The 54,972-nt window shown below is 49.7% G+C and carries 46 protein-coding genes, 3 tRNA genes and 1 pseudogene; 37 read left to right on the top strand and 13 right to left on the bottom strand.

The window, feature by feature from the left end:
- Nucleotides 1-376: 376 nt before the first annotated feature.
- The 13 genes from G7Y39_RS06905 (at nucleotide 377) to G7Y39_RS06845 (ending at nucleotide 18,095) form a co-directional block, all read left to right on the top strand.
- Nucleotides 377-1,435, top strand: coding sequence for a DUF4621 domain-containing protein (locus G7Y39_RS06905; RefSeq protein ID WP_165156367.1), 1,059 nt, complete (start codon nucleotides 377-379; stop codon nucleotides 1,433-1,435).
- A 36-nt stretch (nucleotides 1,436-1,471) separates the two neighbouring features.
- Nucleotides 1,472-2,881 carry a DUF5723 family protein gene (locus tag G7Y39_RS06900; protein WP_165156365.1) on the top strand — a complete coding sequence of 470 codons (1,410 nt, stop codon included), beginning with the start codon at nucleotides 1,472-1,474 and terminating at the stop codon, nucleotides 2,879-2,881.
- A 331-nt stretch (nucleotides 2,882-3,212) separates the two neighbouring features.
- Complete coding sequence (gene htpG / locus G7Y39_RS06895; RefSeq protein ID WP_165156363.1) at nucleotides 3,213-5,267, top strand: molecular chaperone HtpG; 2,055 nt, start codon at nucleotides 3,213-3,215, stop codon at nucleotides 5,265-5,267.
- Between the two features lie 125 nt (nucleotides 5,268-5,392).
- A complete protein-coding gene (locus tag G7Y39_RS06890; protein WP_165156361.1) occupies nucleotides 5,393-7,711 on the top strand; it encodes a patatin-like phospholipase family protein in 2,319 nt (772 codons plus the stop codon).
- A gap of 78 nt (nucleotides 7,712-7,789) precedes the next feature.
- Nucleotides 7,790-7,863: transfer RNA gene (locus tag G7Y39_RS06885), tRNA-Arg, on the top strand.
- Between the two features lie 29 nt (nucleotides 7,864-7,892).
- Nucleotides 7,893-7,966: transfer RNA gene (locus G7Y39_RS06880), tRNA-Arg, on the top strand.
- 28 nt (nucleotides 7,967-7,994) lie between these two features.
- Nucleotides 7,995-8,068: transfer RNA gene (locus G7Y39_RS06875), tRNA-Arg, on the top strand.
- A 131-nt stretch (nucleotides 8,069-8,199) separates the two neighbouring features.
- Nucleotides 8,200-8,661, top strand: a complete 462-nt coding sequence (locus G7Y39_RS06870) for a hypothetical protein (RefSeq protein ID WP_165156359.1) — start codon at nucleotides 8,200-8,202, stop codon at nucleotides 8,659-8,661.
- Between the two features lie 96 nt (nucleotides 8,662-8,757).
- On the top strand, nucleotides 8,758-10,029 hold the full coding sequence (gene pgk, locus G7Y39_RS06865) for a phosphoglycerate kinase (protein WP_165156357.1): 1,272 nt from the start codon (nucleotides 8,758-8,760) through the stop codon (nucleotides 10,027-10,029).
- A gap of 288 nt (nucleotides 10,030-10,317) precedes the next feature.
- Nucleotides 10,318-10,524 carry a helix-turn-helix domain-containing protein gene (locus G7Y39_RS06860; protein WP_165156355.1) on the top strand — a complete coding sequence of 69 codons (207 nt, stop codon included), beginning with the start codon at nucleotides 10,318-10,320 and terminating at the stop codon, nucleotides 10,522-10,524.
- 12 nt (nucleotides 10,525-10,536) lie between these two features.
- Nucleotides 10,537-13,842, top strand: coding sequence for a helicase-related protein (locus tag G7Y39_RS06855; protein ID WP_165156353.1), 3,306 nt, complete (start codon nucleotides 10,537-10,539; stop codon nucleotides 13,840-13,842).
- A 9-nt stretch (nucleotides 13,843-13,851) separates the two neighbouring features.
- On the top strand, nucleotides 13,852-17,154 hold the full coding sequence (locus G7Y39_RS06850) for a TaqI-like C-terminal specificity domain-containing protein (protein ID WP_241159971.1): 3,303 nt from the start codon (nucleotides 13,852-13,854) through the stop codon (nucleotides 17,152-17,154).
- A gap of 11 nt (nucleotides 17,155-17,165) precedes the next feature.
- Nucleotides 17,166-18,095: a toll/interleukin-1 receptor domain-containing protein gene (locus G7Y39_RS06845; protein WP_165156351.1), complete on the top strand. Its 930-nt coding sequence runs from the start codon at nucleotides 17,166-17,168 to the stop codon at nucleotides 18,093-18,095.
- A 713-nt stretch (nucleotides 18,096-18,808) separates the two neighbouring features.
- Here G7Y39_RS06845 and G7Y39_RS06840 read toward each other — a convergent pair.
- Nucleotides 18,809-18,979, bottom strand: a complete 171-nt coding sequence (locus G7Y39_RS06840; RefSeq protein WP_165156349.1) for a hypothetical protein — start codon at nucleotides 18,977-18,979, stop codon at nucleotides 18,809-18,811.
- Nucleotides 18,980-19,325: 346 nt separating this feature from the next.
- Between G7Y39_RS06840 and rpmB the strand changes: the two genes are divergently transcribed.
- From rpmB to G7Y39_RS06790, 11 genes and pseudogenes are all read left to right on the top strand, one after another.
- Nucleotides 19,326-19,565, top strand: coding sequence for a 50S ribosomal protein L28 (rpmB, locus tag G7Y39_RS06835; RefSeq protein WP_165156347.1), 240 nt, complete (start codon nucleotides 19,326-19,328; stop codon nucleotides 19,563-19,565).
- Nucleotides 19,566-19,585: 20 nt separating this feature from the next.
- A complete protein-coding gene (gene rpmG / locus G7Y39_RS06830) occupies nucleotides 19,586-19,774 on the top strand; it encodes a 50S ribosomal protein L33 (RefSeq protein WP_165156345.1) in 189 nt (62 codons plus the stop codon).
- Nucleotides 19,775-19,790: 16 nt separating this feature from the next.
- Nucleotides 19,791-19,943: a DUF4295 domain-containing protein gene (locus G7Y39_RS06825; protein WP_005638125.1), complete on the top strand. Its 153-nt coding sequence runs from the start codon at nucleotides 19,791-19,793 to the stop codon at nucleotides 19,941-19,943.
- A gap of 208 nt (nucleotides 19,944-20,151) precedes the next feature.
- Nucleotides 20,152-21,276, top strand: a complete 1,125-nt coding sequence (gene dnaN, locus G7Y39_RS06820) for a DNA polymerase III subunit beta (RefSeq protein ID WP_165156343.1) — start codon at nucleotides 20,152-20,154, stop codon at nucleotides 21,274-21,276.
- Between the two features lie 10 nt (nucleotides 21,277-21,286).
- On the top strand, nucleotides 21,287-22,057 hold the full coding sequence (locus tag G7Y39_RS06815; protein WP_165156341.1) for a 3'-5' exonuclease: 771 nt from the start codon (nucleotides 21,287-21,289) through the stop codon (nucleotides 22,055-22,057).
- A 4-nt stretch (nucleotides 22,058-22,061) separates the two neighbouring features.
- Nucleotides 22,062-22,195, top strand: a pseudogene (locus G7Y39_RS13875) (NADH-dependent alcohol dehydrogenase); the annotation flags it as partial.
- Between the two features lie 55 nt (nucleotides 22,196-22,250).
- Nucleotides 22,251-23,456 (top strand): bifunctional phosphopantothenoylcysteine decarboxylase/phosphopantothenate--cysteine ligase CoaBC, encoded by a 1,206-nt coding sequence (coaBC, locus tag G7Y39_RS06810; RefSeq protein WP_165156339.1) that lies wholly within the window; start codon nucleotides 22,251-22,253, stop codon nucleotides 23,454-23,456.
- A complete protein-coding gene (locus G7Y39_RS06805) occupies nucleotides 23,453-24,364 on the top strand; it encodes a DUF4835 family protein (RefSeq protein ID WP_165156337.1) in 912 nt (303 codons plus the stop codon). The genes coaBC and G7Y39_RS06805 overlap by 4 nt, the downstream gene beginning before the upstream one ends.
- A gap of 7 nt (nucleotides 24,365-24,371) precedes the next feature.
- Nucleotides 24,372-26,036, top strand: coding sequence for a DNA repair protein RecN (gene recN / locus G7Y39_RS06800; protein WP_165156335.1), 1,665 nt, complete (start codon nucleotides 24,372-24,374; stop codon nucleotides 26,034-26,036).
- A gap of 110 nt (nucleotides 26,037-26,146) precedes the next feature.
- Entirely contained in the window at nucleotides 26,147-26,893 is a 747-nt protein-coding gene (rlmB, locus tag G7Y39_RS06795; protein WP_165156333.1) for a 23S rRNA (guanosine(2251)-2'-O)-methyltransferase RlmB, read from the top strand.
- 47 nt (nucleotides 26,894-26,940) lie between these two features.
- A complete protein-coding gene (locus tag G7Y39_RS06790) occupies nucleotides 26,941-27,321 on the top strand; it encodes a RidA family protein (protein WP_165156331.1) in 381 nt (126 codons plus the stop codon).
- 62 nt (nucleotides 27,322-27,383) lie between these two features.
- Here G7Y39_RS06790 and G7Y39_RS06785 read toward each other — a convergent pair whose 3' ends face one another.
- From G7Y39_RS06785 to ispE, 3 genes are all read right to left on the bottom strand, one after another.
- Nucleotides 27,384-29,213: a YgiQ family radical SAM protein gene (locus G7Y39_RS06785; RefSeq protein ID WP_165156329.1), complete on the bottom strand. Its 1,830-nt coding sequence runs from the start codon at nucleotides 29,211-29,213 to the stop codon at nucleotides 27,384-27,386.
- A 63-nt stretch (nucleotides 29,214-29,276) separates the two neighbouring features.
- Complete coding sequence (locus G7Y39_RS06780; RefSeq protein ID WP_165156327.1) at nucleotides 29,277-31,772, bottom strand: prolyl oligopeptidase family serine peptidase; 2,496 nt, start codon at nucleotides 31,770-31,772, stop codon at nucleotides 29,277-29,279.
- 66 nt (nucleotides 31,773-31,838) lie between these two features.
- Nucleotides 31,839-32,654: a 4-(cytidine 5'-diphospho)-2-C-methyl-D-erythritol kinase gene (gene ispE, locus G7Y39_RS06775; protein WP_165156325.1), complete on the bottom strand. Its 816-nt coding sequence runs from the start codon at nucleotides 32,652-32,654 to the stop codon at nucleotides 31,839-31,841.
- 258 nt (nucleotides 32,655-32,912) lie between these two features.
- Between ispE and G7Y39_RS06770 the strand changes: the two genes are divergently transcribed.
- Nucleotides 32,913-33,467: a hypothetical protein gene (locus tag G7Y39_RS06770; RefSeq protein ID WP_165156323.1), complete on the top strand. Its 555-nt coding sequence runs from the start codon at nucleotides 32,913-32,915 to the stop codon at nucleotides 33,465-33,467.
- A 56-nt stretch (nucleotides 33,468-33,523) separates the two neighbouring features.
- Here the strand turns inward: G7Y39_RS06770 and G7Y39_RS06765 are convergent, their stop codons facing one another.
- Nucleotides 33,524-34,912: an MFS transporter gene (locus G7Y39_RS06765; RefSeq protein ID WP_165156321.1), complete on the bottom strand. Its 1,389-nt coding sequence runs from the start codon at nucleotides 34,910-34,912 to the stop codon at nucleotides 33,524-33,526.
- 40 nt (nucleotides 34,913-34,952) lie between these two features.
- The gene (locus G7Y39_RS06760) at nucleotides 34,953-36,269 is read right to left on the bottom strand and encodes a folylpolyglutamate synthase/dihydrofolate synthase family protein (protein WP_165156319.1); all 1,317 of its coding nucleotides are present in this window, start codon (nucleotides 36,267-36,269) and stop codon (nucleotides 34,953-34,955) included.
- Nucleotides 36,270-36,351: 82 nt separating this feature from the next.
- On the opposite strand from G7Y39_RS06760, the gene G7Y39_RS06755 reads away from it, so the two are divergent.
- Complete coding sequence (locus G7Y39_RS06755) at nucleotides 36,352-36,603, top strand: TIGR03905 family TSCPD domain-containing protein (protein WP_165156317.1); 252 nt, start codon at nucleotides 36,352-36,354, stop codon at nucleotides 36,601-36,603.
- Nucleotides 36,604-36,680: 77 nt separating this feature from the next.
- Here the strand turns inward: G7Y39_RS06755 and G7Y39_RS06750 are convergent, their stop codons facing one another.
- Together G7Y39_RS06750 and G7Y39_RS06745 are read right to left on the bottom strand one after the other, a co-directional pair.
- Nucleotides 36,681-37,676, bottom strand: coding sequence for an N-acetylmuramoyl-L-alanine amidase (locus tag G7Y39_RS06750; protein ID WP_165156315.1), 996 nt, complete (start codon nucleotides 37,674-37,676; stop codon nucleotides 36,681-36,683).
- 77 nt (nucleotides 37,677-37,753) lie between these two features.
- Nucleotides 37,754-38,332 (bottom strand): 3'-5' exonuclease, encoded by a 579-nt coding sequence (locus G7Y39_RS06745; protein WP_165156313.1) that lies wholly within the window; start codon nucleotides 38,330-38,332, stop codon nucleotides 37,754-37,756.
- Between the two features lie 87 nt (nucleotides 38,333-38,419).
- Here G7Y39_RS06745 and panB point away from each other — a divergent pair, with 87 nt between their 5' ends.
- Together panB and G7Y39_RS06735 are read left to right on the top strand one after the other, a co-directional pair.
- Entirely contained in the window at nucleotides 38,420-39,241 is an 822-nt protein-coding gene (gene panB, locus G7Y39_RS06740; RefSeq protein ID WP_165156311.1) for a 3-methyl-2-oxobutanoate hydroxymethyltransferase, read from the top strand.
- 11 nt (nucleotides 39,242-39,252) lie between these two features.
- On the top strand, nucleotides 39,253-40,599 hold the full coding sequence (locus G7Y39_RS06735) for a cobyrinate a,c-diamide synthase (protein WP_165156309.1): 1,347 nt from the start codon (nucleotides 39,253-39,255) through the stop codon (nucleotides 40,597-40,599).
- On the opposite strand, the gene udk is transcribed toward G7Y39_RS06735, so the two are convergent.
- The 3 genes from udk to G7Y39_RS06720 form a co-directional block, all read right to left on the bottom strand.
- Nucleotides 40,556-41,185, bottom strand: coding sequence for a uridine kinase (gene udk, locus G7Y39_RS06730; RefSeq protein ID WP_165156307.1), 630 nt, complete (start codon nucleotides 41,183-41,185; stop codon nucleotides 40,556-40,558). The genes G7Y39_RS06735 and udk overlap by 44 nt on opposite strands.
- Before the next feature lie 383 nt (nucleotides 41,186-41,568).
- Nucleotides 41,569-42,243 carry a porin family protein gene (locus G7Y39_RS06725; RefSeq protein ID WP_165156305.1) on the bottom strand — a complete coding sequence of 225 codons (675 nt, stop codon included), beginning with the start codon at nucleotides 42,241-42,243 and terminating at the stop codon, nucleotides 41,569-41,571.
- An 8-nt stretch (nucleotides 42,244-42,251) separates the two neighbouring features.
- The gene (locus tag G7Y39_RS06720; RefSeq protein WP_165156303.1) at nucleotides 42,252-44,057 is read right to left on the bottom strand and encodes a LysM peptidoglycan-binding domain-containing protein; all 1,806 of its coding nucleotides are present in this window, start codon (nucleotides 44,055-44,057) and stop codon (nucleotides 42,252-42,254) included.
- A gap of 104 nt (nucleotides 44,058-44,161) precedes the next feature.
- Here G7Y39_RS06720 and G7Y39_RS06715 point away from each other — a divergent pair, with 104 nt between their 5' ends.
- Together G7Y39_RS06715 and G7Y39_RS06710 are read left to right on the top strand one after the other, a co-directional pair.
- Entirely contained in the window at nucleotides 44,162-45,505 is a 1,344-nt protein-coding gene (locus G7Y39_RS06715; RefSeq protein ID WP_165156301.1) for a gliding motility-associated C-terminal domain-containing protein, read from the top strand.
- Nucleotides 45,480-46,463: a lytic transglycosylase domain-containing protein gene (locus tag G7Y39_RS06710; RefSeq protein WP_165156299.1), complete on the top strand. Its 984-nt coding sequence runs from the start codon at nucleotides 45,480-45,482 to the stop codon at nucleotides 46,461-46,463. Before G7Y39_RS06715 ends, G7Y39_RS06710 begins: the two co-directional genes overlap by 26 nt.
- 18 nt (nucleotides 46,464-46,481) lie before the next feature.
- Here the strand turns inward: G7Y39_RS06710 and G7Y39_RS06705 are convergent, their stop codons facing one another.
- On the bottom strand, nucleotides 46,482-46,988 hold the full coding sequence (locus G7Y39_RS06705; RefSeq protein ID WP_165156297.1) for a GNAT family N-acetyltransferase: 507 nt from the start codon (nucleotides 46,986-46,988) through the stop codon (nucleotides 46,482-46,484).
- Nucleotides 46,989-47,187: 199 nt separating this feature from the next.
- Here G7Y39_RS06705 and G7Y39_RS06700 point away from each other — a divergent pair, with 199 nt between their 5' ends.
- From G7Y39_RS06700 to G7Y39_RS06670, 7 genes are read left to right on the top strand one after another with little or no spacing between them, the layout of a single operon-like run.
- Nucleotides 47,188-47,778, top strand: a complete 591-nt coding sequence (locus tag G7Y39_RS06700) for a hypothetical protein (RefSeq protein WP_165156295.1) — start codon at nucleotides 47,188-47,190, stop codon at nucleotides 47,776-47,778.
- A 1-nt stretch (nucleotide 47,779) separates the two neighbouring features.
- Complete coding sequence (locus G7Y39_RS06695) at nucleotides 47,780-48,658, top strand: DUF2764 domain-containing protein (protein WP_165156293.1); 879 nt, start codon at nucleotides 47,780-47,782, stop codon at nucleotides 48,656-48,658.
- Between the two features lie 3 nt (nucleotides 48,659-48,661).
- Nucleotides 48,662-50,419 (top strand): V-type ATP synthase subunit A, encoded by a 1,758-nt coding sequence (locus G7Y39_RS06690; RefSeq protein ID WP_165156291.1) that lies wholly within the window; start codon nucleotides 48,662-48,664, stop codon nucleotides 50,417-50,419.
- A gap of 7 nt (nucleotides 50,420-50,426) precedes the next feature.
- Complete coding sequence (locus G7Y39_RS06685; protein ID WP_005857368.1) at nucleotides 50,427-51,743, top strand: V-type ATP synthase subunit B; 1,317 nt, start codon at nucleotides 50,427-50,429, stop codon at nucleotides 51,741-51,743.
- Between the two features lie 11 nt (nucleotides 51,744-51,754).
- A complete protein-coding gene (locus tag G7Y39_RS06680) occupies nucleotides 51,755-52,378 on the top strand; it encodes a V-type ATP synthase subunit D (protein WP_165156289.1) in 624 nt (207 codons plus the stop codon).
- Nucleotides 52,375-54,195: a V-type ATP synthase subunit I gene (locus G7Y39_RS06675; protein WP_165156287.1), complete on the top strand. Its 1,821-nt coding sequence runs from the start codon at nucleotides 52,375-52,377 to the stop codon at nucleotides 54,193-54,195. The genes G7Y39_RS06680 and G7Y39_RS06675 overlap by 4 nt, the downstream gene beginning before the upstream one ends.
- Before the next feature lie 54 nt (nucleotides 54,196-54,249).
- Nucleotides 54,250-54,705, top strand: a complete 456-nt coding sequence (locus tag G7Y39_RS06670; protein ID WP_165156285.1) for an ATPase — start codon at nucleotides 54,250-54,252, stop codon at nucleotides 54,703-54,705.
- Between the two features lie 108 nt (nucleotides 54,706-54,813).
- Here G7Y39_RS06670 and G7Y39_RS13870 read toward each other — a convergent pair whose 3' ends face one another.
- Nucleotides 54,814-54,945, bottom strand: a complete 132-nt coding sequence (locus G7Y39_RS13870) for a transposase domain-containing protein (protein WP_370520362.1) — start codon at nucleotides 54,943-54,945, stop codon at nucleotides 54,814-54,816.
- Between the last annotated feature and the right edge of the window lie 27 nt (nucleotides 54,946-54,972).

The following is a 54,972-nucleotide window of genomic DNA, read 5'->3' as shown; positions in this document are numbered from 1 at the left end:
CCAAAATCGTGCGCGGGTGCACCGATTACAGCAGCATGCTCCCCATGAACATGGGTTTGAGTACTAATAAATACTAAATGTTTAATGAAAACAAAATCAGGGGATAGAAGCTAACAGCCATTGAATCCGTGATTTGCAATTTCGTCCGGCTGTGCTTGGACGCTTACAAAAGGGTATACGTTATCCGTAAAGAAAAGGCGGTGTTGAGGCGGACTCGATGTCGCTTTTTCTTTTTTATTACGATGAATTCCGGTTGTGGAAATTCGCCTGTGTGGAGAGATTTTTTTCGGTTCTCGCTTTTTATGGTCAGACTTTCAATTATTTTATCTATTTTCGTACGCTGATAGGGTAATAGTTTTAATAGTAATAATTTGATATGAAAAACAAACATTTAGTGATTCTGTTGCTGTCATTTTGCTGTTTCGCGGCATGTGTGGATAGCAAGTATGATTTAAGCGACGTCAATACGGACGACGCGGTGATGGGTGAGTCTTGGGTAGCTCCCCTCGGTACGGGTTATGTAACGTCGGACGACGTTGTGCGTGTAGAGAAAGTCCCTTCCATCCGAGAAGTCGATGGGGCCTACGTCGTGGTCTATGATGGAGCGATGAAGATCAAGGGGAAAAGCCTACGGGCGGCCTCTGATAAGGTGGTGATCGCTTCGGAAGAGATAACGACTGGGGATATCGACGGCCTGTTCGATGGCGATTTCGTCTTGGCGTTAACGGATCCTCACATCACGTTGAAGTCGGATGTGACGAAAGCCTCTTTGGATTGTAACTTGTCGATCGAGGCAGAGAACGCGGGTAAAAAGGAGTCCGCTTCCTCTGATTTTACCTTGTCGGCGGTGTCGCCTGCCATTTGGATCGGCCCTCTTGACCCGAAGACGGATGCGTTTAAGTTTATCAAGAACGAGCAGCTGCCGGGAATCGTACAGATTGTTCCTCAAAAGATACGTTTGGCTCTGTCCGCCGATAGTGAACAATGGATGAACGCGCCCATGGATGCCTTGAGCGAGTTACGTTATGCGGTAGAGCTCCCGTTGGCTCCGGCGCCGGAGTTTAGCGCCGTCTCCGTCGAGCGGATCGAGAACGCTTTTGACGAGGATTTCGTAGACTATATTTTCTCGGACGGAAGCGCGAGGATCTATGGAGAGGTCACGAACGAGATGCCGTTCGATATGTCTGTCGAGATGGTGATCCTGGATGAGAACGATGTGCCGGTAGGTATCCAACTCCCGGCGCAAGACGTAAAGGGACCGTCCGGCGAGGTGGTCTTTGAGATCACGAAGGAGGATATGCCGAAGATGAAGGACGCGCGCCATATAGACCTGAGGTTGCATTTAACGGGTAGAGATCAGGGCGAGGCTTTGAAGAAAGGCCAGAAAACCACCTTCAACCTGAAACTCGAGAAAGAAGGCGGTATTTCTATTTGATCCCAGTACTAACCATTTAAATTACAAAAAAGAAAGATGAACACTGTATATAATATGTATAAGAGAGGTCTGTGCGCGTTATGTTTATTGGCCACTGTGGGAATGTCCCTATCCGCCCAACAGATACGAACTTCTTATTTCATGCGATCCTCTACGGCGCGCACGACGATGAACCCGGCGTATCGTCCCGAGAGAGGCTATGTCTCCATCCCGGTATTGGGTGCGGTTGGCGCCTCGTATGGCACGAACGGGATAGCTGTGGATAATTTTATCTATCCGAAGAATGGTGAGACCGTCACCTTCATGGACAACTCCGTGAATACGGAGTCTTTCCTGAATGGCCTGAAGGACGAGAATCAGGTAAACGTGGATTTGGGCACGCAGGTGCTGTCCGGAGGCTGGTATGCCGGCAAGGGATTCTGGACGGTCGATGTCTCTGTCAAGGGGCTGGCGAACATTCGTGCGCCGAAGACGTTGTTCGAGTTCATGAAAAAGGGTAACGGATCACAAAGCACGTATGATATCCGGAATATCCAGGCGTATGCCGAGGCCTATCTGGAGACAGGCGTAGGATATTCTCGTCCGGTCACGGATAAGTTGACAGTCGGAGGTAAGGTTAAGTTGTTATGGGGCGTGGGCGCTATGGACGCTACGATCGATCAGATCTATGCCGAGATGGGAGAGACCAGCTGGAAAGTCACCTCTACCGGTACGTTGCAGACGAATATGAAAGGTTTGGTCCCGGAAATGGAGGTAGACGAGCAAGGTCGCGATTATTATAATAGCTTTGATTTCGATTCGCCGGGTCTTAGCGGTTTCGGTCTGGGAGTAGGCTTGGGCGCTACGTACCAGTTGACCGAGAATATCATGTTGTCCGCCGCCGTCCTCGATCTGGGTTTTATCAGCTGGAGCAAAGGCGGCAGCACGGTAGGTAAGTTGGACGGGACTTTCGATTTTGATGGCTTTGACCTGGCGATCGGCGAGAATAACGGCGACATACCGAGCATGGGCGATCAGTTCGACGCTATCAAGGAGGATTTCGAGAACCTGCTTCATTTCAAGAAAGGAGGCGAGTCCGGAAGCACCACCCGCCTTCGCTCGACAATCAATATCGGTGGCGAGTACCGCTTGCTGGAAAACAAGCTGGGCATCGGTTTGCTGTCAAGCACTCGTCTCTATTCCCCGAAAGCCTATACGGAACTGACCTTGTCCGGTAACTACCGTCCGGTGAAATGGTTTGAGGCTACGTTGAGCTACTCATTCATCCACAGTAAGTTCAAGACATATGGTATCGCCTTGAATTTCTCGCCGTCTTGGATCAATTTCTTTATCGGATCGGATTATATGCTCACGAAGGTAACTCCCCAATGCTTGCCGGTTAGCGGCAACGCCATGAATCTTTACATGGGAGTAAGTGTTCCTTTGAAGTCATTTGCGCGCGAATAAGGAAATACGCGGGGCAGAGTAGTCTCGTAACGCGAAAAGACTGTCCGGATATCTATCCCGGACAGTCTTTTTGCGTTTAATAGGTTCCTGGGTTTTGTCTTTGAAGGTTTGACAGGTGTTCCATCCTCAATCGCCTAGGGGATAGGAATCCATTCGGATACGATACTGATCGTCCCCGGTGCGCTACTCGCGGCCGATTCCTGCCTTTTTGTCATTTTGCGGTTTGCCCAATATATTTTGGCACTCGTTTTGTATGGGAGTAGGCGGATCTCGCGAATGAGCGGGATCCGGGATACGTACGAGAAACAACAACATAAAAGATATTCAAACTATGAGCAGTAAACAAGGTAACATCGGAGTAACATCGGAAAACATCTTTCCGATTATCAAGAAGTTCTTATACAGTGATCACGAGATCTTTCTTCGCGAGCTTGTCTCTAACGCGGTAGACGCTACCCAGAAGTTGAAAACGCTTTCTTCCGTAGGCGAGTTTAAAGGCGAGCTCGGCGATTTGACCGTACAGGTCAAGTTCGATGACAAGACGATCACGATCTCTGACCGGGGTATCGGTATGACCGCCGAGGAGATCGATAAGTACATCAACCAAATCGCCTTCTCCGGCGCCGAGGAATTCGTCGAGAAATACAAGAACGACGCCGCCTCTATCATCGGTCACTTCGGTCTTGGTTTCTACTCCTCTTTCATGGTTTCCAAGAAAGTGGAGATCGTGACGAAGTCGTACAAAGAAGGCGCCGTCCCCATGAAATGGAGCTGCGATGGCACGCCGGAATACTCCTTGGAGGAAACGGCGAAGGCGGATCGTGGCACCGATATCATCCTGTATATCGACGACGAGAACAAGGATTTCTTGAACAAGGACAAGATCCAGGGCTTATTGACCAAATACTGCCGTTTCTTGCCGGTCCCGATCGCGTTCGGCAAGAAGCAGGAGTGGAAAGACGGCAAGTACGCGGATACGGACGAGGACAACGTAATCAACGACACCAAGCCGGCATGGGTCCGCAAGCCGGTCGATATGACCGATGAGGATTACAAGAAGTTCTACCGCGACTTATACCCGATGACGGATGAGCCGCTGTTCTGGATTCACCTGAACGTAGACTATCCGTTCAACTTGACCGGTATCTTGTATTTCCCTCGCGTCAAGAGTAATATCGACTTGCGCCGCGACAAGATCCAGCTGTATTGCAACCAAGTATTCGTCACGGATTCCGTAGAGGGTATCGTCCCTGAGTTCCTGACACTGTTGCATGGCGTATTGGACTCGCCGGATATACCGTTGAACGTATCCCGTTCCTATTTGCAAAGCGATCAGAACGTGAAGAAGATCTCCAACCACATCACGAAGAAGGTGGCAGACCGCCTGGAGGAGATTTTCAAGAACGACCGTCCGCAGTTCGAGGAGAAATGGGACAGCCTGAAGCTGTTCATCCAATATGGTATGCTGACGGATGAGAAGTTCTACGACCGCGCGGTTAAATTCGCCTTATTCAAGGACGTCGAGGGCAAACACTTCACCTCCGACGAATACAAGAACCTGATCAAGGACAACCAAACCGACAAAGAGGGCAACTTGGTCTACCTGTATACCAACAACAAAGACGAGCAATACAGCTACATACAAGCCGCGAAAGACAAAGGTTACAGCGTCTTGGAAATGGACGGACAATTGGATGTACACCTGATCAGCCAGTTGGAGCAAAAATTCGAGAAGAGCCGCTTCGTCCGTGTGGATAGCGACACGATCGACAACTTGATCCGCAAGGAAGACGCGAATAAGGTGACCCTGAGCGAGGAGCAGAAAACGGCCCTGCAGGAGGTGTTCAAGAGCCAGATGCCGAAATTGAGCAAGGCCGAGTTCTACGTGACATTCGAGGCATTGGGCGAGAGTGCGAACCCTGTCATGTTGACACAAGGCGAGTATATGCGAAGGATGCGCGAGATGTCCGCCATGCAACCGGGCATGTCTTTCTACGGCGAGATGCCGGATAGTTTCAACTTCGTGTTGAATACGGACCATCCGTTAATCAAGAAAGTATTGACCGAGGAGGAGCAAGCCTGTGGTGAGAAGTTGAAGCCGATCCTTGGCGACATCAAGGGATGGGAGGCTCGGCAAGCCGACCTGCGCGAGGCCCAAGGCAAGAAGAAAGAAGATGAGATCACGGCGCAAGAGAAAGAGGACATGACCAACACCAACCATAAGCTGGATGAGCTTCGCGGGCAGCGCGACCAAGTGCTCGCCGAGTACGCCGGCACGAACAAGACCGTCAGCCAGCTGATCGACCTCGCCTTATTGGGAAACGGCATGTTGAAGGGAGAGGCCCTGAGCCGATTCATCAAACGCAGCGTAGAGCTGATCGGATAAGAGCGGGAATCCCCCATCTGTTTTTTTAATCGTACCGGTAACTCAACAATACGAAAAGACGAAATGTTTATGTTTCCAGAGAAATACTTCTTACATTTGGAGAAGAAAAACAGATGGGGGTTCATATGAGAAAAATAACCGTTATCATAGCCTCGTTCCTCGCGGCCATCCAACTGGCCTCCGCCCAGAAAGTGGGGCTGGTACTCAGCGGCGGCGGCGCCAAAGGAGCGGCACATATCGGAGTGATCAAGGCGCTGGAAGAAAATAACATACCGATCGATTACATCACCGGTACCTCCATCGGGGCGATTATCGGCAGCTTGTACGCCATGGGATATTCCCCCGAGGAGATGCTGGAGCTGATGCTTTCCGAGGAGTTCTCCTATTGGCAAACCGGTACGGTGGAAGAGCGATATACCTATTATTTCAAGGCGCCTTACCCGACCCCGGAATTTGCGCACTTCTCCATCGACATGTCCGATTCCCTGCAGATCAAGACCAGCTTCCTGCCGCAAAGCCTGATCAATCCCATACAGATGAACCAAGCGTTCATGTCCTTGTTCTCGCAGGCGACGGCAAAGGCGGGGTGGAATTTTGACAACCTGTTTGTCCCCTTCCGCTGCGTCGCCTCGGATATCTACACGAAAAAGCCGGTCGTCTTCAAGAATGGCGATTTGGGAGACGCCGTACGTGCCTCCATGACCTTCCCGTTTTTCTTCCAGCCCATATGGAAAGACAGTATACCCCTGTTCGATGGAGGTATCTACGATAATTTCCCGGTAGGCCCGATGAAAGACGCGTTCCACCCGGATTTCATTTTCGGATCGACGGTATCGGGAGGGGATAAAAAGCCCTCGGAGAATCTGTATAACCAGATCGAGACCATGATCATGCAAGAGACCGACTACGAGGTACCGGAGGAAGACGGCATGATGGTCAAATTCAGTTTCCCCACCGTCTCCTTGTTGGATTTCCAGAAAGGGCGGGAGCTTATGGACATCGGCTATAAACGCACCCTTTCCATGATCGACTCCATCAAGCGACGAGTCCCCCGGGAAGTGCCGTTAAAAGAGGTTACCGATCGAAGGAAGGCCTACAAAGAGAGCCTTCCCCCGCTCATCTTCCGCAACATTTACGTGACAGGCGTATCCGACGCCCAACGCAAATACATAGAGGCCCAATTACATCGGGATATCAACAACGAGTTCTCCATGGAAGAGTTCAAGCGGGCCTATTTCAAGATGTTGACCTATTCCAAGATCAAGGAAATCCTACCTCACGCCGTTTATAACCGGAAAGAGAAGAAATTCGACCTTTATCTGGACGTGAAGATGAAAGAAGAGGTCACGGTTGGCTTCGGAGGAAACGTGTCGTCCCACCAGGCGAATCAATTATACCTGGGATTGGGATACCAATATCTGGGACGGTTCGCCGCCGACGTGAACTCGAACTTTCAAGTAGGCAACTCCTTTAGCGGGGTCATGCTGAGCGGCCGGATGTACCTGCAAACGCAAATCCCCACCTATCTAAACTGGCAGGGAGTCTTCTCGGACAAGAAATACTCGGAAAGCCAATCGCTCTTTTACGAGGATGTCGTGCCCGCCATGATCAAGCAGAAAGAACTGTATATGAAACTGAAACTAGGCTTCCCTTTCCTCAACCATGCGAAAGCGGAGATCGGCTTCGCCTACGGTCGATTGAACGATTACTATTTGCAGAGCACCACGATACCTTTTCCGGACGCCTCTTTCGACCACAGCTGGTACGATTTGTTCAGCGGTTCGTTAAGCATCGAGCAAAACTCACTCGACGCCAAGCAATACCCGGTAAGCGGAAAGCAACAATTCCTAATCGCCCAATACGTAACCGGTACGGAGAAGTATATCCCGTCCCCCACCTCCGCCGCGACAGAAGCCCCGATCGGTCGCAAGGTACATAGCTGGCTGCAGCTGAAAGGACGCTGGAACCAATACCAGACGCTGAGCGACCGTTTCAACCTGGGTTATTTGGCGGAAATGGTCCTATCCAGCAAGAATCTCATGAATAACTATACAGCCAGCGTATTGCAGGCTCCGGCGTTTACCCCGACCCCCCATAGCGAGATCGTATTCAACGAGGCGTTCCGGGCGAACCAATACGTGGCTTTCGGCCTTTCCCCGATCTTGAGGTTAAGTAAGCTTCTGCACTTCCGGCTGGATGTGTATGGATTCGCTCCGCTCTATGAGATACAAAAGAGGGTGCCGGAAGACAACCCGTATGTCGGAATCCCGCGTTATGGCAAGTTTTTACACGCGTTCAATTATATGGGTGAAGCATCGGTCGTATTGCAACTGCCATTCTTATGTATCAGTTTGTACGCCAACGGATACAGCTATCCGAAAGAGAATTTCAACATGGGCTTGAACATTGGTTATCTGATCTTCAATCCAAAAATGTTAGATTAAGTTCGCGAAAAAAAGTAATCGAAACGTTTGCATATTTAAAACAAAAACGTACCTTTGCGCTCGCGATCACGGAACAATGGCCGCGTAGCTCAACTGAATAGAGTAGCTGACTACGGATCAGCCGGTTACAGGTTTGAATCCTGTCGCGGTCACTTTCGAGGATAGCCATAGAACAAATCTCGGCTCCTTAGCTCAACTGAATAGAGCATCTGACTACGGATCAGAAGGTTAAAGGTTTGAATCCTTTAGGAGTCACTTGAATATTCAAAATCATTCGCAGATTGGCTCGCTAGCTCAACTGAATAGAGCATCTGACTACGGATCAGAAGGTTATAGGTTTGAATCCTATGCGAGTCACTTGAGAATCCTTCTCCCCGCCGACCTTCTTGTCGAAGGTTACGAGAGAAGGATTTTTCATTTCCCCTTGCCGCTCCCCCGGCTTTCGGTTCAGCAGAAACAGGGACACAATACAAAATAAGAAATAAGAGATGGAACAAGCAATCCAATTAAACGAACACAACAAGCAAGAGTACCCTCCTATGCACACGGCGGAACACATTTTAAACCAGACAATGGTACGGATGTTCGGATGCCCCCGGTCGAAGAACGCGCATATAGAACGGCGGAAGTCTAAATGCGATTATCTATTGGCGGAAGAGCCTAGCGCGGAGGCTATGGCCGAGGTCGAGAAGAAGATAAACGAGGTGATCGACCGGCACCTGCCCGTAACCATCGAATTCATGCCGAAAGAGGAGGCCGGCGATATCGCGGATCTAAGTAAGCTGCCCGATGACGCCGGCGACACTTTACGTATCGTACGCATAGGCGATTACGATACCTGCGCGTGTATCGGGGCGCACGTGGCGAACACCTCCGAGATCGGACATTTCAAGCTGTTGAATTACGACTATGCCGACGGGAGATTACGGTTACGTTTCAAATTGGTATAAAATTTAAAGCAAGCGCAAACAGCCAAATGAAATATTTTACGTAAGTTTGCAAGCGATTGGAGGAACATTTTAATACTGACATTAAATACAATAGTTATGCAAACAATTGACAATTTCAACTTTGCCGGCAAAAAGGCATTTGTAAGAGTTGACTTTAACGTTCCATTGGACGAAAACTTCAACATCACCGACGACACTCGTATGCGTGCCGCCCTTCCTACATTAAAGAAGATCTTGGCGGATGGCGGTAGCGTAATTATCGGCTCTCACCTAGGTCGTCCGAAAGGCGCTACGGATAAGTTCTCCTTGAAGCACATATTGAAACACCTTTCCGAGTTGTTGGGTGTAGATGTTCAGTTTGCAAACGACTGTATTGGCGAGGAAGCCGGCGCTAAGGCTGCCGCTTTGCAAGCGGGCGAGGCTTTGTTGCTTGAGAACCTTCGTTTCTACGCCGAGGAGGAAGGCAAACCGAGAGGGTTGGCCGAGGATGCTTCCGACGAGGAGAAGAAGGCAGCCAAGAAAGCCGTTAAAGAAAGCCAGAAAGAGTTCACGAAGCGATTGGCCTCTTACGCGGACTGCTACGTAAACGACGCATTCGGTACCGCTCACCGCGCTCACGCCTCTACGGCTCTGATCGCTGATTACTTCGATACAGACAACAAGATGTTCGGTTATTTGATGGAGAAGGAAGTCAAGGCTGTCGATAAGGTAATGAACGACATCCAACGTCCGTTCACCGCGATCATGGGCGGTTCCAAGGTTTCCTCCAAGATCGAGATCATCGAGAACTTGTTGAACAAGGTAGACAACTTGATCATCACGGGAGGTATGACCTATACGTTCACGAAAGCGCAAGGCGGTAAGATCGGCAAGTCTATCTGCGAGGATGATAAGCTGGATCTCGCGCTCGACTTGATCAAGAAAGCGAAAGAAAAAGGCGTAAACCTGGTATTGGCCGTCGACGCTAAGATCGCTGACGATTTCAGTAACGACGCTAAGACTGATTTCGCTCCGGTAGATCAGATTCCGGATGGCTGGGAAGGTCTTGACATAGGTCCGAAGACCGAGGCTATCTACGCCGACGTTATCAAGGACTCCAAGACGATCCTTTGGAACGGTCCTACGGGCGTATTCGAGTTCGAGAACTTCACGCACGGATCTCGTTCGGTTGGCGAGGCTATCGTCGAGGCTACGAAGAACGGCGCGTTCTCTTTAGTAGGCGGTGGCGACTCCGTGGCTTGCGTTAACAAATTCGGTTTGGCCAACGGTGTATCATACGTTTCCACAGGCGGTGGCGCTCTTCTTGAGGCTATCGAAGGCAAGGTGCTTCCGGGTATCGCGGCTGTAAAAGGCGAGGCTTATAAATAACCGGACAGGTAATACTAGTAGGTGACTCAATCGGAATCCCCCGGGACGCTCGAGATACTCGAGATCTCCCCGGGGGATTCCCTTGTTTTAACCCACATTGCCACCTAAGTTGGGTAAATATTCTGATATATCCTTTTCTATTCGCTGCAAAAAAGATACGCCTGCTAAACAATAGCGATAAATCTGTATTCAAACCCTAAAATAGGTACATCTTCAATAATTGTAAAGTCATTGTGTTGATCATTCAATATAATTGACTATTTTTGTATATCAGAGATGAATTTTAATATGAAACTTAACAGAATAAAGTCCGTGTTGGAGGAGCGGGGCATTTCGCAGACTTGGCTGGCCAAGCGCTTGGGCAAGAGTTTCGGTATGGTGAACGCATACGCCTGCAATCGCACACAGCCGAGTTTGGATGTGTTGATGCGGATTGCAGAGATATTGCAGGTCGATATCAAAGACCTTATCACGGATAAGAATGAACGGCAGTAAAGGAAAGATCGTATGGAAGGACAATTCATAACGAACAAGGAGAACAGCCCTGTATTGTCGGAGATTATCAATTCGATTCTGCCGAATTGCGACAATGCCTATTTTCTGGTGGGCTACTTCTATTTCTCCGGTTTTGCCGAGTTACACGAGAAGTTGCGCGATGTCCATCTCCGGATTCTCGTGGGCTTGGAGGTAGAGCGTAACATTATAAACGGCATCAAGGAGGTTGAGAACTTTACGGCCACAAATAAATCGCGCGGTCAGTTGCGCGACGACTTCTACGATAGTTTTGTCGATATATATAACAATACCGATTTCTTCGACTCGGAGGCGCAGATGGCGAAGTTCCGTCTGTTCTTGGAGAAGATCGAGAACGGCACGCTCGAAATCCGCAAGACATTAGATCCTAACCATGCCAAATTGTATCTGTTCGAGAATCGGGAGGCAGACAGCATCTGTGGCACATTCCCGGGTACGATGATTACCGGTTCGAGCAACCTGTCATACGAAGGGCTGAAAAACCGTTTGGAACTGAATGTCATATTGCGCGACAAGGCGAATTATTTAGAGGGCAAGGCAGTATTTGACGAATTGTGGCAAACCTCCGTTGCCGTTGTCGATGAAGATCATCTTTCGGAGTTCAAGGATAAGGTTATCAAGCATATTTGGTATGAGAAGTTATATTCTCCATACAAGATGTTCGTGCGGGTGCTGCACGAGTACTTCAACATACCGACGGATGAAAATATCCTGACACCGAGCGATATTACCAACGATGTCTATGCGAATCTGAAATATCAGATCGATGCCGTACAACTGGCCCTGAATTCCATCCGAAACCACGAGGGCGTGATTATCTCGGATGTGGTAGGTTTAGGAAAGAGTATCATTGCTTCGACGGTTGCTCGTAATCTGCGTCTGCGCACTATTATCATCTGTCCTCCGCACTTGAAATCACAGTGGAATGAGTACAAAGACCAGTTCGGATTCGCGGCGTCGGTATTCAGTTCGGGTAAAATAGAGCAGGCTATCAGTCATTACAAAATGATTGTCCGCCCGCAGGAGAAGTTCCTGGTTATTGTCGATGAGGCGCACAAGTACAGGAACGAATATACACTGGATTACAGCATTTTGCATGACCTCTGCATGGGCAATAAGGTGATGTTGCTGACGGCCACACCGTTCAACAATCGCCCGGAGGATATCTATGCGATGCTCAAACTCTTCCAAATACCGAGCAAATCGACGCTTAAAACGGTCGATAACTTAGGCGCTGCGTTCAAGGAGTTGATCTCGCGCTACAAGCAATTGGCAGAAGAACAGCGCAAGAAAACCTTGTCATTGCCGGACATCAAAAAGGAGGCGGACGAGATAGCCAAGAGTATTCGCTCGATCATCTCGCCGTTGGTGGTGCGCCGCTCCCGTCTCGACCTCGAAGAGATACCGGAGTATCGGGAGGACTTAAAGCAGCAGCATATTACGCCGGTTATCCCCGAAGCGCCCCTGCAACTGGAATATGATTTGGGTGATATTAAAGAGTTGTATGTTCGCACACTCAATCTGATATCGCCGTCGAAAGAGGAGGTCGAGAAGAACGAATCGAATCCCGATTTCCGTTACTACAAAGGCGCGCGATACAAACCCACCGACTATATCGTTAACGACAAAGCGGCGCGCGACAAACTTGACAAGGAACTGGAAGAGAAGATGGGTACGAACTTGGGCATGTTGATGGGTCGCCAGGGCAATGTGTCCAAATTTATGCGTCATTTGCTGGTACGCCGTTACGAGAGTTCGGTCGCTGCATTCCGCGAATCGCTTGCGTCGATGATTGAATCGTCGGAACGCATACTGAAATGGATTGAGAAGCGTGACAAAGTCCCTGTGTATAAAAAAGGCATTTTGCCCGATGTCGATGACTTCTACCAAACTACGGACGATGACCTCCGCGGAGAGATAACGGAGGCATTCGAGAAGTACGAGAATCGCGGCTTTTTCGAGATAGATATGTCGTATATTAAACGCGATGCCTTTATCGGGGATATCCATGCGGATTTGGCATTGCTGAAAGATATTCGCAGCGAATGGCTTTCGGAGACCGTAACGGGCAGCGATAAATTCGCTATCCGATTCGACTACAAACTCGATTCGTTCCGCAAGTTGCTGAAAGAGCTGCGCGAGAAAGACCCCGCACGAAAAATTATCGTATTCACGGAGTTCGCCGATACAGCCGACTATTTAGGCAAGGCATTGGCGAATGAAAACTTGGGCGTATTCAAATACTCCTCCAAAGACGCTTCGCCAACCAACAAGGAGACCATCCGTGCCAACTTCGATGCCGGTCTGAAACCGCAGTACCAGCGCGACGACTACCAGATACTGATAGCCACCGATGCCATTTCCGAAGGTTATAACCTGCATCGGGCGGGCGCTATCTTCAATTACGATATCCCGTACAACCCTACGCGGGTTATCCAGCGTATCGGGCGTATCAACCGCATCAACAAAAAGATGTTCGACAAACTCTATATCTACAACTATTTTCCGACGGAAATAGGCGAAACGGAGACCCGCACAAAACAGATTTCCACGCTGAAAATGGCGATGATTCACGCTATTATGGGCGAAGATACAAAGGCGCTGACTAACGAAGAGCAGTTGAATGCCTTTTTCAAGGAACGCTATCAATCGGAACTGGCTAAGAGCGAGGAACGCTCGTGGGATACGAAGTATCGCAATCTGCTGAATCAGTTAAAGGGTACGGAGGTATACACCGAAGCTCTCGCCATACCGCACCGTGCGCGTATCGGCAGAGAGGTGGAGAAGCCCTGCACGGGTGTACTGTTGTTCGGTAAAAAGGGCAATGATTTCGTATTCAAGATTGGTAACGGCACTCACGAGCCTCCTATCATGCTGACTTCGGAGCAGGCGTTGAGTTTGTTTGAGGCTGCGGAGTCGGAGGAGCCGGTAAAGGTGGACAAGGAGTTCGACAAGATATACCAATATGTCAAGGTGCGTTTGTTCCAGAGCGGCAAGTACGACGACGATGAAAAGGCGCAGACCAAAGCCCGCGACAAAATATACATTTGGACAGATAAAGCGGTTTTGCCCCAAGACTATTCGGAAGACCTGCTGGCGGTGCTCGACAACGGCGGTCTGACCGGCGAGGAGATCCGCTTTATCAACAAGCAAACCGCCAAGAGTGCCGACAAGGTAGTGGAAAGGATCTCCCAGGCGTATTTGAATCGTGTAGTAGAGAAGATAAGCAAAGTATCGGAGGGCGACGAGACACTGATCCTCGCTGAACAACTTAAATAAGAAGATGTTATGATGGAATTTAATAAAGCATACGATCGGAACGGGTTTGTAAAGTTCCTGCAAAATGAATTTCTGCCGGAGGATGTTTCCTTTGCGATTGAGCCGGAAGCGGAGATACAACAAGGAACAAAATACATTAAGGCGATTACGCGACTGGGAGCTTGCCCGTCGCTCAAACTGGCGGTGTACGAAGCGACTCATACCTCCGCGAACGATGCTCGTGTCGGCTTGTCGAAGGAGATATTCCGCTTTATGGCGAACAAGCGCGAACGCAAGGCCTTGGTGCTGTTCGTGCCGGAGAACGACAACACGAACTATCGTTTTTCGCTCATATCCATCGAACTGAACGAAACGGAGACCGGAGGCGTCAAACGCACCTACTCCAATCCCCGCCGCTACTCCTACTATCTCGGCGAAGGCATCGCTTACTATACGCCGAACAAATACCTCAACGAGGCGGGCCGTGTCAAGGACGCAAAAGACCTGACGGAGCGGTTCTCCGTCGAGGTGCTTACAAAGGCATTCTATCAAGAGTTGTCTGATTGGTATGCTTGGGCCGTGCAACAAGTCCGCTTCCCCAATAAACTCGATGATCCTGCGGACGATGACAAGTTCAATGCCGAGAGCACCATTCGTTTGGTTACTCGTCTTATCTTCGTTTGGTTCTTGAAGCAGAAGCACCTGATTCCGGATGAGTTCTTCGACGAGCGATATATTGCAGACAATTTGTTGGAAAACTTCAATCCTAACGCAATGGTTGACCATTCCGAAAAATCCACCGAGAGCCGCTACTACAAAGCCATTTTGCAAAACCTTTTCTTTGCGATGCTCAACAGCCCCATAACGCAGGAGGGCAAAAGCGAACTCAGCGAACGGCACTTCCGTTCCGGTCGCGGAGACTACGACAACAACAAACTGATGCGTTACGAGGCGATGTTCAAGAACCCTCAACTGTTTGTCGATTTGGCAAACAAGACAATTCCGTTCCTGAATGGCGGTCTGTTCGATTGTCTTGATGACAAAGATAACGGAAACTATGTTGACGGTTTCTCGGACAGAAAAGAGGTTCAGAAATCGCTGATTGTCCCCGATTCTCTTTTCTTTGGCGAGGAGGCCGGCAAGAATATCGACCTGTCCGGATGGTATGGCAACAAGAAGAAAAAGAAGGTGTCGGTACGAGGTATCATAGATACACTCAAACGATACAACTTTACCGTCGAGGAGAATACGCCGTTCGACCAGGATGTGTCGCTTGACCCCGAATTGCTCGGTAAAGTATTCGAGAACCTGCTGGCCTCTTACAATCCGGAAACGCAGACAACGGCCCGCAAGCAGACCGGGTCATTCTATACTCCGCGCGAGATTGTGCAGTATATGGTCGACGAGAGCCTTGTCGCCCATTTGAAACGTACCGCCGGCGATGAATTGGAGCCGGAGTACCGCGCGCTGCTTCAATATACGGACGATGAAGTCGCCTTGACCGACGAGCAGAGAATGCGTATTATGCAATCGCTCTACGAGTGCAAGATTCTCGACCCCGCCTGTGGTTCGGGAGCATTCCCGGTCGGCATTCTGCAACAGATGGTGCATGTCCTCTCCCGCATCGACCCGAACAACGAGCGATGGAAGGAGATGATTCTCGACGAGGCCGCTGATGAAAGCCGCAACGCCTTTAAGGCGGAGACGCAGGAGGAGCGTCGGGAGCGGTTGCAGGATATCGAGCGGGCGTTCGATGAAAAACTCAACAATCCCGATTATGCCCGCAAACTCTACCTGATAGAGAACTGCATCTACGGCGTAGATATTCAGCCGATTGCTATTCAGATAAGCAAACTGCGCTTCTTTATTTCGTTAGTTGTCGACCAGCGCACGACCGATGACCCGGCATCGAATTTTGGCATTCGGCCGTTGCCGAACCTCGAAGCCAAATTTGTGGCGGCAAATACGCTGATACCATTGGCAAAGACCGATGGCAATTTGGGACGCACTCCCGAAATTGTGGCAACTGAAGAACGCTTAAAAGAGGTGAACCACAAAATTTTCAACGCCAAGACCGTCAAGACCAAACGCAAATGGAAAGAACAGCTGAAAGGATTGCGTTCAGAGTTGATTCAACAGTTATCCGATAACGGATTCTTCACCGATGATGCAGTAAATCAACTGGCATCGTGGAATATGTTCGACCAAAATGCCTCTGCCTCGTTCTTCGATGCCGACTGGATGTTCGGAGTTAAAGACGGATTTGATATAGTTCTTGGTAATCCGCCGTATAAAATTCTTACAAAGAATAATACCGATGCCCAATTATTAGACAAGTATTTGAATACATATCGGAGTATCAGAGGTGCAAATTCTAAGAACATCTTCACATTATTTATAGAAAAGTCAGTTGTATGCTTAACAAACAGCATTAATGCTGTAATTAGTTATATCGTACCTGAAGGATTATATAAAACACGTAGCTACAGTGAATGTGTAAATCTTATGGCCACTCATGGACAAACCACATCATTCGTTACATTTACAGATTATGTTTTTGAGAACGCTATTACCGGAAATGTAATTTTCGTATACCAAAAGGGAGTATATGATTATTCAACAAAAAAATATATTTACGTTGAAGGAGAAGGGTTTAGACCGTTAATTGAATATGATAATCCACTCATCGAAAAAATAATTAGAAATACAACGCCACTATCTGAAATAGCCAATCTATTCAAAGGAATGGTCATCAAAAATAGGGAGAGTGTACTGCACGATGCTAATGAGAATCAATCGCACAAGTTTATTCTTGGCAAAAATATGTCTAAGTGGCATATTAATTCTTATTATTATACAAATTATTCTAACCTTGAAATCATAGGCGGAACCAAGCGTATAGAGAAACATAATGTATATCCCCGTATCGTGATACGGAGAACAGGAAATGAATTGTGTTGTGCCAAATTAGAATGTCCTTGTTTAACAGAGAGTACATTATATTCATGTTGGCCAAAAAGTAAAGAATTAGATATCAATTATTTATATGGATTATTAAACTCCCGTTTACTTAATTATTATAATTACAACGAGAATATTACGAATCAACAGGGTTTCCCTCAAATATTAATGACAGATTTGCAATCATTACCCATAAAGGTTGCGAGTCAGCGACAAATTGCACAAATCGCTTCTGCTGTTAATAATATAGATGGTATGGTAAATGATTCGCATATAGACCTCCTCGTATATAGATTATACGATCTAACATATGACGAGGTTAAAATTATTGACCCCGCCACTCCCATAACTCGCGAAGAATACGAAAACTAATAAATGTTGATATGAAAGACAATATAAATGAAATTCATCCTAAAGTTTTTATATCCTACTCACATGATAGTGAAGAACATATAACTTGGGTTTCAAAACTTGCGACTCACTTAAGAAAACACGGAGTAGATGTTATTCTAGATCAATGGGATGTCCGTTTGGGAGATGATTTGCCATTTTTTATGGAACAAGGCTTAACAAATTCTCATTTAGTTTTATGCGTGTGCAGTGATAATTATACAGAGAAAGCAAATGCTAATAGAGGAGGTGTTGGATATGAGAAAAAAATACTTACAGCTGATTTAATGCAAGACAATTCTGTAAATCATATTATCCCAATCAAACGGAATAATCTAAATGGTCATATACCAACATTTTTCGGGGATGCATTATATGTAGACTTTAATGATGATAGCAAATACTTCGATTCATATAGCAAACTGCTTGCGCGGATTTATAATGAGGATATTGCCGCCAAACCGGCTTTGGGAGAGAATCCATATAGAAAAAGCAGTATAATATCTCAAGATATTAGCCGAAATCTTGAAATAGAGAATGTTAAATATTACAATCCTTTAATGTGCGGCAGTGTTTCATTTGACTATACCAGAAATGATCATGAATTTACAATAGGTTCCGGACTGTACCAATTTACTACACAATGGGATACAGCAGGAATGGGCTGTATATACTGTTACCGAGATAAAGTTAGAAGGCTTGGTTATAATGCATTATTATATACTGATTCTCCTCCCAAAGAAGAAATTACAAAATTCGATTTTAGTTCTCGATACAGAACTATAAATGAAGGTCAGATTGTTATTTTAGAAAACACTAATAATAAATTTGTTGCGATTAAAGTCACAAAGGTTTTTCGTAATAATGTGGATATAGACCATCTTTTAGAATTTGATTACCAAATATATAAGGATGTAGAATAAGAAATTTATACATATGGAAATAAACGATTTAGCAGATGTAATAGTAGAAGTCGATGTATTGAATAATTAGCACCGAGGTTTGGGTTTGATTTCAGAAAAGGATAGCATTATATGAATTATTTATAGGTTAAATAATGGACGACAATAAAATAATTATCTACCAAGACGACAACGAGACACATTAGGAAATCGCCAATGATCTGCTCGATTCGCATAAGAAAGGGATATCTGCTTATCGTGGCAGAACATTTATCCGTATCGGGCCAAGACGAGATATTGCCAGCGAAGCGGAAGAACGTCTCTTGACCGAACGCCGCACTGCGTATATGGCGACATTTGACGCGACGCCCTGTTTGGGAGCATCGCTCGATGACGTGGATTTGGACTATATCAAAGACACCTAATTGCCGTCGGTAGTTGATGCAGATCTGTTGAGCCAAGACAAGCGAGATATAAAAGAGCGGCGGCTAAGTCACTGGAATCCCTCTCGTGTTCCATTGACTTGGCGCCGTATCTCAATGGTTTTCCGGTCGGGTTTCAATGAGAGACGAACGGGGAGAGTAGGGCGCAAAGGGCGCATCTTTACGAGCCTTTATAAAAACTTTTATATATATATAAATTTACATCGTACTTACACAGTAAGATGAATATTTGTATATATATATTTTTTTAGCGGAGGTCTTGTTTTTGCGCCCTTTGCGCCCTGCTCCTGTTTAGGAAGGCGGAGTCTTTTCCGTCTTATCCTTTTGATCCTTAGTGTTTTCGGGTTTCTCCGGGTCGCTGTTCTCCTTCTCCTGCTCAGGGCGCAAAAAATTGGCTTTTACCTGTTCCGACGTGATCTCCGTGATCTCAAAAAGCCGTTTTTCCGGCGATTTCGTGAGCAAAAAAGCCTGTTTTTTCAGTACCTCGCTCGACGTAAGTAGACGGAAACGCGTCGGTGCGATACGTAAAAACGCTCTTGTTTTCGCCTTAATTTCGATCTGTATAAGATACCGTGGTGTGTCGAGACGCTCCGGCTCGCGGAAAGTAGGGGTGAAATGGTACAGATTTGTCCAGGAAAAATATTTTGAGAATTCTTGCGGATAAATCAAAATAATTCTTACCTTTGCACCCTGTAAAGATTAAGACTCTATTAGAATCTTCGTTTTTGTTCATGATGCTAGTTCAGAAAGGGAAGACACATAGCAGGAGTTGACTTAAATTTCGTATAATTTAAAAGAACAGTTAGAAATGTCTAGAGTTTGTCAAATTACTGGAAAGAGAGCGATGGTTGGAAACAACGTTTCTCACTCGAAGAGAAGAACGAAACGTAAGTTCAATGTCAACCTGTTTACGAAGAAGTTCTACTGGGTAGAACAGGATTGCTGGGTTAGCTTGAATATTTCTGCGGCTGGCTTACGCACGATCAATAAGTTAGGTTTGGATGCGGCTATCAAGATGGCGGTTGAAAAAGGTTATTTGAACGCATAAATTCGTGGAGGATATAGAAAATGGCAAAAAAAGCAAAAGGAAATAGAGTACAGGTAATCCTTGAGTGTACAGAGCACAAGGGGAGTGGAATGCCGGGTATGTCTCGCTATATCACTACAAAGAATAGAAAGAATACTACTCAGAGATTGGAGTTGATGAAATACAACCCGGTTTTGAAGAAGATGACGTTACACAAAGAAATTAAGTAATAGGAGATTTTAAACGATGGCAAAAAAAGCAGTTGCAACATTCAAAAAGGGTGACGGTCGTACTTATTCCAAAGTGATTAAAATGGTTAAGTCTCCGAAGACGGGCGCGTACATCTTCCAGGAAGAAATGATCCCTAACGAGGCGGTAAAAGATTATTTCGCTAAATAATCAAGTAGCGAATAATAAAGGATATAAGAGGCTTCTCTCCAATAAAGCGGAGGGAAGCTTTTTTTGTACCTGAACTTTTGAAACTTTTGAAAGTATAGTTGGTTACAAACAAAATATTTTCTTAATTTTGTTGAGCTAATTCGTAGAGATGGGGCAAATGGTAATTTGTATGAAACAATAAAATATAACAAGATAAAATATTAAAGCTATGAGATTCGATGTATCCAGCACTGCGCTATTATCACGTTTACAGTCTATAAGCAAGGTTATCGCTTCCAAGAACTCCTTACCGATTCTGGATAGCTTCCTTTTTAACTTAGAAGGAAATACACTTACCGTGACAGCTTCCGATGCCGAGACCCGGTTGGTGACTTCCGTAGACGTTATGAATGGCCAAGGTGCCGGACTCTTCGCGGTTTCCGCCAAGATCTTGCTCGATCCGCTGAAAGAGCTTCCAGAACAACCGCTTACTTTTGATATCAATGATGAGAACCTGGAGATTTTCATCCATTTCCAGAATGGTAAGTATAATTTTATCGGTCAGAAAGGGGACACATATCCGCGACAAAAGCCGTTGAATGATAACGCTATCTCTGTCTCGATGGACGCGCAGATGCTATTAAATGGCATCAGCCGTTCCTTGTTCGCCACGGCCGATGATGAGCTTCGCCCGGTAATGAATGGTATCTATTTCGATATCCATACGGATGATTTGACATTCGTGGCATCAGACGGGCATAAATTGGTCCGCTTGCGTAACTTGGCGGTGAAATCCCCGGAACGGGCCTCTTTCATTTTGCCGAAGAAGCCGGCTAATTTATTGAAGAATTTGTTGGCGAAGGAATCGGAACAGGTGTTGATTAAGTTTGATGATAACAACGCGTATGTTACTTGTGCGAGCTTCGAGATGGTCTGTCGTTTGATCGAGGGGCGTTACCCGAACTATAATAGTGTGATACCTCAAGAAAACCCGTTTAGGGTAACGATCGATAGAATCTCTTTCTTGAATGCCTTAAAGCGTGTTTCCGTCTTTTCCAATCCGGCGAGCAGCTTGGTGAAGTTGCACTTGAAGGATAACCTGATTACGGTTTCCGCCCAAGATATCGATTTCTCCACATCGGCGGAAGAGCGTATCGTTTGTCAGTTTGACGGGACGGAGTTAAGCATTGGCTTCAAAGCTACCTACCTGATCGAGATCCTTGGGAATATCAGCTCGGAAGAGGTTATATTAGAATTGGCGGATCCTTCACGTGCCGGCTTGATCATTCCCTCCGAGAATGATGAGGACGAGGATTTGCTCATGTTGCTGATGCCGATGATGTTGAATGACTAATACATAAACAATGCAATTAAACCTAAGGAACCCGCTGGTCTTTTTTGATTTAGAGACCACGGGTATAAATATAGTGAAGGATCGTATCGTAGAGATCTCCTACGTGAAAGTCTTCCCGAATGGGAAAGAAGAAACGAAGACACGCCGGGTGAATCCCGGTATGCCTATTCCCCCCGAATCCACCGCTATTCATGGCATAACCGATGAGGATGTAAAAGATTGTCCGACCTTCAAGGAAATCGCCAAATCGTTGGCCGCCCAGATCGAGGGCTGTGATTTAGCCGGATATAATTCCAACCGTTTTGATATACCCATGCTTGCCGAGGAGTTCTTGCGCGCGGATGTGGATATCGATTTGAATCGGCGCAAATTTATCGATGTACAGACCATTTTCCATAAGATGGAGCAACGTACGTTATCTGCCGCTTATAAATTCTATTGCGATAAAAGTTTGGAGAACGCTCATACGGCTGAGGCTGACGCGTTGGCTACGTATGAGGTGTTGAAAGCGCAGCTGGATCGCTATCCGGATTTGAAGAACGACGTAGCCTTCCTTTCCCGATATTCCTGTTACTCGAATAATGTGGACTTCGCCGGACGCATGGTTTACAATGACAAAGGCGAGGAAGTTATTAACTTCGGTAAGTATAAAGGCCGTTTGGTAACGGAGATCCTGAAGTTGGATCCGGGTTATTATTCTTGGATCATGAATGGCGATTTCCCGTTGAATACGAAGAAAATGCTGACAGAGATCCGTTTGAGAGGCTTTAATTCAAAATAAGGCGATGAATAATTTTGAGTTTTGCGATCCTGTAAAGGTTGTGTTCGGCAAAGGAGCGATTGCCCGTTTGTCCGCGTTAATGCCAGAGGGGAGTAAGATCCTGATGGTATACGGCGCGACGGTAGCATTAAGAAAAGTTGTAGTGAGGTGACGCGCCGCGTCTCTATGGGCAAGGATAAATGGATTCGATTATATGACATTGAAAGATAAACATATTGTATTCGGGATTACGGGGAGCATAGCTGCGTACAAAGCCGCTTATATCATCCGGGGACTGGTGAAAAAAGGAGCCGAGGTACAGGTGGTTATCACGCCGTCCGGAAAAGAGTTTATCACTCCGCTTACGTTATCGACGTTGAGCAGCCATCCTGTGATCAGTGAGTTTTTTTCCAATAGGGATGGTACATGGAACAGCCATGTGGATCTGGGGCTTTGGGCGGATGCCATGCTGATCGCTCCGGCTACCGCTTCCACGATCGGTAAGATGGCGAACGGAATCGCCGATAATATGCTGATAACTACTTATCTTTCTTGCAAAGCCCCTGTATTCGTGGCTCCGGCCATGGATTTGGATATGTTCGCTCATCCGAGTACCCAACAGAATCTGGAACGCTTGCGTTCGTTCGGCAACCGGATTATCGAACCTGCCGAAGGGGAATTGGCAAGCCATTTGGTTGGTAAAGGCCGGATGGAAGAACCCGATAAGATTATCGAGGTCTTGGAAGACTTCTTTACCGCTCAAAAAGATCTTGAAAAAAAAAAGATCCTGATAACAGCAGGTCCGACATATGAAAAGATAGATCCCGTACGTTTTATAGGGAACTACTCTTCCGGTAAGATGGGGTTTGCTTTAGCGGAAGCGTGTGCGGAGAGAGGGGCGGAGGTGACTTTGGTCGCCGGTCCGGTCTCTTTGGAAACCCATTGTCCGGGTATCCGACGAGTCGATGTAGAGTCTGCGGGGGAGATGTATCAAGCGGCGATGACCGCGTTCCCGGGTAGCGATGCTGCTATATTATGTGCCGCTGTCGCCGATTACCGCCCGGAGAACGCTTCCGAGCAGAAAATCAAACGGGAAGCTGAGGGAGAAATGACGCTCCATTTGGTTCCGAACCCGGATATCGCCGCCTCTTTGGGCGCGATCAAGCGGGAGGGACAGGTCATGGTGGGTTTCGCCTTGGAGACGAACGACGAGGCCACTCACGCCGAAGGTAAACTGAGGCGGAAAAATCTCGATTTCATCGTGTTGAATTCTTTGCGAGACCAAGGAGCCGGTTTCCGTTGCGACACCAACAAGATCACGATTATCGACAATGCCGGAGGAGTAACGAGCTATCCGCTCAAAACGAAGCGGGAGGTAGCCTCTGATATTGTAAATAAGTTGGTAACATTATTGAAATGAGAAAAGTAAGAAGACTGTTTTATCTATTCATGCTTTGCGCCGCTCCTTTTTGCGGGAAGACGCAAGAGTTGAACGCCCGTATTACGGTGAACGGAGACAAGATCGCGACCGCTAACAAGCAAATCTTCACGACCTTGCAGAACTCCTTGACGGAGTTCGTGAATAACCGGAAATGGACGGATGCCACGTTTGCCGTCAATGAGAAGATCGATTGTACGATGACGATCATCGTGAATGAATTGGATGAGACGAACTTCAAGAGCGAGATCCAGATACAAGCCCGCCGTCCGGTCTATAATTCCAGTTATACAACTACTCTTTTGAATTTCCGGGACCAACAGTTGGATTTTGAATATACGGAGGGCGAGCCGTTGGACTATAACTCAAATACGCTGACCAGCAATCTTACGGCCACGATCGTGTTTTATGTCTATGTGATCTTGGGACTTGATTTTGATAGTTTCGCCCCGAAAGGAGGGACTACTTACATACAACAGGCCCAGCAAATCGTGAACATGGCCCAGTCCGAGATGTCGTGGACAGGCTGGAAAGCGTTTGATAGCAACCAGAACCGCCATGCCGTAGCGACCGCCTTGCAAGATAACGCATCCGACGCTTTCCGGGAAATGTGGTACACGTATCACCGGAAAGGACTCGATGAAATGGCGGCAAATCCGGATCGCGGACGTACGACAATCATCGGGGCGCTTCCCGCCTTGCAGGAGGTGAAGAAAGCCCGGCCTACCTCCGTACTCCTGCAAATGTTCGCCGACGCTAAATTGGATGAGGTGATCGCGATTTATTCGAAAGCGACCACGCAAGAGCGGCAAGAGGGCTATAAGATGCTGTTCGAGATCTATCCCGCGCAATCCACTCGCTTGGAGGCGCTTCAAAAACCAGTAAGGTAAAATAGTTATGTTGAAATCCTTGTTTATACAGAACTTTGTCTTGATAGACAATTTGGATATCCGCTTTGATACAGGTTTCTCGGTGATAACGGGTGAGACCGGAGCGGGAAAGTCTATTATATTAGGTGCCTTATCGTTGGTGCTTGGACAACGTGCGGATGGCAAGAGTATAAAGGAAGGTTCGGATAAATGTGTGATCGAGGCTGTATTTGATGTCTCAAAATATCAGTTGGAGCCTTTCTTCTTAAGTAATGACCTTGAGTACGACGCCGATAGCTGTATCTTGCGTCGGGAGCTTTATGCCTCCGGCAAATCCCGCGCTTTTGTCAATGATTCTCCGGTTTCCCTTACGAGCTTAAAGGAGCTGGGAAGCCGTCTGATCGATATTCATTCGCAGCATCAGAACCTGTTGTTGGGTGATAACCGTTTCCAGCTGAAAGTGATCGATGTAATGGCCGAGAATGAGATCTTGCTCATTCTTTATAAGAAGGAATTTACCCGTTATCAGGCGTTGCGAAGGGAACTGAAAGATTTAAAGGATAAGGCGGTCCAGAGCAAGCAGGAGGAAGACTATATCCGTTTTCAACTGGAACAATTGGACGAAGCCAACCTTCAACCGGATGAGCAGGAGGAGTTGGAGCAAGAGCAAGAAACGCTCTCGCACGCGGAGGAGATCAAAAGCGCCCTATATAAGGTGACCGAACTCTTGGACGGCGAGGAGCAAGGTGCCGTCCAAATACTCAAGGAAGCCCTTTCCACCGTGGATTCCTTGGAAAGGTATTTCCCGAAAGCCCAGGCGATCGCCGAGCGAATCCGCTCGGCTTATATCGACTTGAATGATCTGGCTTCCGAGACAGGTGTCTTAAAGGAGGATGTGGAATTTAACCCGGAACGGCTGGAGTGGGTGAATGAACGCTTGAATACCCTTTATACGCTTCAGCAAAAACATCGTGTCTCTACCGTGGGGGAATTGATCGCTATACGGGATCAATACCAAAAGCAATTGCGCGCGATCGATTCCTTCGATGAGCAAATCGATTTGTTAGAAAGCCAATTGGATGCCTCTTACAAAGAATTGCTTCAACAAGCCTCCGTGCTTAGCGAGCAGCGTAAGGTCGCTTCTACGGCTATGGCCTCGCGGTTGGTCGAGATGATTATTCCGTTGGGGATGCCGCATACCCGTTTCCGTGTGGACATCCTTCCCCGCAAAGAGCCGGAGAGCGATGGAATGGACGATATCCGATTTATGTTCTCCGCCAATAAGCGCGCGGAATTGCAGCCGGTCGCCCAAACCGCTTCCGGAGGTGAGATCTCCCGGTTGATGCTCTGCATCAAGGCCATGATTGCCGGGTTCACCGCTTTACCTACCATTATCTTCGATGAGGTAGATACGGGCGTATCGGGCGATATCGCCGATAAAATGGGTGATATCATGCAAGAACTCGGAACAAAGATGCAAGTCATCGCGATCACCCACTTGCCTCAAATCGCGGCGAAGGGGCAAGCTCATTATTTTGTTTATAAGAAGGATACCGAAGATCGTACGCTGACCCGTATCAAGCGATTAGAGGGGGAGGAACGAGTGAACGAGGTGGCCCGTATGTTGAGCGGGGCTTCGTTGACAGAGGCTTCTCTTGCCAACGCGAAAGATTTGTTGGGCGTCAAGGATTAGACCTCTTCCTTTCGGGAATGTTACGCGACGTCACGCGAAGGTCGAGGGCTTGAATAACTGGTTAATTATCCTTACCTTCGCGGTGTTAATGGTTTCGCGTTGTATAAAGTATGAAAGAAAACGAGATGGTGTTTGGCATTCGTGCCGTGATTGAGGCCGTACAGGCTGATAAGGAGGTGGATAAGATCCTTGTGAAAAGGGATTTGCAAGGGGATCTGTCCAAGGAGTTGTTTGAGGTCCTGAGGGGCCGTGAGATACCGGTACAACGTGTCCCGGCTGAGCGCTTGGATCGTTTGACTCGAAAGAATCATCAGGGGGTGATCGCTTTTATGTCGGCGGTTACCTACCAGCGCTTGGAAGACATCATTCCTTTTGTGTATGAGCACGGGAAAGATCCTTTCATCGTATTGCTGGATGGGATTACGGATGTGCGTAATTTCGGCGCGATCGCCCGTACCTGCGAGTGCGCGGGGGTCGACGCGATCGTGATTCCCGCGAAAGGAAGCGTCTCGGTGAATGCCGACGCGATCAAGACCTCCGCCGGAGCCTTGCATGTGTTGCCGGTTTGTAAGGAGAAGAGTATCAACCAGGCGATCCGTTTCTTGCGACAAAGCGGGGTGAAGGTGTTTGCCGCCAGCGAGAAGGCGATGGAGAATTATACGGCGGTGAGGTATGAAGGGCCGGTAGCGATCGTGATGGGGGCGGAAGATACGGGGGTGTCCGCGGAGAACTTGCGCGCCTGCGACCAGATGGTGAAGATCCCGCAATTCGGAATGATCGGCTCCTTGAATGTATCCGTAGCCGCCTCGATTATGGCGTACGAGGTGGTTCGCCAGCGCATGAACGAGCGGCAATAATTATAGAATGTATATAACCATAGAATGTATATAAACCAGAGAAAGAGATGAAGAAAGTTATCGCTACAAAAAACGCTCCCGCCGCTATCGGTCCGTATAGCCAGGCGGTGCGGGTCGGTAATATGCTGTTCGCTTCCGGACAGCTGGGGATCGATCCTGCCACGGGGCTTTTCGTTGAGGGAGCCGTAAGGGAACAAACTGCCCAGGCGTTCAAGAATGTTCACGCGATCTTGGCGGAGGCAGGTTATAGTATCGACGATGTCGTAAAAACAACCGTGTTTTTAGCGGATATGGGTGACTTCGCCGCGATGAACGAGGTATACGCCTCTCAGTTCGAGGGCGCGTTTCCCGCACGTTCGGCGGTAGCCGTCAAGACACTGCCGAAGAATGGTTTGGTAGAGGTCGAGGTGATCGCCGTGAAAGACTGATATTTTTTTTTCATAGTTAAGAGTCTTGGTTAATTTCGATAAGGCTGATCGTGAGATTCGCCTTATCGCTCTTTAGGCCTCTGTCCGAATAGTTTCTCGATCAGATCCTTCCGTCCCATCTTTCGCAATACTTGCGTGATCTGATATCGCGACTCGGGTTTATACCAGAAGAAGAACTGGCGTTGCGCCAGCTTCTGTTCTTTCGATCGGGCCGTATATACTCTCTCCAACGTATAAGGATGGTATCCGGTATAATACATCTCCGTGGCCAACGTCATCGGCGTAGGCGTGAAGTCTTGTACCTGCTCCAGCTGGAAATGCAGGCGCTTGGTGATCACCGCCAGCTCCGCCATGTCCGCCTCGGTACATCCCGGATGGCTGGAAATGAAGTAGGGGATGAGCTGCTGGTTCAGCCCGTACCGCCGGTTTACCTCGTCGAATATCCGCTTGAACTGTCCGAATTGCGAGAAGGAGGGTTTACGCATCTGTCTCAACACCTCGTCTTGCGTATGCTCCGGGGCCACCTTCAGGCGACCGGATACGTGGCGGGCGATCAATTCCTCGGTATAGGTTTGGGCGGCCTTGTTTAAAGCCGCGTCCGCGTAACGGTGCAACAGCAGGTCATAGCGTACGCCGCTTCCGATAAACGACTTCTTGATCCCGGGAAGCCGGTCTACCGCTTTGTAGATATCCAGCAGCGGCGTATGATCCGCGTTCAGGTTCTTGCAAACGACGGGGGAGATGCAGGACGGTTTCTTGCATTGGGCGCAAATCCGCTCATCTTTGCCCTTCATCCGGTACATGTTGGCGGAGGGGCCTCCCAAATCGCTTAGATAGCCCTTGAAATCGGGCATCTCGGTAATCGCCCTCACCTCCCTCAAGATCGATTCCTTGCTTCGGGAGGCGATAAACTTCCCTTGATGCGCCGATATGGTGCAGAACGCGCATCCCCCGAAACACCCCCGGTGGATAGTGACCGAGAACTTGATCATCTCAAAAGCCGGTATCACCTTCCCTTTGTATTTGGGATGCGGCAGGCGGGTATAGGGCAGGTCGTAGGAGGCATCGATCTCCGCCTCCGTCATCGGCGGGAAGGGAGGATTCACCACGATCACCTGCTTCCCTACCTGCTGCAAGATCCGCGAGGCATCGTATTTATTGGATTCCTCCTCGATATGCCGGAAATTCTTCGCTTGTTTCAATTTGTCTTCCAGGCATTCCTCGTGCGAGAAGAGCACGATGTCGCCCTCGCGCGCGTCCGCCTTGTCTGTCAGGTAAACCGTTTGGCGGATCTCCTTGATCGCGTTGAAAGGGGTGCCGGACTTCAGGCGGCGCACCAACTCCTTGATCGGTTTCTCGCCCATGCCGTAGATCAGTAAATCGGCCGGGCTGCTGGCCAGGATCCCCGGTAACAGCTTGTCTTGCCAATAATCGTAATGCGTAAGCCGGCGCAGCGAGGCCTCGATGCTGCCCAACACGACGGGGACATCCGGATACAACGTTTTCAGTATTCTCGTATAGACGATGCTCGGGTAGTCCGGGCGCATCCCCGGACGCCGGTCCGGCGTATAGGCATCGTCGCTGCGCAACCGCTTGTTGGCCGTATAATGGTTGATCATCGAATCCATGGCGCCGGCCGATACGCCGAAGAAAAGCCGGGGAGCGCCCAGCTTCTTGAAATCCCGGTGATCGCCCCGCCAATCCGGTTGCGGCACGATCGCTACCCGTAATCCTTCCGCCTCCAATACGCGGCCGATCACGGCCGCCCCGAAAGAGGGATGGTCCACGTAGGCATCGCCCGAGAACAGGATCACGTCGAGGTAATCCCATCCCCGCGCCTCGACCTCTTTCTTCGTCGTGGGTAACCAATTCTCTAATTTGAATGTTCTCATAGCGCTAAGGAATCCCCGCTTGGCCGGCTTCGCTCCGGGAAGCGGGGATTCGAATAAATATCTTTATAAGGTACGTTCCGGGTACAAGGCTTCCCACCATTCCGGCTCATCTCTCAGCCATTTGGCGAACCACGCGTAGATGGTGTTCTGCCAGCCTATACGCTTCCGATAGCCCGCGATACCGTGATTCTCGCCATCCACCTGCACGAACTCCACGGTTTTCCCCAGGATCTTCAAGGCGGCGAACATCTGGATGCTTTCCCCGATGGGGACGTTCGTATCGGCGTTGCCGTGGAGCAACAGGAGCGGGGTGTTGATCTTATCGGCGTTGAACAGCGGGCTTTGCCGGGTAAAGAACTCAGGGGCGTTCCACGGATAGGTGCCCGCGTTCGCCACGGAGCAGTAGCCATATCCCCAGTAGCCCTCTCCCCAATAGCTGCTCAACGCGCTGATGCCGGCATGGCTGACGGCGGCGGCGAAAAGGTCCGTACGGGTTTGCAGGTATTGCGTCATGAAGCCGCCGTAGCTGGCGCCGATGCAACCGATTTTCTTCTCGTTCACGAACGGGTGCTCCCGGCAGAACAGCCGGGTGCCTTGGATGATCTCGTCGGCGGTCTGCTGGCCCCACGCGTTCACGTGGCGGGCGGCGAATTCCTGTCCGAAGCCCGTCGTCCCGCTGGGGTTCAAGGTGTAGACCACGTAGCCCAGGGCGGCGTACATGTGCATGGAGTAACGCGCCTCCAGCGCGCGGTTCGTCGGGGAGGTGCCGCCGTAGTAATAAACGATCATCGGATATTTCTTCTCCGGATCGAAATGAGGCGGGAGGTAATAACGGCCCTGGATCGTCGTCCCGTCATCCGACCGGAAGCTCCAGTCGTGTACCTCGCCCAGGACGACGTCTTTCAGTTTATCGCGCGAGAGATCGTACACCAGGCGGCTCTTCCCGCCTTTGAGGTCGTGGGCGTAAAGGCGGGAGGCGTTGGACGCGCTCTGCCCGTAGTAGAAGAGGAGCGGGGCGTTGTCGGCCAGCGCGTAGGAGAGGATGATATCCTCCGGGGCGGCTATGGGGCGGATCTTCCCGCTTGCCGGGTCGCAGGTATAGATCCGCTGATAATCCTCGTCCTCGCAGAGGATGTAGATTTGCCCGTCGAGGCGGTGCCATACGGCGTCGATCACGTTCGGGTCGAACTCCTTGGTGAGGGGGGAGGCCTCGCGGCTCGCCAGGTCGTAGAGGAATAGCTGCCCGTCGTACGAGTTGGAGATCTGTCCGGGTTTGAGGTTCCGTCCGATCCCGTCGAAGGCGTCGCCCGCCCCGGCTACCAGCAGCCGCTTGCCGTCGGGCGAGAAGGCGGCTTGGTTGATGTACGGGGCCTTTTCCCAGATCGTATCGACCGACAGGGTCTGCAGGTCCAGTCGGTAGAGGGAGTTGCGGGAGTGCGGCAGGGAGGTGTACACCCGGTCGGCGGTGCTGAACAGCAGGTAGCGGCTATCGGCGCTGATGTCCTGGATATACGTGCCCGTATGCCCGAAGGTGAGTCGCTCGTACAGACCGGTTCTCAGGTCGTAACGCCAGATGAGGGAGCGGTCGCGGAAGCCCGGGATACGGTCGGCCGGCTCTACGACCCGGATCAGCTCCGTCCCCTCCTTGGGGCCCTCCTCCTCTACGGTATAGAGGAGGGCGGACTCGTCGGGGGTGAACACGAACCGCCCTTCCGGAAGGTCCGGGGCCAATACCGTTTGCCGGCCGGTCGCCGGGTCTACGGTTACCAGCTCCGTGCCCTCCAGGCCGGCGCGGGTGTAATACAACCGGTCGCTCTCAGGCATCCACCGGGCGGTCGCGAGGAAACCGGCGTCTTGCGACAGGACCCGCCCGGTGGCGGCATCCATCAATTGCCCGTACGTCTCGCGCTTGCCTTCCGGGAAGCGGTTGACGTATTTCACCAGGGCGTACTTCCCGTCCGGCGAGAGGCTTACGCCTTGGAAGTCCTTTCCCTCCAGGATATCCAGGAGGGTGTAGCGCCTCTCCGGGTCCGGCGAGGCTACGACCTTCGCCGCCGCCTCGCTCTTGAAGGTGGCCTTCAGGCTGGGGGGGCAGGTGTCTCTCTTCGCCGCCAGGTATTTGACGACTACTTGGTAGCGGCGGGGCTCCAGCGCCAACTCGGAGGTGGCTTCGACCGGCTTGCCGTCGACGAATACCTCGAACGCCCCGGGGCCCGATACCTCGAGTCTCCCTTTCACGTACCGGTCGCTGTTCAGGAAGAACGCGAGCAGATGCAGGGCGTAGCCCTCCCGCGGGGCGGCGAAGGTGATCGCGCCTGTCGTCGTGTCGGCGTCGAGTACCGCGGCGTTCGCGAGCGTCCGCCCGAACGGCAGGGTCGCTTTCAATAGATGCCTCGCCTCGAAAGGCTTTCCATTCACGTCGAGGCTGTCCGCCAGGACCGGCGGGTTGACCGCGAACGGGCCCGCGTGGCGGAACCGCGTCACCTTCACCGCCTCCAGGGCGGAAAGCGAGAGGGCGGAAAGCAGCAACACGGGGATTAAGTTCATTTTTCTGTTCATATAGGTAATGAGTTTAGGATAAATAGTCTCGCGTACGCCGCGAAGCGGCCCGGCATCCGGCGGGATTCAGGCTAGGGGCCCTTCCCATACGAAACAGTCGCCGAAGAGGGGTTCCTCCTTGAGATGGGTCGGTTCGCCGAACAGGCCGAACACGGAGGATCCGGAGCCGGACATGGCGGCATACAAGGCGCCCCGCTCGTAGAGGGTATCCTTGATCCGCCCGATCCGGGGATGTCTCGCGAACACGCTCCGCTCGAAATCGTTCACCATCCGCCCTTCCCACTCGGATACCGGCAGTCGGACGATCGTTCTCAGGGAGCTCTCCGGCGCGGCGGGTGTCACCATCGAATAGGCCTCGGGGGTGGAGACGGCCACATCCGGTTTCACCAGGCACAGGTGATACGCCTCCAGGGAGAGCTCCACGGGCTCGAAGCGGTTTCCCGTGCCGGTCGCGAATACCGGCCTGTTCCGGATAAAGAACGGGCAATCGGCCCCGATGGTGGAGGCGATCGCCTCCAGCTCGTCCGGCTGGAGGCCCAGGCCGCCGAAATCATTGACCAGCCTCAGCATGAAGGCGGCGTCGGCGGAGCCTCCCCCAAGCCCGGCGCCAAAGGGTATCGCCTTCAGCAAGTGGATCTCCAGCGGGGGGATCTCGTACCTCGCCCTCAGGGCGTCCAGCGCTTTGAGGACGAGGTTCTTCTCCGGGGGCGCGTCTACCGGGATTCCGGTTTGCGCGAGGCGGGTCCGGTCCGAGGCGACGACCTCGAGGGCGTCTCTCACGGGGATCGGGTAGAAGATGGTCTCTATGTCGTGATAACCGTCCGGCCGTTTGCTCACCACGTTCAGGCCCAGGTTTATCTTCGCGTTCGGGAAACAGATCATAGCATGTAATGTTTGTTGATGTGATACGCGAAGATAAGAAGATATCCTTAAAAATGTTCCGTCTACCGGCAAACGATCACTCGCCGGCGCTTTGATGTTATCCGATTAAAAAACGGGATAACGGAAAACCGGTTTTTTATTTATATATTCGCGTTCGGGATAACAGCGGAGCGCTCCGACGTTATCCCGAAAATTGTAGGGATAACAAAATAGGGGTTGGATGATAACCGGATATAAATCGGGTAAACAAATGATTATATGACAGACGAACACAAGGAGAGACACATCGTAAAGGATCGTTGGTATGGGCGGCGGAAGGGTCGCGTGCCGAAAGAGCGGCTCTTCGCGGGCAAGCCGCAATTCACGTTGGACGATCTCTACATCTCGCCGCTGGCCTTCCGGAGGCGATACACCGATGAGGGGGTGGTGGAGTATATCCCCGTGGAGCGGGAGCTGTCGCCCTCCGGGGTGGAGGTGATGGACGCTTACGTGCGCCGGCTCACGGCGGGAGAGAGTGACCTGGGCAAGTTCTGCGAGGGCTACGGCGCGCGCACGGGCGACATGGACTCGCTCTGCTTCCTGCTCACCGGGATGTCGGGGGCGGAGTTCCGCCTACGCTACATGGGGCGCCTGGCGGACGACCTGTTGCGCTACACCTCCCTGACACTCGACGAGGTGGCCCGCCGCTCCGGCCACGGCACGCGCGTCAACCTTTTCCTCGCCTACAAGCGCGACCATGGGATCAGTCCCCTCGAACGCCGCCACCAGCTGCGCGCCTCCCCGGCCGACGAGGATCGCTTCCGGCCGGCGTGACGACGCGCGGTCCCGCGTCAGGCGCCGGGTTCCGGCCGCCGCTTCCCCTTGGGCGATCACTCGGCCCCGGCCCTGTCCGCGTCCCCCTGGATGTTGGGGCGCTCAAGGCCGTAGCCCTTGATCCGGTCCTCGCGTCTCAGCGCCAGGGCGATGAGGAGGGCGAGCACGCCGAAGCCGGTGAAGACGGCCATCGGTATCGTATAGTCGTAGGCCGGCTTGCCCGTGCCGTTGTCGATCTTGCAATAGGTGTCCAGCAGCCAGCCGATCAGCAGGGGTACCATGCTCAGGCCGATGTTCTGCACCCAGAAGATCAGGGCGTAGGCCGTGCCCAGCTGCTTCTCCGGGATGATCTTCGGGACCGACGGCCACATCGCCGACGGGACCAGGGAGAACGCGATGCCCAACACGATCATCACGATCGTGGCGAACCACCATTGGTTCAAGACCGGGAGCGTGAACAGCGAGTGCACGCCGATCAGCATCAAGGCGCCGAAGATCATGATCGTCGCCCCCTTGCCCTTGCGGTCGTACAGGTTGCCGAAGAACGGCGTCAGGAAGATCGTGCCGAAGGGCAGGATCGCCGGGATGTTACCCGCCAGCTCCGGATCCACGTTGTATTTATTGACCATCAGGTCGGTCGCGTATTTCAAGAAGGGGAATACGGCCGAGTAGAACAACACGCAAAGCAGGGCGATCAGCCAGAAGCCCCTGTTGGCGACGATCGATACGATATCCCTCAGGCGGAAAGGCTCCTCCTCCTCCCCGGCCGGGCCGCCGGCGTCGGTCGAGGCGTCCAGCTTGCGGTCCATCACGCAAAACACGAGGAAGGCGATCAAGCCGACGCACAACAGGCAAAGGCACAGCAAGACCGGGGCGGAGATGCTGCCGAAGTACTTGGCGAAGGGAACCGTGACAGACAGCGCCAAGGCCGTACCCAAACGGGCCGTGGCCATCTCCAGGCCCATCGCCAGCGCCATCTCCTTCCCCTTGAACCACCGTACGATGATCTTGGATACCGTGATGCCGGCGGTCTCCACGCCGACTCCGAAGAGCGCGTACCCGAGGGCGGCCACCATCACCCGCGCCTTCCATCCGAAAAGCGTTCCCTCCATCGTGAACGCGTCCGAGATGGCGTAATACTTGATGGAACAACCGATGATCATCAAGATGCAGGACGCGACACCCGTGAAACGGACGCCCATCTTATCCAGGACGATACCCCCGATAATCAACATGAAAAGAAATACGTTGAACCAGCCGTAGGCGCTGGTGAACCAGCCATACTCCGTACTCGTCCAGCTTAGCTGTTCCTCCAGCATCGGTTTGAGCGGAGCCATCACATCCGTAAGGAAGTATCCGCAAAGCATCGTGAACGCCGCCAGGGCGAGCACGCTCCATCGTGCGACCTTCGAGTCGCTGAGTCTCTGATGTATTCGTTCTGTCATGGTATTTGTTTTATGGAATTGAATGATTTATGGAATCGCGTTATTTGTATTCGTCTTCTTTCATGAACAAGGGGAGCGCGTCCGCCACGACAAACGTACTGCCTCCGATGAAGACCAGGTCTTCCTCGCGGGCCCTTCCCAGCGCCATCCCGACCGCGTCTCCCACCGTGTCGCAAACGGTGCCGGACAGTCCGCGCCGCCTGGCTCTCTCGGCGAAATCCCCCGCGGGCATCGCTCGCTCCACGGAGGCCTGCGTGAAGAAGTAGCAGGCCTCTTGGGGCATCAAGGCGAGCACGCCGTCCACGTCCTTGTCGTTTGCCATGCCGACGATCATATAGATCCGCCTGTAATATTGGCGCAATACCTTCAGGTGCTCCGCCAGATGCTTCCAGCCGCCCACATTGTGCCCCGTGTCACAGACGACGGTCGGGTGCGTCCGCAGGGTTTGCCAGCGTCCCATCAATCCCGTCAGCCGGGTCACGTGCCCGAATCCCTCATGGACAGCCTCGGGCAGGATGTCCACGCCGCACGCCTCGCGGAGCAGGTGCAGGGCGGAGAATACCGTGATGGCGTTGAATTGCTGCGCCTCGCCGGCGAGCTCGCCGATCACCTCGCCATACTCCACCGAGGGGAATTTCCAGTGCCGCGAAGACAACGACGCGGTCCCCTCCAGCATCCCCAGGTTCAAGGCATAGTGGAAAGGCGCCTTGGCTTCCCGGGCCGCGCTCCGGAAAACCTCGAAAACCGAGTGTTTCTCCGCCAATCCCAGGAGTACCGGCACGCCCCTCTTGATGATGCCGGCCTTCTCCGCCGCGATCTTCTCCACCGTGTCTCCCAGGAATCGCGTATGATCCAGGCTGATATTCGTGATGATACTCAAGATCGGGGTGATGATGTTCGTGCTGTCCAGACGGCCGCCCAGCCCGGCCTCGATCACCGCGTAATCCACCCGCTGGTCGCGGAAATACTCGAAAGCCATGCTGGATGTCAACTCGAAGAAGGAGGGCTGGAGAGGCTCGAAGAAAGCGCGATGACGCTCGATGAAATCGGCCACGTAATCTTGGGAGATCTTTTTCCCGTTCACCCGGATGCGTTCCCGGAAGTCCACCAGGTGGGGCGAGGTATAAAGCCCGACCTTGAAACCGGATTGCCGGAGAATGGCCGCCAGCAGATGGCTGACCGAGCCTTTGCCGTTTGTCCCGGCCACATGGATGGTCTTATAGGCCTTATGCGGATTCCCCAGATAATCGTCCAGGGCGATACTTGTACCGAGACCGGGTTTGTAAGCGGAAGCTCCGCTGTGTTGGAAGACCGGGACGCGGGTATACAGATAGTGTAGCGTTTCCTCGTATGTCATGTTTTTGTGAATTAAATGCCGCGAATGTAGTCAAATTTATTCATACCTTCGCGACCTGTTTACAAAAAGGAGCGAAAAGAAAATGGAAACACAACGTATTACCTATACGCCTCAAGGAGGCGTTTGTTCGAAGTTGATGGAGATCGACGTGAAGGATGGCGTGATCGAGAACGCGCGGGTCGTAGGCGGCTGCCACGGCAACGGGCAAGGCGTGTGCGCCTTGCTGAGAGGCATGCGCGTCCAAGACGCGATCGACCGCCTGTCCGGCATCGATTGTCACGGAAGGGGGACGTCATGCCCGGACCAGATGGCGCGGGCGTTGAGGCAATTGTAACTGACGCGCGCGGCCCGGTGACAAAGACACGCGGGCCGCGCGCGTTGAAGAAAGAGTCATTACGCCGGGACGCGGGGCTATTTCCTCTTGTAATGATCGTAATCCGCGGCAAATCCCTCGCAAAGCCAGTTCGCCAGGGCCTGCCGGTTGTTGCTGAGGATGATCCGTTGTTGGTCGTACCGGTTTTGCAGGTTGCCCAACTCGACGAAGACGGAGGTCGGGGTCGTGTGGCGCAACACATGTAGGTTACGATCGTCTACCGTGCCCGAGAACCCCCGGCCGGGTTGGTGGCGCTCGTATTTGCGCGAGAAAGTGGACTTCATCGTCTTGGCCAAGCGCTTACCCGCTTGATCTTTGGGCTTGTGATAGAAAAAGACATCGGTCCTTTTATGCTTGCTCCGGCTGTCCACATGGATGAATAGAGCTCTTTTATAAACTTCCTTATCTTTCCGGCTCAGGCTGTTTATCTTGGCGCAGCGCTGATCCAGACGGCTTACTTGGTTAAGGGGGATCGGGTTGCCCATGCAAGTCTCCCGTTTGCTGTTAGTGAGGAATGGCTGGTCGCGTATTCCATCCTTCGCGTCCTGGATGATAATATGCACCTTGGCGCCTCGCGTTAACAGATTGCGCGCCAGGCGTAGCATGATGTCGTAAGCGTATTCATCCTCATGCAATTCATGGGAGCCCATTTTGCCGATCGCCCCGGGATCCGGACCGCCATGCCCGCTGACCAGATAAAAGCAAGCACCTTTCAAATCGGAAGCGGTTACTTGGTAACGGGCCAGCGACTTGCCGAACAGGGGCTGATCGTTCTTTTTCGGAGGGGCGGAGGCGAGCGGAGGCAAGGTATATTCCACGCCCATGCGCAGGCTGTTATTTTTACCCAACTTCCCTTTATTAAGCTCGATAAAGGCTTTCTGATACGCCCCGCCGGTACGGTTGAAACGTTTGAGAAAAAGAGTGATGCCCTCCCCGTTTTTCGGATACGCCTTTTCTTGGGCAGTCAAGGGACCTGTACATACGAGAGCGATAATAAAGAGGAAGAGAATATGGATAGCGTGTTTCACAGGCATCTTAAAAATTGATTCTACGCCGTAAAGATAATGAAACCAACCGATAGTCGAAAACGATACCCTATAAAAAGAATCGATCAACCCATAAGCGAGCGGGCGGATATCTTATTATAAACCTCTTTGGTCAATTGAATATCATAGGACGCGTCGTGCAGTTTCGCGGAGTCTATTTGTATGCCTAAAGTCCTTGCCACCGTTTCCAGCTTGAAATCTGTCATCTCATGCCGCTCGCGCATCAAATACTGGGTAGACAATACCATCACGTCAATCGAGTTCACCCAGAACCATGAGTAGAAATAATTATCTCCGTTCTGTACGAAGAAGGCTTTCAAGAAGTGATTATCGAAAGCGGAGTTATTGTATCCTACAAGGAAGAACTTGTCTTTTTTGTCAAATTTGTCCACGTATTTAGACAACATGCTCACGAATTTAACGTACACCTCTCGCATGGGCGGATACGCTTGTATCTGCTCCTTGGACACGTTGCAGACGCGCAGCGCCTCCGCCTCTATCTCGCATTGGGGATGCGGGCAGACATTGAAATTAAAGGACTCTTTCGTAACCCCATCAATCACGATCTCCCCACTGATTTGGTGGATGCCATTTCGCCAGTATTTTACGCCGGTAGTCTCTAGATCAAAAAAAAGTAGTTTCATAAACGCTTTCTGGTATGAGACGCGAAAGTAAGGTTTTTAAATAATAATACGTACCTTCGCGGCCGGAACAATTAAAAAAAATACAATATGTCTGTCGCGAAAGTAGATGATAATAGAAAGGTGACCACGCATCGTCTGATAGAGATGAAGCAGCGCGGCGAGAAGATATCCATGCTTACCGCTTACGATTACTCGATGGCGAAATTAATCGATCAAGCGGGAATGGATGTGATTTTGGTGGGTGACTCCGCCTCTAACGTAATGGCTGGAAACGTGACCACTTTGCCGATTACGCTTGACCAGATGATTTACCATGGCAAATCGGTCATGAAAGCGGTGAGTCGTGCGCTGGTAGTGGTAGACCTGCCTTTCGGTACGTACCAAGGAAACTCTAAGGAAGCCTTGGCTTCCGCTATCCGGGTGATGAAAGAGACGCATGCCGATTGTATCAAGCTGGAAGGCGGAGTCGAGGTTCGGGAATCGATCGAACGTATCTTGTGTGCCGGTATTCCAATTATGGGGCATTTGGGATTGACGCCGCAATCGATCAATAAATTCGGTACGTATACGGTGCGTGCGCGTGAAGAGGCCGAGGCTAAGAAGCTGATCGAGGATGCCCATTTGCTCGAGGAGATAGGTTGTTTCGCCTTGGTCCTGGAAAAGATCCCGGCGGAGCTGGCGGCTCGTGTCGCCTCGGAGCTTACGATCCCGGTTATCGGCATTGGCGCCGGTGGAGGCGTAGATGGTCAAGTGTTGGTTATGCATGATATGCTCGGTATCAATCAAGGCTTCTCTCCCCGTTTCCTACGTCGTTACGCTAATTTAGGGGAGGCGATTACCCGTGCCGTACAAGCGTATATTGAGGACGTGAAATCCCAAGACTTCCCGAACGAGAAGGAGCAATATTAGAAACAGGACACATGAGATCTCATTTGCTGATAGGCGCCGCCTCGTCGGGAAGCGGGAAGACTACTTTTACCTTGGGATTGCTCCGTGCCTTGAGAAATCGCTCTTTACGGGTACAACCTTTTAAGTGTGGGCCGGATTATATAGATACTCGTCATCACAAAATGGCGGCTGGTCGCGCTTCCGTGAATTTGGATGGATTCATGATGTCGGAAGGGCATATCCGGGATTTGTATACCCGGTATACCTCGAATGCGGATGTAGCCGTGACCGAAGGAGTGATGGGGCTGTTCGATGGCTACGATGCCACGCGAGGAAGTAGCGCGGAGATCTCCGGTTTGTTGCGGATACCGATCGTATTGGTGGTGAACGCTAAAAGCACGGCTTATTCGGTGGCTCCCTTGCTTTATGGCTTCCGCAATTTCCGGAAAGATCTGGATGTAGTGGGGGCGGTATTTAATTTCGTGGCGTCGGAGAGCCATTATTCATTCTTGAGGCAAGCGTGTAAGGATGCGGGTGTGGAAGCGTTGGGTTATCTACCGAAGCGTGCGGATGTAGAGATCCCGAGCCGGCACTTGGGGTTGTCGTTGGATGCGGATTTTTGCTTCGAGGAGTTCGCGGATCGGGTCGCTTGCTGGGTGGAGGAGCATGTGGATATAGACCGCCTGTTGGCAATCACGGCTTTGCCTGAGCGACAACCGGTTCCTCGGGGTGAGGAAGTCATGCGGACCGTTTCAAAGGCAAACTTAAATATAGCCATCGCCCGTGATCCCGCTTTCAACTTCTCATACGAGGAAAATATACGTTTCTTATCTACGCAAGGCAAGATTACCTATTTCAGCCCGTTGAGGGATGAGTGTTTACCGGATGCCGATTTTGTCTATTTGCCCGGTGGATACCCCGAGTTGTATGTGTCGGAGTTGAGTATGAATTCCGGGATGCGTGAATCGATTCATTCCTTTGTGGAAGCGGGAGGCAGGTTGCTGGCGGAATGTGGGGGGATGATGTATCTCTGCAAAGAGATTATCGGTACGGATGGGAATGCCTATCCAATGGCCGGCGTATTGCCGCAATCCGCCACGATGGAGAACATGAAGTTACGTCTGGGGTATCGGACTTTATGCTACAAGAAGGATGTATTACGAGGGCATGAGTTCCACTATTCCCGGATCGTGCCGATGGAAAGCCCGCTACCTTCGGTCGCGAAAGCCTTTACGGCGAAAGGAGATCAAACGGATACCCCGCTGTATCGCTACAAGAACGTATTGGCGGGATACACGCATTTGTATTGGGGAGATCCCTGTCGGAACGATTGGTTTATTGATTTTCTGTATGGGGAAACCTCAGATTGTTCTCGATAAACATTTTCAAGATATTGATGGCGATCTGGTTGCTTCCTCCTTCGGGTATAATCAGGTCGGCATATCGCTTGCTAGGCTCTATAAATTGTAGATGCATAGGCTTTAGTACCCGGGTGTAGCGTTCCATTACCGCTTCCGCCGTGCGTCCTCTCTCGACCATATCCCGTTGGATCACACGGATAAGACGCTCGTCCGAATCGGTATCGACAAATACTTTCAAGTCCATCAAGTCTCGTAATCGAGGGTCGCATAAAGCGAGGATCCCTTCGATGATGACAACATCACGTGGCTCGATATGAATGGTCTCGGGCAATCGGCAGCAGGTAAGATAAGAATAGGTCGGCTGCTCGATGCATTTCCCCTTTTTCAGCAAGTTGACTTGCTCAGAGAGGAGCGGCCAGTCAAACGCGTCAGGATGGTCGAAGTTAATGTATTGACGCTTCTCTTCCGGCACATGACTGTTATCTCTGTAATAAGAATCCTGAGGTAGTAATACGACCTCGCCGGGAGGTAAGCTTTCTATGATCTTTTTTACCACTGTAGTTTTCCCGGAACCGGTCCCGCCCGCTATACCTATGATTAGCATGATTTCTTATATTAATCCATATCTGTGTTAACAAAGACAAAGGTACGAAATATTTAGAGTGGTCACATTTCGCTATTAATAGAAAAAACGAGATAAAAAGAGCTGAATCCTATGTTGTATAGCATGTTTGTCTTAATTAAAGTTAATAACATAGCTTTTCTTGTTGGAAAATTATGCTGCATAACATAAAGTCTCTATATTTGCACTGTGTTTTTCATGGTATTAGATTTAAGGTTAACAATGAGATTGGCTGTCCGTGACGGATGGCCTTTTCTTTTATGGTAGGTCACCTCAACAAAAGGGATCGTCTGGCGCATTCCCCATTGTATTCATGATTTGCCGTGTCTTCAACGAATCGCTACGACATCACGGACCCATCCCCTTTATTTACCAAAGATGGGAATCAGATAGGTTAGTCTCGCGGATATTATCTGGCTGGAAGATTTAGAGAAAGTGTCTCCTTTACGGCTGTTGAACATATCGCCCAGCGCATAGTAATAACGACCTTCCAACAAGAAAGAGCCTATCCCGGTGCGGAGCTCGACTCCCGGTCCGCCGCAAAGCCCCCAATCAAACCTCTTTTGGACTTCCAATGTATGTTGTTCGTCCGGACGGTTTGCGTTCGGGTTCTCGCCATTAAGGTTCGACTCCGTGCTTTCGCTCAGCGCATAACCGATTTTAGGCCCTAGGTTGACGAATACACGCACCCGCTCGTTTCCGAAATGGATGTGGGTCAAGAAAGGAAGCTCCATATAGTTTACCGTACGGCTGTATTTGTATTGAGGTTTCTCCTCAAACTTCTCTTCCCATCCTTGTTGGGTAAAGTTCAATTCTGCCTGTAAGCCTAAATTGGGTTCCGTATTCCAACGTATTGTCGCTCCCCCGTTAAATCCAAGCTTCATCTTCGTAGGGACTTTGGGGGCAAAGCTTACGCTGGATAAATTGAATCCGAAGGACGCACCAACCGCAAGCTCTTGCTTAAAAGCACTTTTTTGCGCATGGCAAACCGATAAGCTCGCCATGCACAGAAATATCGCTGCAACTATTTTTTTTGTCATCCGCTCAATCATCTTACCTCACTGCGGGTTACCGTATAATCACTCTTGTAATGTACAATAAATAAGTTCGTATTGATAAAGCCACCCCAGTTATTCACCCTATGGAAATCGAATCCGGTCTGGATGCTCTTATAATGGATCTTGTCTAGGTTATTCTCGAAGTTGGAACCGTATTTATGGATGGCGCCCAGGAAATACATACCCGTGTCGAAGCCTAGGATCCCATATTTCGGGAATGTGTTGATTAAATTCTTGCTGTACCAGTTTTTATAATCGGAATAAAAACCATGGACTTCCGGAGATAAGTTGTCCGCGTAGAAATTACTATAGATATAGGTGTTTAACGCGTAGAAATCCTCCAGACACTCTCTTGTATACGTCTGCCATTCCGGATAACCGAACAGGTTGACCGTATAAGGTTCTTTCTCCTCCTCTCTCAACTCGGAAAGCATACGGAGCGGCGCCTTGATCTTATTCACCGCGTCTAAGGAAGCGGAGGTCGGCAATACCACATTCCGCTTGTCCCTTACCAGGACTGTCTCCATATCCGCGGCGAAAGTATCCCCCTTATAAGTCACTTCCTTGAACGGGATATCGCGCTGCTGCATCTCCGTTTTGAAAGCTTTGATAAATTCCGGCTTCTCTTCTTTATCTTTTATATTGACAAGTATGATGTTGTAATCCGAGAACAAATCACACCCCGCTTGTGCCGCCTTGGAGTATAGGTAGGAATGAGGCGTGTTCACTTGATAAACATTCGCGTTTGATAAGACATCATCATTCTTGGAGGTAAAGGGGATCACGTATTTGATAGTGTGCTTTTGGGCAAAATCCGCGATCAATCCGATTTGGTCGTTCTGTACGGCGCCGATGATCAAGTTAGCGTTTGATAACGCATCTTCTTTCAATATCTCCTTGACTTTCTTCGTGCCGTTCCCGGTATCATATACCGATAGCTCGATAGAGGTTTCCATGTTTCGCAAGCTGTCGATCGCCAATAGTAATCCCTCGTAATATTCCACGAAACGAGAGGTCGCGGATGATTGCGTCGTCTCATTCGTCATGAACGGCAACAATAAGGCGACTTGGATACGGTTCACCCTCTTTATATCTTTAGGCGTAGAGAGGAGGGCGTTTACCTCACGCTCTTCCGGCTGTCTCTTATCTGGGGTGATCATCTCTTCACGGGCCACCGGTATCCTGATAACCATGCCTGCTTTCACGCCATTTCTCAGCTCAGGGTTGAGTCTCAAAAGCTCCACGCTGGAGATATCGAATTTCCGGCAGATACGATACAGGGTCTCTTTTTTCTGTATGGTATACTCCATTTCCTTTTGTACGGTCTTTTTTTCCGTAGTAGGCAAGGTCTTCAGTCGTGTCGGTGGAATCCGGATATTCCTGCCAGCCGTGAATGTTGATGTGGAGAGGCCCGGATTGGCGGCGATAATATCCGTGGCGGGTACTGAATATTTGATGGATAAAGAGTACAAGGTCTCTTTCGGCTGGATCGTATGGTACGTATAGTTATCTGTTTTGCCGGAAGGTGTGATAGCGGAATCCTTCTGCGGGATTCTTAACGTGGAACCGGCCTTGATCCCTTCTTTGCTTTCCGGATTCAGCCGGTAAATATCCTCTACGCTTACGCCATACATGGTCGCTATGGCATATACGGTTTGTCCGCGTTCGATGGTATGATAAAATAGTTCGCTTCCTTGTTCGTCAGTAAAAATAACCTGCTTATTATCCTTTTGGGAATAAATTACGCTCGATAAACTTAAAAAGAACGTCAATGCGTATATACTGATCTTATTCATTTGCTGTCCGGAGTATTTTTTGACAAAGATAGTGAATTTTGCTTATCATGCTACGTATGTCCTTTTATTTCCCTAATTTTGGAACCGTAATTTTCAGACTATATATGCTAAAGAAGGAATTAAGGAAGATATTGCTATCGCTAAGTTTCGTGTTTGTAGCGGCTGTCTCGTATGCCCAATATGTGGTGACGGGGGGAAGTGGTAGCCCGATGAAAGCTAAGCAGAGTTCCGGCGATTCCGCCGAGCGACTTGAGGTTTATTTGGTGTATGGAATGGATAACGTAACGATTCGTTATACTTCATCCTCTTCTTCCTCGCATCAATGGTACCGTTATAAAACCAAGCGATTGGAGGCAGAGAAAGTAGCTTCCACCCAAAATGGAACTACTTCTACCATTCGGGATGTCGAGGAAGGATATGGCTATTTTGTCGAGGAAGGGGCCGTATCTCGTTACGTCTGGATCGTCGATTATAGTAAATACACGTTAAACATATCCAACCTGTATGTCTCCGATAACAGTGACCCTTGTAGCGGATTGGTCTTGGCAGGCACAGGTACGATCCAGCCCATTTATTATTATTGGCCGAATACGGGCACAAGACGTGAACTGTCTCGCCAATTTGATGTTATTTATAATACATTGGAATATAATCCGGATAGGAAAGAATATACCTCTAAACAAGAGATGGCGGTTATCGAGGGTGACTTGTTCGCTAAATCCATTCCCGCTCCTTGGTGTGATACGGAGATCTGTGTGAAAGGCGATTATTTCGCCCGCCATTTTGGAAAGGAGATGACGCTTTGTATCGATGAATATCAGGCTGCCGCTGTGGATGCCCATATTGATACGTCGCTGATTGAGCAAGAGGCCCCGAATATGAATACGACGAAGAGCGGTTATTGCGCTCCCGCCACGGTTCAATTCTCGGCTGTCGCAAATACGCCGACAGCCGCCCTGTTTAATTGGAAAATCTATCGGCAAGGGGAAGAAGATAACCCAGTAGTCCGTTTTACGGGTGAGGAGGTGGATTATACATTCAACCAATCCGGAACTTTTATCATCAAGTTGGAAGTAAGCGACCAAAGCACTACTTGCCGCACGGAAGATGAGGTCCAGATTGATATCTCAGAGTCTTATCTGATGATACCGAACGCGTTCTCTCCGGGTACCACGCCCGGAATTAATGACGAGTTCCGGGTAGCCTATAAGTCGTTGGTGAAATTTAAGGCATGGATATTTAATCGCTGGGGCCTACAGATGTATCACTGGACAGATCCGGCCCAAGGATGGGATGGAAAGAAGGGCGGTAAATACGTTCAGCCTGGTGTGTATTTTTATGTGATAGAAGCCGAAGGTTCCGATGGTATTAAGTACAAGAAAAAAGGTGATATAAACATTCTTAGACCGAAAACAATTCAAGATGAAAATGAGAATATCCAGGAATAATGTAGCTAGTTTTTTATGCGGAGGCGTTGTTTGCTTGACCGCGTGTATCTCGATGGGCTCGAATGACGTAGAGAAAGTGATAGAGAGCCGTCCGGTTGTCTCATCCATGACCCTGTCGCCGGACATTCCGACCTCGGTCCCTTTTTGCGGGAAACAAATTGATATCACCCGCTATGACATGCGGGAAGCCTACGACCGTGAATTGAGCAGCTTTACATATTTCCATTCTACGACGATGCTTCTGATCAAGCGGGCGAACCGTTATTTCCCGGTAATCGAGCCAATCCTGAGAGCGAACGGCATCCCCGATGACTTCAAATATCTAGCGGTGATAGAAAGCCATTTGGATCCCCGTGTATCTTCTCCAGCCCGTGCTGTCGGGATGTGGCAATTACTGGAGGGTACGGCAAGGGAATATGGTTTGACAATTACCCCGACGGTCGACGAGCGTTGCCATGTAGAGAAAGCGACCGGGGCCGCTTGCCGTTATTTGAAAGCCGCCTATAAGAAATATGGAGACTGGGCAGCGGTAGCCGCTTCTTATAATGGCGGCATGGGACGTATCTCCGGTGAACTGGTCAAACAAGACGCGGATTCCTCCTTCGATCTCTGGTTGGTGGAAGAGACCACCCGTTATATTTATCGAATCATGGCGATCAAGCAAATTTTCGAGAATCCGTCGAAGTACGGTTTTGTGCTTCGTGCCCGCGACCTGTATAAGCCGATCCCTACCGCAGACGTGGCCGTAAGCCAAGATATACAGAATCTGTCGGCTTTCGCCAAAGAGCACGGGATCACTTACGCGGACTTGAAACGTTTTAATCCTTGGCTCCGTGATCGAAAGTTGGTGACAGGAGGAAAGACCTATAAATTAAGTATTCCTCAAAAAAAGGACATGTATTACAAGACCCCGAATACGGAAGTATACGATTCGGCTTGGGTCGTGTCGGAGAATTGATCCGGTTTCTGATGGATACTATTTATTCTCCACTTCCATGCCCATGATATAATCGTTCATGAAATAGCCATTTCCTATGGGATGGTCTCGTGTGCCTATTTCCTGTAATCCCATGTGCTTGTAGAAGCCTACAGCGGGGTTGTAACGGTTTACGTATAACTCTATGGTGAAAGGTCCGGGGTGTATCTCCTTCAAATAGTCTATACCTTGTTCGATGATAAAACGTCCGATTCCCGTGCCATGCATTTCCGGTAAGGAATAGATCTTTTGAAAATTGTATGTGTTTTCACCTGTTTTCTCTATGGATAAATAGCCTGCCGGCATATTGTCCGCCAATATGATAAAATATTGATGATGTAGCTCTTCCATTTGTTTAAGAATGTTATCCGGAGCGTACATCATGTCGAACATGTAATCCAATTGCCCTTTAGAAAGAATCTTTCCATACGTGTTCTCCCAGACGCGCGAGGCAAGGTCGTGTATGAGAGAACGATCATCAACAGTCGCTTTTCGAATCGTAAACATGTTAATCCTGTATTTTTAAAACTTACAAAGGTACAAATAGACGAACAAAAATACAATATCGGCGAATGTAAATAGCATTTTATTTGATTCGTGTTATTTTTTAGCTTGATTTCACACTTGTTTTTAGGTTAATCCACGGAAAATAATAACTTTGTGGGCGTTTACTATTGGGAAACACAATTCAAATACATAATAGGAAATGGATACAAAGATTCAGGAACTAACAGACAAGATCTACAAGGAAGGTGTAGAGAAGGGGAACGAAGAAGCGGGACGTATAGTCGCCGAGGCCAATGCTCAAAAGGATACGATTCTTAAGGAAGCGGAAGCGGAAGCGAAACGCATCGTAGCGGCTGCCGAGAAACAAGCCGCCGAGTTGAAAAAGAATACGGAAGCCGAATTGAAATTGTTCGCTGCCCAGTCTGTCGAGGCATTAAAGAGCGAGGTGACAAACCTTATCACCGGTGATATCGCTAGTTCGAATGTGAAAGCGGCGTTGATGGATCCTGCGTATATGCGGAAAGTGATCCTTGAGCTTGTGAAAAGCTGGCCCGCTAATGAGTTCTTGACTATCCAAGCTTCTGATTCCGATGGCTTGAAAGCGTATTTTGAGGCCAATGCCAAAGGTTTGCTAGAGAAAGGGTATAAGATCGAAAAGGTAAGCGGGAAGAAAGCGTCTTTCTCTATTATCCCGGCGGATGGCTCGTATAAAGTGACATTTGGCGAAGACGAGTTCATCGAGTTCTTTAAAGAGTTCTTGCGTCCGCAATTAGTAGAAATGCTGTTCTGATATGAGCAAGTATTACTACTTAATCTCCGGGCTTCCTAACATAGCGTTGGATGATAGCAAACTAGCCTATTCGGTCTCTGAGTTCCGGATGGAGATAGAGGATATGCTATCTTCCAAGGATAAAAAGCTGATTGATTTATTTTATTTGAAATATGATAATATAAATCTGCTGGCCTACGCTAAAAGATCGGACTCCGGTCCGGATCAGAGAGGAAGAATAACGTATCATGAGTTCAATACTTTGTATAAAGCGTTGAAGGATGAGGAAAAAATTCCCAAGAATGATAATCTCCCGCCTTATTTCGTGGATTTCCTTGAACTGTATCTGGCCGAAGAGGTCAAGGACACCAAGAATGAGAGAGAGTATATATCCTGGGAAGATCGCTTGGCAGCGTTATATTATGCATATGCCATGAAATGTGGGAATAAGTTCGTGGGCGATTGGTTCGAGCTTAACTTGAATATCAACAATGTTCTTACCGCGATCACTTGCCGTAAATATGGCCTTGATAAGGCCGATTATATCGTGGGGCATAATGAGATAGCGGAAAATATCCGCACTTCGAACGCCCGTGATTTCGGCTTGGGCGATTCCGTGGAATATTTGCCCGAGTTGCAACGCATTGCCGAGGAGACCGATCTGATCGTTCGTGAGAAGAAAATCGATCTCTTGAAATGGAAATGGCTTGACGATAATACCTTCTTCAAGACGTTTGATATAGAGAGTGTATTCGCTTATTTATTGAAATTGGAGATGATAGAGCGCTGGGTAACCTTGGATAAGGCGAGAGGCGAGAAGACTTTCCGTGAATTGGTAGGCGCCATGAAGATGGGTAGTGAGAGTGCGTTGGAAGAATTTAAAAGAAACAATATAAAATAAATTATGGCTACGAAAGGAATTGTAAAGGGAATCGTATCCAACCTAGTAACCGTAGAGGTGGATGGTCCGGTTTCTCAGAATGAGATCTGTTACATTTCAGTCGGAGGCGTGAAGCTGATGTCGGAAGTAATCAAGGTAATAGGAAAGAATGCCTTTGTACAAGTATTCGAGAGCACACGCGGTATGCGTGTCGGCGACGAGGCAGAATTCCAAGGGCATATGTTGGAAGTTACGCTGGGTCCGGGCATGTTGTCCCGCAACTATGATGGTTTGCAGAACGACTTGGACAAGATGGAAGGTGTATTCTTGAAGCGTGGCGATTATACGTTTGCGTTGGACAATGATAAGAAGTGGGATTTCAAGCCTCTGGCTAAAGCGGGCGATACCGTGAGCGCCGGTGATTGGCTGGGAGAGGTGGACGAGAATTTCCAACCGCATAAGATTATGGTCCCCTTTAAGTTCGAGGGGTCCTATACCGTGAAATCGGTGGCTCCGGCCGGATCCTATACCATCAATGATACGATGGCTGTCCTTACGGACGAGAATGGCACGGACGTAAACGTGACGATGATCCAGAAATGGCCGGTAAAGAAAGCCATCACTTGTTATAAGGAAAAGCCCCGTCCATTCAAATTACTGGAGACGGGCGTCCGTACGATCGATACCGTGAACCCGATTGTTGAGGGTGGTACAGGGTTTATTCCCGGTCCGTTCGGTACGGGCAAGACGGTGCTTCAGCACGCGATCTCCAAGCAAGCGGAAGCGGATATAGTGATTATCGCCGCCTGCGGCGAGCGTGCGAATGAGGTCGTGGAGGTATTTACGGAGTTCCCGGAATTGGTAGACCCGCATACGGGACGAAAATTGATGGAACGTACGATCATTATCGCCAATACTTCCAACATGCCGGTAGCCGCCCGTGAGGCATCCGTATATACGGCGATGACCATCGCCGAGTATTATCGCGGCATGGGCTTGAAGGTTTTGTTGATGGCCGATTCCACTTCCCGTTGGGCACAGGCCTTGCGTGAGATGTCCAACCGTTTGGAGGAGTTGCCCGGACCGGATGCTTTCCCGATGGACTTGTCCGCTATCGTGGCGAACTTCTACGCCCGTGCGGGATTCGTTCATTTGAATAACAACGCTACAGGTTCTGTTACTTTCATCGGTACGGTATCGCCGGCCGGTGGTAACCTGAAGGAGCCGGTGACCGAGAATACGAAGAAGGTAGCCCGTTGTTTCTATGCCTTGGAGCAGGAGCGTGCCGACCGTAAACGTTATCCGGCCGTAAACCCGATCGATAGCTATTCCAAGTATATCGAGTATCCCGAGTTTCAGGAATACATCGCTAAACATATCTCCCCGGAATGGATCGAGAAAGTAAACGAGATCAAGACCCGTATGTTGCGTGGTAAGGAGATCTCCGAACAAATCAATATCTTGGGTGATGATGGTGTGCCTGTTGAGTATCACGTTACATTCTGGAAGTCCGAGTTGATCGACTTCGTGATCTTGCAACAGGACGCTTTCGATGCCATCGACGCGGTTACTCCGTTGCGACGCCAGGAATTCATGCTGGATAGGGTCGTGAACGTTTGCCGTTCAGAGTTTAAGTTTGATACCTTCCTCGAGGTTATGGACTACTTCAAGAAGATGATCAACATCTTTAAGCAGATGAACTATTCGGAATATGAGAGTGACTCATTCAAGCGGTTTAATACGGAACTGGATGAACTTTTGAAGGAGAGAATCGAAAATTAAAAGAGTTATGGCAACAAAAGCATTTCAAAAAATATATACGAAGATTACCCAGATCACAAAAGCTACCTGTTCGCTGAAAGCGACGGGAGTTGGGTATGATGAGTTGGCCTCTGTAGACGGAAAGCTGGCTCAGGTGGTAAAGATTATCGGCGACGAGGTGACGTTGCAGGTATTCTCCGGAACGGAAGGTATCCGTACGAATGCCGAGGTGGTATTCATGGGGAAGGCTCCTTCTTTGAAAGTAGGCGACCAGTTGGCCGGACGTTTCTTCAACGCTTATGGCGAGCCTATCGATGGCGGCCCGATACCCGAGGGACGTGAGGTCGAGATCGGTGGTCCGTCCGTGAACCCGGTACGTCGTAAGCAACCCTCCGAATTGATCGCTACGGGTATCGCCGGTATCGACTTGAATAACACCTTGGTAACCGGTCAGAAGATCCCGTTCTTCGCCGACCCCGACCAGCCTTTCAATCAAGTTATGGCGATGGTAGCCTTGCGCGCGAAGTCCGATAAGATTATCTTGGGAGGTATGGGTATGACGAACGACGACTACCTGTTTTTTAAGAATACATTTAGTAACGCTGGTGCCCTAGATCGTATCGTTAGTTTTATCAATACGACCGAGGATCCGTCCGTAGAGCGTATCTTGATCCCGGATATGGCGTTGAGCGCCGCTGAGTATTTCGCCGTGGAGAAGAACGAGAAGGTCTTGGTGCTGCTTACCGATATGACCAATTATGCCGATGCCTTGGCGATCGTGTCAAACCGTATGGATCAGATTCCGTCTAAGGACTCTATGCCAGGTTCCTTGTACTCGGACTTGGCAAAGATTTACGAGAAAGCCGTTCAATTCCCGGCGGGAGGTTCCATCACGATTATCGCCGTAACGACTTTATCCGGCGGTGATATCACGCATGCCGTACCTGATAATACGGGTTATATCACGGAAGGTCAGTTGTATTTGCGTCGTGATAGCGATGTGGGTAAGGTAATCGTCGATCCGTTCCGAAGCTTGTCTCGTTTGAAACAGCTGGTAACCGGGAAGAAGACCCGTGAGGATCATCCGCAGGTAATGAACGCCGCCGTACGTTTGTATGCCGATGCCGCTAACGCTAAGACCAAGTTGGAGAACGGCTTCGACTTGACCGACTACGACAACCGTACCTTGTCTTTCGCCAAAGATTATTCTTCCAAGCTGTTGGCTATCGACGTAAACTTGGATACGACGGAGATGCTGGACGTAGCTTGGGGATTGTTCGCTAGATATTTCAGCCCGGAAGAGGTAAATATCAAACAAGGATTGGTGGATAAGTACTGGAAGTAAATTAAATAAACATGGCAATAAAGTTTCAATACAATAAAACCTCTCTTCAGCAATTGGAAAAGCAACTGAAGATGCGTGAACGCTCCCTGCCTACGATCAAGAGCAAGGAGAGCGCCCTGCGTATCGAGGTGAAGCGGACCAAGGACGAAGTGAATAAATTGGAACTTCAGCTAGAGCAAGAGATTCAGAGTTATGAGAATATGGTGGCTTTGTGGAACGAGTTCAATCCGGAGTTGATCTCCGTGAAGGACGTGACGCTCTCCACGAAGAAGATCGCCGGCGTGGTCGTCCCGTTGTTGGACGAGATCAAGTTCGAGATCGGACACTATAGTCTCTTTAATGCCCCCGCATGGTATACGGACGGCATCGAGTTGCTGAAAAAGCTGGCTCGTACCGGTATCGAGGCGGAGTTCTCGGGCATGAAGCTGGAGTTGTTGGAGCATGCCAGGAAAAAGACCACTCAGAAGGTGAACCTGTTTGAGAAGGTACAGATTCCGGGCTATAAGGATGCGATCCGTAAAGTGAAACGGTTTATGGAAGACGAGGAGAGTCTTTCTAAGTCTTCACAGAAGATCATGAGAGCCAATCAGGAGAAACGTAAGGCAAAAGAAGAAAAAGAGGAGGCCGAGGTATGATAGTAAAGATGAGTAAATATGCCTTTATGGTGTACCATAAGGAATATGATACGTTCCTTTCCACGCTTCGCGACTTAGGTGTTGTCCATATCAAGGAGACAAACTCCGCGATGGATAACGAGAGGCTGCAAGGGCTTCTGGCTGAACGTAAACGGGTCAATGCGCTGATGCGCTACTTTAGGAATCTCCATGCGGCGGAGAAAGAGGTTACGTTCGCTCCGGCTCGTGAGCTGACGAAAGAGGAAGGTCTGAAGTTGGTGCGTAAGATCGAGGAATTGCAAGAGGAGAAGGCGCGACTGATCGCTTCCAGGCAAGCGATCGAGAAGGATCTGGCTTATATGGAATTATGGGGTGAGTTCAGCTATCAGAATATCAACCGTCTGAAAAGAGCGGGATATGATGTCACGTTCTTCACCTGTCCTACCGCTAAGTACGATCCGGAATGGGGCGTGCTGTATAACGCTATTCTGATCAATCAGTTCCAATCGGTAACGTATTTTATCACGATCACCCAGGAAGGTACCTTGATTGATATAGACGCTGAACGTCCGAAGATGCCGGTTCAAGGAGTGGCGAAGTTGCGTGCCCGTCTGGATCAGCGTACCAAGGATGTCCGGGATGTGGAGGATGAGCTGAAACGTCGTGCCGTGGAGGATTATAAAACGTTGGAGGAATTCGATAAGAGCCTGCAGGACGAGTTTAACCTTTCTAACGCGTTGGTGCAGACAGACCGGCAAGCGGGCGACAAGCTCATGTTGCTGGAAGGTTGGGTGCCGACGGAAAACGCTCCGGCCATGGAGCAGGAGTTGGATAAACAAGGTTATTTCTTCCAGCGGTTAGCGATCGAGGAGGGGGATAGGGTGCCTATCAAGTTACGGAATGATAAATTCAGTAAATTGTACGAACCTATCACGAAGATGTTCTCCTTGCCCAATTATGGAGAACTTGATCCGACCCCGTTGTTCGCCCCGTTCTTTATGCTGTTCTTCGGGCTTTGTTTCGGCGATGGCGGGTACGGTTTGTTGGTCATGATCGCTTGTACGATCTTGAAGAAGAAGGTGAACCCGGATTTCAAGCCCTATTTGACCTTGTTCCAGTATCTAGGTTTCGCTGCCTTGTTGGTGGGAACCTGCACCGGATCTTTCTTCGGGGTGGCTTTGGCGGATATCCCGGCCTTGTCAAAGATCAAGAACTACTTTGTGGATAGCGATAACTTGATGACCTTCTCCATTGTCATCGGTTTGGTGCAGATCCTATTCGGTAAATGTGTCGCCGCTTACAAGATCAAGATACAGAAAGGGACGAAACACAGTATCGCTCCGTTCGCTTGGGTGTTCGTGATCATATCCTTGGCATTGGCGTTCGGACTTCCGATGTTGAACGTTCACTTGCCGGCCGCTGTCGTTACGGTATGTTACGGAATCGCCATTCTGGGTCTGGTTGTCGCTTATTTGTACAATACACCGGGCAAGAACCTATTCCTGAATTTTGGTACCGGACTTTGGAACACGTACAATATGGCTTCCGGATTGCTGGGTGATACGTTATCATACATTCGTTTGTTCGCCATCGGTCTGACCGGTTCCATCCTGGGGGGCGTATTCAATACGTTGGCGGTTACGATGACAGACGGTATGAATATCGTGGCACGTGCGATCTGCATGTCGCTGATCCTGTTAGCCGGTCACTCCATCAATATCGCTCTTTGTACGATCAGCTCTTTGGTACACCCGCTTCGTCTGATCTTCGTGGAATATTACAAGAACGCGGAGTTCGAGGGAGGAGGCAAGGCCTATGAGCCATTCAGAAAAGCATAACAATTAAACAAGAAAACAAAACAATAAAAGAATAATTTAAAAACACATTTTATTATGGAACCAATTTTATTAGCTTATGTAGGTATCGCGTTGATGACAGGTTTAACTTTTATCGGCAGTAGTTATGGTGTTACGATCGCAGGTAATGCGGTGGTAGGTGCGATGAAGAAAAATCCGGATGCTCTGGGTACGTATATTGCTTTAAGCGCGTTACCTTCTTCGCAGGGTTTGTATGGATTCGTGGGCTACTTTATGATGCAGAAGTTCTTGGTCGCTGATATTTCCATGTTGGCCGCTACGGCTGTTTTCGGCGCCGGTTTAGTGTTAGGCTTCGCTGGTTTTTACTCCTCACTCCGCCAGGCTCAGGTTTGCGCGAATGGTATCGCGGGCATAGGCGCCGGGCATAACGTATTCGGTGCCACGATGGTGATGGCCGTATTCCCCGAGTTGTATGCCATCTTGGCCTTGTTGGTAGTGATCTTGATTGGCGGAACGATTCCGGTCGCGTAATCATTCAAACATTTGGATAATAATAGAGGCCGTCCCGGACATTCACGGGGCGGCTTTTTTGTATCCGTCCGAAACCGTCCGACTTGTTTTTTTAAGTTCAAGTCAGGCTTAGATTTTGTCTTCGAAGTTGCAAGGGAGGAGACCGGTTAGTTGAAGTTCTTCCATGTCCGGCCTTATATTCTCCAGCGTGTGTTTCAGCCAGCGAAAAGGGTTTACGCCAAGGATTTCACAGGACACCATAAAGGTATAGAAGATGGCGTTGTCTTC

Origin of the sequence: Parabacteroides sp. ZJ-118 (assembly GCF_011038785.1) — a bacterium.
Taxonomy (GTDB): Bacteria; Bacteroidota; Bacteroidia; order Bacteroidales; family Tannerellaceae; genus Parabacteroides.
This window is presented reverse-complemented; position numbering and strand designations above follow the sequence as displayed.

Coding starts and splice junctions, on each gene's coding strand:
- G7Y39_RS06765 (WP_165156321.1), bottom strand. CDS start 34,912: ATGACAGAACGAATACATCAGAGACTCAGCGACTCGAAGGTCGCACGA.
- G7Y39_RS06695 (WP_165156293.1), top strand. CDS start 47,780: ATGAGCAAGTATTACTACTTAATCTCCGGGCTTCCTAACATAGCGTTG.
- G7Y39_RS06890 (WP_165156361.1), top strand. CDS start 5,393: ATGAGAAAAATAACCGTTATCATAGCCTCGTTCCTCGCGGCCATCCAA.
- G7Y39_RS06750 (WP_165156315.1), bottom strand. CDS start 37,676: ATGCCTGTGAAACACGCTATCCATATTCTCTTCCTCTTTATTATCGCT.
- panB (WP_165156311.1), top strand. CDS start 38,420: ATGTCTGTCGCGAAAGTAGATGATAATAGAAAGGTGACCACGCATCGT.
- G7Y39_RS06705 (WP_165156297.1), bottom strand. CDS start 46,988: ATGTTTACGATTCGAAAAGCGACTGTTGATGATCGTTCTCTCATACAC.
- dnaN (WP_165156343.1), top strand. CDS start 20,152: ATGAGATTCGATGTATCCAGCACTGCGCTATTATCACGTTTACAGTCT.
- G7Y39_RS06770 (WP_165156323.1), top strand. CDS start 32,913: ATGACAGACGAACACAAGGAGAGACACATCGTAAAGGATCGTTGGTAT.
- G7Y39_RS06710 (WP_165156299.1), top strand. CDS start 45,480: ATGAAAATGAGAATATCCAGGAATAATGTAGCTAGTTTTTTATGCGGA.
- ispE (WP_165156325.1), bottom strand. CDS start 32,654: ATGATCTGTTTCCCGAACGCGAAGATAAACCTGGGCCTGAACGTGGTG.
- coaBC (WP_165156339.1), top strand. CDS start 22,251: ATGACATTGAAAGATAAACATATTGTATTCGGGATTACGGGGAGCATA.
- G7Y39_RS06825 (WP_005638125.1), top strand. CDS start 19,791: ATGGCAAAAAAAGCAGTTGCAACATTCAAAAAGGGTGACGGTCGTACT.
- recN (WP_165156335.1), top strand. CDS start 24,372: ATGTTGAAATCCTTGTTTATACAGAACTTTGTCTTGATAGACAATTTG.
- rlmB (WP_165156333.1), top strand. CDS start 26,147: ATGAAAGAAAACGAGATGGTGTTTGGCATTCGTGCCGTGATTGAGGCC.
- G7Y39_RS06805 (WP_165156337.1), top strand. CDS start 23,453: ATGAGAAAAGTAAGAAGACTGTTTTATCTATTCATGCTTTGCGCCGCT.
- G7Y39_RS06735 (WP_165156309.1), top strand. CDS start 39,253: ATGAGATCTCATTTGCTGATAGGCGCCGCCTCGTCGGGAAGCGGGAAG.
- G7Y39_RS06860 (WP_165156355.1), top strand. CDS start 10,318: ATGAAACTTAACAGAATAAAGTCCGTGTTGGAGGAGCGGGGCATTTCG.
- G7Y39_RS06720 (WP_165156303.1), bottom strand. CDS start 44,057: ATGAATAAGATCAGTATATACGCATTGACGTTCTTTTTAAGTTTATCG.
- G7Y39_RS06900 (WP_165156365.1), top strand. CDS start 1,472: ATGAACACTGTATATAATATGTATAAGAGAGGTCTGTGCGCGTTATGT.
- G7Y39_RS06675 (WP_165156287.1), top strand. CDS start 52,375: ATGATAGTAAAGATGAGTAAATATGCCTTTATGGTGTACCATAAGGAA.
- G7Y39_RS06685 (WP_005857368.1), top strand. CDS start 50,427: ATGGCAACAAAAGCATTTCAAAAAATATATACGAAGATTACCCAGATC.
- G7Y39_RS06745 (WP_165156313.1), bottom strand. CDS start 38,332: ATGAAACTACTTTTTTTTGATCTAGAGACTACCGGCGTAAAATACTGG.
- G7Y39_RS06850 (WP_241159971.1), top strand. CDS start 13,852: ATGATGGAATTTAATAAAGCATACGATCGGAACGGGTTTGTAAAGTTC.
- G7Y39_RS06870 (WP_165156359.1), top strand. CDS start 8,200: ATGGAACAAGCAATCCAATTAAACGAACACAACAAGCAAGAGTACCCT.
- rpmG (WP_165156345.1), top strand. CDS start 19,586: ATGGCAAAAAAAGCAAAAGGAAATAGAGTACAGGTAATCCTTGAGTGT.
- G7Y39_RS13870 (WP_370520362.1), bottom strand. CDS start 54,945: ATGGTGTCCTGTGAAATCCTTGGCGTAAACCCTTTTCGCTGGCTGAAA.
- G7Y39_RS06790 (WP_165156331.1), top strand. CDS start 26,941: ATGAAGAAAGTTATCGCTACAAAAAACGCTCCCGCCGCTATCGGTCCG.
- G7Y39_RS06715 (WP_165156301.1), top strand. CDS start 44,162: ATGCTAAAGAAGGAATTAAGGAAGATATTGCTATCGCTAAGTTTCGTG.
- pgk (WP_165156357.1), top strand. CDS start 8,758: ATGCAAACAATTGACAATTTCAACTTTGCCGGCAAAAAGGCATTTGTA.
- rpmB (WP_165156347.1), top strand. CDS start 19,326: ATGTCTAGAGTTTGTCAAATTACTGGAAAGAGAGCGATGGTTGGAAAC.
- G7Y39_RS06905 (WP_165156367.1), top strand. CDS start 377: ATGAAAAACAAACATTTAGTGATTCTGTTGCTGTCATTTTGCTGTTTC.
- htpG (WP_165156363.1), top strand. CDS start 3,213: ATGAGCAGTAAACAAGGTAACATCGGAGTAACATCGGAAAACATCTTT.
- G7Y39_RS06755 (WP_165156317.1), top strand. CDS start 36,352: ATGGAAACACAACGTATTACCTATACGCCTCAAGGAGGCGTTTGTTCG.
- G7Y39_RS06670 (WP_165156285.1), top strand. CDS start 54,250: ATGGAACCAATTTTATTAGCTTATGTAGGTATCGCGTTGATGACAGGT.
- G7Y39_RS06780 (WP_165156327.1), bottom strand. CDS start 31,772: ATGAACAGAAAAATGAACTTAATCCCCGTGTTGCTGCTTTCCGCCCTC.
- G7Y39_RS06845 (WP_165156351.1), top strand. CDS start 17,166: ATGAAAGACAATATAAATGAAATTCATCCTAAAGTTTTTATATCCTAC.
- G7Y39_RS06690 (WP_165156291.1), top strand. CDS start 48,662: ATGGCTACGAAAGGAATTGTAAAGGGAATCGTATCCAACCTAGTAACC.
- G7Y39_RS06700 (WP_165156295.1), top strand. CDS start 47,188: ATGGATACAAAGATTCAGGAACTAACAGACAAGATCTACAAGGAAGGT.
- G7Y39_RS06680 (WP_165156289.1), top strand. CDS start 51,755: ATGGCAATAAAGTTTCAATACAATAAAACCTCTCTTCAGCAATTGGAA.
- G7Y39_RS06855 (WP_165156353.1), top strand. CDS start 10,537: ATGGAAGGACAATTCATAACGAACAAGGAGAACAGCCCTGTATTGTCG.
- G7Y39_RS06785 (WP_165156329.1), bottom strand. CDS start 29,213: ATGAGAACATTCAAATTAGAGAATTGGTTACCCACGACGAAGAAAGAG.
- G7Y39_RS06815 (WP_165156341.1), top strand. CDS start 21,287: ATGCAATTAAACCTAAGGAACCCGCTGGTCTTTTTTGATTTAGAGACC.
- udk (WP_165156307.1), bottom strand. CDS start 41,185: ATGCTAATCATAGGTATAGCGGGCGGGACCGGTTCCGGGAAAACTACA.
- G7Y39_RS06760 (WP_165156319.1), bottom strand. CDS start 36,269: ATGACATACGAGGAAACGCTACACTATCTGTATACCCGCGTCCCGGTC.
- G7Y39_RS06725 (WP_165156305.1), bottom strand. CDS start 42,243: ATGACAAAAAAAATAGTTGCAGCGATATTTCTGTGCATGGCGAGCTTA.